Raw genomic sequence first — 56,657 nt, 5'->3', positions numbered from 1 at the left:
TTTCATTCCACGCAAAACGCGTGATCAGGTTCTGGAAATCGGCATTGAAGTTGGTGGCGTTGGCCACCGAACGGTCAACCCATTGGTCGCCCAGCACACTGCGGCGATTGCGCATGCCGCGCTCGAAATCATGGTCCAGCGGATCGTAGCTCATGAGGTGTTCTCTTTTGTCTCGTGATGTGGAGGGAGGTGGAGAAATCAGTGGTTCAGCGCACCAGCATCGTGCGCAAATGTTCAAGCTGCCCTTCAGCAATGCGGCGCGCAGGCCGCGTCGCCTGCACCGGATCGAACAGCCCACGCAACATGGCCAGGTCGATCTCCTTGCCCAGCTGCGCATCGGCCTGCACGGCATCGACCAGCACATCGACCAGTTGCGCGCCATCGGCCACGGCCTTGCGCGTGAGCTGCTCCAGCAGACTGTGCGCACGCGGACGGCCGATCACGCCCGCCAGTGCAATTGATGCGGATTCGGCAAACACCAATCCCTGCAGCGCATCGATGTTGCGCAACATGCGCGCCTCATCGATCACCAGTGCGGCAAACGCATCATTGAGCGCACGCAAGGCCCCATGCACGCCCAGGAACAAGCCCGGCCATTCGGCCAGTTCGGCCTGCCAGTTGCCCAGCCCGCGTTCGTGCTGCTGCGACATCGCCCCCAGCAGCGCAGCGGCCTGTTGCGGCGCACGGGCGGCAGCAGCCAGGGCGATCATGGACGATACCGGGTTGCGCTTGTGCGGCATCGCCGATGACCCGCCACGGCCATTGCCGGAAGGCTCGGCCAGTTCCGCAATTTCGCCCTGCGCCATCAGCGACAGGTCGGTCGCGATCTTGCCCAGGCTGCCGGCCAGCACGGCCATCTCGGTACCCAGGCGTATCCATTCGTCGCGCTGGGTATGCCACGCCGCATCGGGTGTCTTCAAGTCGAGCGCCGCAGCCATGCGTGCGGCCACGGCGGGACCCTTCTCGCCGAGTACGGCCAGCGTGCCTACTGCGCCGCCCAGTTGCAGCTGCAGGGCGCGTTCAGCCAGCGCCTGCAGCTGCGCACGCGAGCGCAGCAGGGGGGCGGCCCAGTTGCAGAACTTCAGGCCCAGGCTGGTGACTTGCGCCGGTTGCATCAGCGTGCGTGCCAGCACCGGCGTATCGAGATGGGATTGCGACAAGTCCAGCAAGCGATGCGCCAGCTGGTCCAGTTCGCCATCGACCAGCCGCAGGGCCTCACGCGTGACCAGCACCATGGCCGTATCCAGCACGTCTTGGCTGGTGCTGCCCCAGTGCACATGGGTGGCGGCTTCCTCGCTGTAGAGGGCGACCGTGCGCTGCAATTCCTTGACCAGCGGAATGGCCAGCGCACCGGCGCGGCGGCCTGCGACGATCAAGGCATTGATGTCATAGAGCGGGGCGCGGCATACGCTGGCGATGGCGCGCGCGGCGGCCTCGGGGATGATGCCCTCGGCGGCTTCGGCCTCGGCCAGGACTTGTTCGAAGCGCAGCATGGCTTGCACCACCGCCTGGTCGTCGAACACCGCAATCATGTCGGAAGTGGTGAGGAAGCTGTCGAAGATCGAAACGCTCATGAAGTCTCCATTGCTTGCCCGTCCGGCGCGATCCAACGCAAACGGGATCCGGCAGGCCAAAGCCTGCGGATCCCCTCGCGCGTCACGCCGTAACGGGCGTTCAGGTGTAGTCGAAGAATACCGTCTCGCTCGCGCCCTGCATGTGAATATTCCACAGGTAGCTGCCATCGGCTTGCTTGCGGGCGATCAGGGTGTGGCGGCGGTCAGCCGGGACCTGCTCCAGCAGCGCCGACTGCGCCAGCGCCGGATCATCTTCCAGGAAGACGGCCGTGAACTGGTGCTTGACCAGCCCGCGCGCAAACACGGTCACGTAAGCCACCGGCTTGCCGGCCGGCGCCTGCGGCTGCGAAATCGAAAATGTGAACCCGCCCTCTTCATTGGTGGGCACCCGGCGATATCCGGGAATGGCATGTGAAGTTTCTGCCGCAGCGCTGCCCGGCAGCCAGGCTTCGGCCCAGGCGTCATTGATGGGGACGCCGTCGCCATCGATGATGGCGCCCTTGATCTTGACCTGCGGCGCGCTGCTCTCCACGCGCGAAGTCAGTTCCACGGCCCAAGCCCAGGCTTCGTGCGGGAAGGGGCCGATGGTTTGCGAAGTGGTGATGTTGCTCATGTGGTCTCCTGCCTTGTGTTCAGATGCCCATGGGCGTGGCGTTGCGGCCGCGCAGGACGATGTCGAATTCATAGCCCAGCATCTTGTCGTCCACCGTCTCCTCCAGCGAGAAGCGCGAAATCAGGCGCTGGCGGGCGGCTTCGTCAGGGATGCTCTGGAAGATCGGGTCATAGGCGAACAGCGGATCATTGGGGAAATACATCTGCGTCACCAGGCGCTGCGCATAGACGTTGCCGAACAACGAGAAGTGGATGTGCGCCGGACGCCAGGCCTTGTGGTGATTGCCCCAGGGATACGGACCCGGCTTGATGGAGACGAAGCGATAGCGGCCATTGTCATCGGTAAGCATCTTGCCGAAGCCGGTGAAGTTGGGATCCAGCGGCGCATCGTGCTGGTCCTTCTTGTGGAAGTAGCGGCCGGCGGCATTGCACTGCCAGACTTCCAGCAGGGAATTGCGCACCGGCTTGCCATCTTCATCGAGCACGCGGCCGGTGACCACGATCTTCTCGCCCAGCGGCTCGCCCTTGCCTTGCGCGGTAAGGTCCATGTCATGCGGCAGGATCAGCTTGGGCGAGGCGAACAGGTTGGTGCCGGTGGCGGTCTCGTCGCGCACGCGCAGCGGCGCTTGCGTGGGGCCGCGCTTGGCGGTGGACTTGTACGGGGGATAGATCAGTTCCGGATAGACACCGGGTTCGATGGCATCGAATTGCATGAGGTCTCCTCAGTCGACGGGGTGAATGCGGCGTCGTCTTCGGATTCCTTGCCTGCCGGAATGGGCGAATGGCGCGCCGTGCTTGGGTGTGGACAGATAGTAGGCAAGCCGACCCCCGCTCTCAAGGCCAACGCAGCGCAGCATATCCGCCCTGCGCCCGCTTTGTGCGAGAATCGCACAAATGGCCGATTTTCTGCAGCGAACGGGAAACGGTGCGCATCAGCTTGTTTTATCCACAGGGCAGGGAAGCATGCAGCAAGAACACATCGAAGAAGCGGAAGAGGGCGCAGAGGGCCCTCTCAAGCGTGACCTGGTCGCCGGTCTGGAAAAGGGCCTGCAGGTGATCGAAGCGTTTGACCAGGAGCGCTCGCGCCTGACCATCGCCGAGGTGGCGCAACTGACGGGCCTGACCCGCGCCGCCGCGCGCCGCTATCTCATCACGCTCACGCACCTGGGATACATGCGGCACGACAACAAGACCTTCTCGCTCACGCCCATGGTGCTGCGGCTGGGCCAGTCCTACCTGCATTCGGCGCGGCTGCCGCGCATCGTGCAGCCGCTGCTGTACCGGCTGGCGTATTCGCTGGGCGAGGCGGCGTCCTGCGGGGTACTCGATCACGACCAGCTGGTGTGCGTGGCGGCGGTGAGCGCGGGGCAACTGGTGTCGACCACCTTGCAGCCCGGCACGCGGGTGCCGGCCTACTGCACCGCCAATGGCCGCATCCTGCTGGCCAATCTGCCACCGGCGCAGCTCGATGCCATCCTCGCGCGCGCCCAGCCGGAGGCCATCACCGCCCACACCATCACCGACGTCGAACGATTGGGACTGGAAATCGCGCGCGCCCGCGCACAGGGTTATGCGCTGGTGGACCAGGAACTGGAACTGGGCTTGCGGACCATGGCTGTGCCGGTGCGGAACTTCCGTGGCGAGGTGGTGGCGGCGATGAACATCAGCGTGCATGCGGCCCGCATGAAACTGGAAGACATGGTGGAACGCTGCCTGCCGGCCATGCTGAAGATCCAGGTGGAGCTGGGGGCGCTGCTGTGAGGCTTGGCTGAGTTTCGAAGATGGAGCTGTCATTTTTGTTTTTGCGCCAACTCCGGTGATGCTTCGATACGGCCCTGCGGGCCTACTCAGCCCGAACGGAGGGAGGGTGTGACAAGGAAATGCCTTCTTTCCCCTCGCCTGTCGGATCGATGTTTCACAACCCGTTCGACCTGAGTAGCGGCGAAGCCGCGTATCGAAGGCGCGCTGGCGGTTCCTCAGACCCAGATGTTTTATTCCTCCACATGCGTGCGCCGATATTCCTTGGGCGTCAGCCCCATGTGCCGCTTGAAGAGCCGGCTGAAATACGCCGGGTCTTGAAAGCCCAGTTCATAGGCAATCGTCGAAATGCCTGAGGGCACATAGGTCAGCTTGCGGCAAGCCTCCAGGATCAATCGCTGCTGCGCCAGGTCGAAGGCCGAATGCCCGGCCAGCTTCAGGCACAGGCGATTGAGGCGGCTGGGCGTGATGCGCAGCTTGTCGGCATAGACCGCCACCTGCCATTGCTCCTTGAAATGCTGCTCCACCAGTGCGCGAAAACGGCTGAACAATTCAAAGTCGCCGCGTCCGGACAATTCCGCCGAGCGATGATCCGCTTCCAGCCGCACCAGCAAGAGCATGACGCTGCGCGCCAGCCATTCCAGCATCAGCGTGTGGCCGGTGCGCGGCGCGGCCGATTCGGCAATCAACAGACGCAGCAGCGTCTCCATGCGCTCGCGCAGTTCCGGTACGCGCCCCAGTTCGATGGCCATCGGGCGCAGGAACAAGGGCGAAAACAATTCGCCGTGCCCCTCGCTGCCGCCGGCCGAAAACACCACGTGCGGATCCACCGTCAGCACGAATCCCACGGCCTGTTCCGAGAAATCGAAACCATGTACCAGGGATGGATGGATGGTGATGACCACCGGACCATCGACTTCCCAGACCTCTTCCTCCATCAAGGCACTGACGTGTCCGGACATTAAAAAAAGTACCTGAAAAAGTCCGGCATGGGTGTGCGGTGCAATATGCCAGTCATGCACGCGGCTGCGCGTCTCGATCAGTTCGATGTGCACCGGCTCCGCATCTTCCGGCCGGGAAGCCTCGCCGTACAAGGAAAATTGCGGTACATCGCTGGTGCGCGGTTTGCTGCGGGGCAAGGGCATAGGGTCTCCATCCTGTGCGTTGCGAGGGGGCGGCATGGTTGTGCTCTGTAAAAATAGTACAAGTAATTGGCGAGATCATCCATTTTTTATCAGAACACCACCGTCTAAGATTCTTCTCACACCAAGAACAAGAACAGATCAACTGCCACCCGCTTCGGCTCGCGCCATTGCGCGCCGGGAACGAAAACGGTGCCTGACCTTTACACGGAGACCTCCATCATGCGTACCCAAGTCGCCATCATCGGCGCCGGCCCGGCCGGTTTGTTGCTGTCCCACCTGCTGCACCTGAAGGGCATCGAATCGGTCGTGCTGGAAACCCGCACCCGCGAAGACATCGAATCCACCATCCGTGCCGGCGTGCTGGAGCAAGGCACCATGGACATCCTCAACGAGACCGGCGTGGGCGAGCGCATGAAGCGCGAAGGCGCGCTGCATCACGGCATCGAGCTGGCCTTCGGTGGCCGCCGCCATCGCATCGACCTCACCGAACTGACCGGCAAGGCCATCACCGTCTATGCCCAGCACGAAGTGATCAAGGACCTGGTGGCCGCACGCCTGGCCGCGCAAGGGCAATTGCTGTTCGGTGTGAGCGGCACCAGCATCGAAGGCGTCGAGACCAGCAAGCCGCGCGTGCGCTTCATGCACGAGGGCGAGCAGCATACGCTGGAGGCGGATTTCATCGCCGGTTGTGACGGCTTCCATGGCGTCTCGCGTCCTGCCATTCCGGAAAGCCGCCGCCAGGATTACCAGCGCATCTATCCCTTCGGCTGGTTCGGCGTGCTGGTGGAAGCGCCGCCGTCCTCGGACGAACTGATCTATGCCCAGCATGATCGCGGCTTCGTGCTCATCAGTACCCGTTCGCCAACGGTGCAGCGCATGTACTTCCAGTGCGATCCCAAGGACAGCGTGGACAACTGGAGCGATGACCGCATCTGGAATGAATTCCATAGCCGCCTGGAAAACGGCGACGGCTGGCGCGTCAAGGAAGGCAAGATCTTCCAGAAGGGCATCATCGGCATGCGCAGTTTCGTCTCTACGCCGATGCAGCATGGCCGCCTGTTCCTGGCCGGTGATGCCGCGCACATCGTGCCGCCCACTGGCGCGAAGGGTTTGAACCTGGCGGTGGGTGACGTGAAACGCCTGGCCCAGGGCATCGAGGATTTCTATCGAAGTGCCAGCGAGGAAGGTCTCGCGTCCTACACCGAGCAAGCCCTGAAGCGCATCTGGCGTGCCGAGTATTTCTCGTGGTGGATGACCAGCATGCTGCATACCTTCGACGATGCCTCGCCCTTCCAGCGCCAGATCCAGCGCGCCGAACTGGAGAACGTGGTCAACTCGCGCGCGCTGTCGACGGCGCTGGCGGAGAACTACGTCGGCGCATTCTGATTCACCGCCACCCGTTCTCAGCAAGCAACGATGACGCCCGCGCAAGCGGGCGTAGTCATTGGGAGAGCGTGAGATCGGCAGCTTCGGCCCCCTCATTGCGCCGGCGGGCAAGCAGGCGGTGGCAATGACCGCGCACAAGGTAGAGCGCGGCCCGGGCATAGCAACAGCCACCGGCCCAGGTAGCGACGATGTTGCCGGGATAGCCCATGCCCAGTGCGCGCGCCAGCGCCGACAGCAGGGCGCAGGCCAGCAGCATGAGCCAGGTCCGAGCGTGAGCTTGCAGGCGCAAGGAGCGTGCGTGGAATTGGAGCCGGACTTGCCCGGCATCAAGAGGTGCGGGCAGGGCAATCTGTTTGGGCGACCAGGAGAGTTTCATGCGAGGCTCCGTGTGTTCCCGCCGTGCTGCGGGGCTGACGTGCTGCGATGGACTGCGATCCGGACTGCGATGGGTGATGCGGGTGCAGAATCATGGTGGCACAGCGCTCTGACAATGCACTGACGCCGGCCTGACATGAGCATGTCGTCCCGCGATTGACGCGCGATTCGCGCTGCCCTGAAATCGATTGCATGCGCCAGGCCCTACAATGGCGCCATGAACTTCAACCTGAACTTGCCCGAACTCCACTCTCTGATCTGGGACGAACTGCGTCGCGGTGCCAGCCCGACGCGCTCGCCGTTTACCATCTGGCAACTGGCCACGCTGGGCCTGGATGGCACGCCCCAGTTGCGTTCCATTGTCCTGCGCGAGGCCGATGCGACTGCCGGGTCGCTGTGCTTTCACACCGATCTGCGCTCTCCCAAACTGGCCGAGATTCGGGCCGACGGGCGGGTGGCCATGCTGGCGGTGGACCTCGAGCGCCATCTGCAACTGCGCGTCAACGGCGTGGCTCAGGTGGTGCAGGATGCGGCCCGCGTGCGCGCCATGTGGACGGGGGCCCGGCCACACACGCTGATCCTGTACAAGACACCGCATGCCCCCGGCACGCCTGTTGCGCAACCGGAAGACGCTCACGTGCAGCCGCACGTCAGCAGCGATGGTGTCGAGAATTTTGCGCTGGTGGAAGTGCGGCTGGAGCGCATCGAATGGCTGGACCTGACGCCGGACCAGCATCGCCGCGCCCGCTTCGCGCGCGGGCAGGATCAATGGCAGGGGCAGTGGATCGCGCCGTGAGGCGAGCGCGACTCAGGCCAGCGCCGGATAGGTGAACGCGAGGAAGTGCACCGCATTGAGCGTGAAATGCAGCAGGATCGGTGCCTCGATCCGTCCGCTGCGCTGGAACACCCACGCATAGCCGAGGCCGGCCAGCCCGGCAATCGCCGCATAGGTCATGCCGCCCCCGAGATGCGCGGCACCGAAGAGCAGTGCCGACGCCGTCAGCGCCAGTCCGTTACCGCTACGCATCCCCTGCAAGGCGGATTGCAGACGCTGCTGGATCACGCCACGGAAAAAGGCTTCCTCGGCCACCACGGTCAACAGCAGGTTGATGGCCAGGAACTCCATCGTGAAGCCAGGCCACTTCAGTGCCGGCTTGACCAGACCTGTCAACCAGCCCACGCCCATCACCAGCACGATCGTCGCGAGGCCCGGCAGCAGCGTCCTGGCGATGGTCTCGCGCCATTCCCGCCACGCATGGCAGCGGGGGGCCAGCAGCGCCAGCAACAGCAGTCCGGCACTCCCTTTGTCGAGATTGGCGAACAGCATGAAGGGCCGCGCCTCCGCAGTGATGGCCGCTGACGGGATCACCAGCACGTTGTGGAAGCCGGGCCAGCGATGCAAGGCCAGCAGCAGCGCGAGCAACAGCGTGAACGCCAGCAGACTGCGGCGTTGCCATGCGTGTGGCGCATGGGTCGTGCCCCGGGCAGCGAACCCCAACAGGACGATGCCCGCGACGGCGATGGCATCGAGCTGGCCGTCATGCAGTCCCAGCGCGAGGGCCAGCACCAGCAGCGGCAGCCAGGGCGCGAGGGATCGGCCAGCAGGCAAGGGCAGGGCGGGCAACCAGACGCTGCAGATCGCCAGCATCAAGAGGAGAGCGGAAGGCATCGGATAAAAAGGCGGAACGCGACGAAGCCCGTGTTTTAACATGACGGCCATCGAGACTGCCAGAGGTTCTGATGACGATGCGCAATTTCGGTCAGGATTTGTGGCGCGCTTTCTTGCACAGTACGTCCCGTGAACCGAGGAACCGATGAACGACGACCGCAAAACCAGCAGCCAGGCCCGCTATCAAGCCCGATTCGAGCGCGTGCTCGACCATATCGAGGCGCATCTCCATACGCCCTTGGAGATGGAGCAGCTGGCGGCCGTCGCGCATTTTTCGCGGTTCCATTTCCAGCGGCAATTTGCCGATTTCACCGGCGTCGGGGTGGCGCGTTACATCCTGCTGATGCGCCTGAAGCATGCCAGCCTGCAACTGGCCTTCCAGCCGCAGCGGCGCATCATCGACATCGCCCTCGAAGCCGGTTTCGAAAATCCGGAATCGTTTACGCGCGCTTTCAGGAGTGCCTTCGGCCAGTCGCCCTCGCAGTTCCGGCGCACACCCGACTGGCCCTCCTGGAACGAGCGTTTCGTGTTCCGCATCCCTGAAAGGAAAGTGGACGTGCAAGCCGAGATCGTCAACGTCGAATCCATCCGCATCGCCATGCTTACGCATCGCGGTCCCGTCAATCAGCTCAATGGCACCGTCGGGCAGTTCATCGACTGGCGCAAGGCCACGGGCCTGTCACCGGTGGAGCGCTGCCGTACCTTCGGTCTGGCCTGGGACAATCCCGATACCACACCCCCGGAGCAATTCCGGTTCGGCATCTGCGGCGAGGTGGAAGGGGACGTGCCGGACAATCCGCAAGGCGTGGAAGCCTTCCTGATTCCCGGCGGGCGCTGCGCCCGCATAAGGCATGCAGGCGCGCATGACCGGCTGGGCGAGAGCATCTATCCGCTGTATCGCCAGTGGTTGCCGGAGAGCGGGGAGGAGCTGCGGGATTTCCCGCTTTACTTCCACTACCTCAACCTGCTGCCCGATACGCCGCCAGGCGAGCTGCTGACCGATATCTACCTGCCCCTGAAATAGGGGCGTTAAAGGAAAGGGAAGAAACTTCACGCCAACAGGGCGCGCGAGAAGTGCGCCATCTGGTGCGTGGGCACCAGCAGCGGGACGAAGGAAGCTTCGTTCACAGCGAGCCAATAGGACAGGTGCGGGTTGGCATCGAAGCCATAGTTGTTGCCGTCGAGCTGCCAGAAGCGGGGCACGGCCAGTGGCGGTGGTAGCCGATGCTTGAGCTGATCCAGGCGGGCCAGGCGCTGCGCACAGGGTTCGAAGCGGGTCAGCGCGGCAGTCTCTCCACCGGGTGAAAAACCCGCCGTGGCAAACCAATCCAGCAGCATGCGCGGATGCGCATGCAGGCTGGCCCAATCATGCATGGCATTGGCGCGCTGGGTCACCAGGCGCGTGCAACCGCTGACATACAGCTCGACCTTGCCCAGCAAGGCAGTGGGGACAGGGACTCGGACTTTGGCAAACGGCAGCATCGGCGGGGGGCTTCCTTGGTGCGGAGATGGGCGGATCCGGGTGGAGCGGATCATTGAGGTTGTCACTGTAGCCATCCTGTGCGGGGCTGGCGATCGGGGAAATCCTGACGGCGCGTCAGCCAGCAGATTGGCGGCGGTCAGGAATTTCCCGATGCCGCAGTGGTCATCACTCCTGTAAAACGTTTGCTGTAGCCATCCCGTGGCTTGTGCACTTCTTACAGGACTGTCCCCCACAGCATGAGCTTTCCCAGCATCATCATGATCGACCCCAGCCAGGAGGCCGCTGAACTGGCGCGCTTCGCCTTGTGGCGTGCCGGCTTGCATTGCGCCTTCCGTGCGTGTCCTGACCTGGCCACGGCGCGCCGCTGCCTGCTGCAGGGACGCCGCCAGGGCGATGACATTGCACCCAGCCTGATCCTGCTGGAGTCCGACATGGAATGCGGCGAGGGCCTGCAGCTGCTGCGCGAGTTGCGTGCCAGCAAGCATCTGGCTGATGCGCCGGTGGTGGTCTTCCCTTCCTACGAAACCGAGGGCGAGCGCGAGGCGCTGGCCGCCGGCGCGACCGAATACCTGCCCAAGCCGGTCGATGGCGAACACTATGCGCAGTGTGTGGTGGAGATGGTGGAGCGCTGGTGCGATGTCAGCGAGGCCGCGGCACCGTTGTCCGCAGACGTGATGCGCGATGCGCTGGCCGGTCTGCCCGGGCATCCGCAGCGGCGCCAGGAAGATGGCTCTCCGCAAGGCGGGCGCTCACACTGAACTGCGTGCAGCAGCTTGGCGTAAAAACAAACAAAGGGCCGGAAGGCCCTTTTTTCCGCCATGGCAGCGCAGGCGCGATTTTGCTTTCAGCTCAGCGCCGCGTCTTGATCTTGGGCGTGGGCAGGGCGGTCTTGTACTTGATCTGCTTGAGCGCAAAGCTGGAGCGGATGTTCTTGATGCCGGGGATCTTGGTCAGGTGGTCGACGATGAAGTGCTCCAGCGTCAGCAGGTCCGGCACCACGATGCGCAGCAGGTAATCCTCGTCGCCGGTCATCAGGTAGACTTCCATGACTTCATCGAAGGCACTCACGGCCGTTTCGAACTGGGCCAGTGCTTCGGCACCCTGGCGCTCCAGGATCACCTTGACGAACACGTTCACCTTCAAGCCCAGCAGGTGCGGATCGGCCAGCGCCACATAGCGCGAGATGATGCCTTCGGTTTCCAGGCGCTTCACCCGGGCCAGGGTCGGCGAGGGCGAGAGGTTGATGCGGCTGGCCAGCTCCAGATTGCTGATCGAACTGTTCTCCTGCAGGATGTTCAGGATGCGCAAATCGGTGGTGTCGAGTTCCATTATCGAAATTTAATTCTGTCAGTTTCAGTTTCGCAGCACTGGATGCTGAATATTGTACGGCAACTTCCAATTTTAAGTGACTCATGCCGGGGCATCCGGCGTATCGTAAGCCGGTGGTTCCATCACACAGCTGGCCCTCAACGACAACAAGACCGAAAAGGCGTCGGGCGCGGGGAGACGGATGGCGCGGCCTGTGTTTTACCGGCTTTTTGTCTCTTTGCATAGCAGCGATTGCAGTGCCGGCATGTTTTGTGCTGACTGCAGGCGAGCGACCCGGCGCGCCCAGACAGGAGAACAGGAAGTGGACATGTCCCGCCCCAGTGACAGCGATATCCCGCAGGATATCGACCTCGATGCCCAGGAAACCCAGGAGTGGCTGCAAGCGCTGCAGAGCGTGCTGGCCGAAGCCGGCCCGGAACGCGCGCGCTTCCTGCTCTCGCGGCTGTCGGCGGCGGCCCAGCAATGGGGCGTGAACTGGCGCGATGCGCGCAATACGCCCTACGTCAACACCATCCGGCCTGAACAGGAACCGCCTTTTCCCGGTGGGTCGGACGCGCAGGCCATCGAGGAACGCATCGCCAGCATCATGCGCTGGAATGCGCTGGCCATGGTGGTACGCGCCAACCGCGCCTACGGCGAGCTGGGCGGACACATCGCCAGCTTTGCCTCGGCGGCGGACCTGTTCGAAGTCGGTTTCAATCACTTCTTCCGTGCGCGCGATGCGCAGTTCGCGGGCGACGTCGTCTACTTCCAGCCACACTCCGCACCCGGCATTTATGCGCGCGCATTTCTCGAAGGTGCATTGAGCGAGGAAGACCTGGCCTACTATCGCCGCGAGATCGAGGCCAAGCGCGTGGGACGGCAGGGACTGTCGTCCTATCCGCATCCCTGGCTGATGCCGCATTTCTGGCAATTCCCTACCGGCTCCATGGGCATCGGTCCCATCAATGCCATCTACCAGGCGCGCTTCCTGCGCTACATGGAGCATCGCGGCCTGCTGCAGGATCAGGGACGCAAGGTGTGGGGCGTGTTCGGCGATGGCGAGATGGATGAGCCCGAGTCACTGGCCGCACTCTCGCTGGCCTCGCGCGAGAAGCTGGACAATCTGATCTTTGTGGTCAACTGCAACCTGCAGCGGCTCGATGGTCCGGTGCGCGGCAATGGCCACATCGTCGATGAACTGGAAACGCTGTTTGCCGGTGCCGGCTGGAACGTCATCAAACTGCTGTGGGGCTCGGACTGGGATGGCCTGTTTGCGCGCGACAAGGACGGTGAACTGGTCGATGCCCTGAACCGCACGGTGGACGGGCAATTGCAGACCTTCGCCGCCAATGATGGCGCGTTCAATCGCCAGCATTTCTTCGGCCAGACCCCGGGCACGCGTGCCATCGGCGCCACCCTCACCGATGAGGAAATCAATCGCCTGCGCCGTGGCGGCCATGACATGAAGAAGATCTTCTCGGCCTATCAGGCAGCGGCCAGTCATCGCGGCCAGCCCACGGTGATTCTGGCGCAGACCAAGAAGGGGTACGGCATGGGCGCGGCGGGCGAGGGCAAGATGACCACGCACCAGCAGAAGAAGCTCGATGAAGAGAGTCTGATGCAATTCCGTGACCGCTTCAAGCTGCCGCTGAGCGATGAGCAATGCCGTGAGCTGGCTTTCTACAAGCCGGCCGATGACAGCCCGGAGATGAAGCACCTGCATGCACGCCGTGCCGCACTGGGCGGCTACCTGCCGCGCCGCCATGCGGGCGATGCACGGCGTACCGTGCCGCCGCTGGAGGCGCACAGCAAGTTCGCGCTGGAAGCCGACGGCAAGGAAATGTCGTCCACCATGGCGCTGGTACGCCAGCTCGGCAACCTGTTGAAGGACAAGGACTTCGGCCAGTATGTGGTGCCCATCGTGGCCGATGAGGCGCGCACCTTCGGCATGGCCAACCTGTTCCGCCAGGTCGGCATCTATTCTTCGCAGGGGCAGTTGTATGAGCCGGAGGATATCGGTTCCATTCTCTACTATCGCGAGGCCAAGGATGGCCAGATTCTGGAAGAGGGCATCACCGAGGCGGGGGCGATTTCCTCGTGGACGGCAGCGGCCACCGCGTATTCGGTGCATGGCACGCCGATGCTGCCGTTCTACATCTACTACTCGATGTTCGGTTTCCAGCGCATCGGCGACCTGATCTGGGCGGCGGCGGACCAGCGTGCGCGCGGCTTCCTGATCGGTGCCACCTCCGGCCGCACGACCTTGGGCGGCGAAGGACTGCAGCACCAGGACGGCAACAGTCTGGTGACGGCCGCATCGATTCCCAACTGTGTGTCCTATGATCCGGCCTATGCCTATGAGCTGGCGGTGATCCTGGATGAGGGTATGCGGCGCATGATGGAACGCGGCGATGACGTCTTCTACTACATCACCGTCACCAACGAGAACGAGGCCCAGCCCAGTCTTCCGGACGGCGTGCAGGAGGGCATCCTGCGCGGCATGTACTGTCTCGGCCGCAAGCCCGGGGCGCCAGTGCGGCTGCTGGGTTCCGGCCCCATCCTCAAGGAAGCCGTGGCGGCGGCTGCGCTGCTGCAGCAGCACTGGCAGATCGAGGCCGAGGTGTGGAGCGTGACCAGCTATACCGAACTGGCGCGGGATGGCGTGGCGGCACAACGCGCACAGCGCTTGTCGGGCAGCGATGGCCAGCCCTATGTCACAGCGCAATTGCAGGGCAGTGTGGCGCCCGTGATTGCGGTCAGCGATTACATCCGTACCTTGCCCGAGAGCATTCGCGCCTTCGTGCCGGCACCTTATGTGACGCTGGGGACGGACGGGTTTGGCCGCAGTGATACGCGGGTGAATTTGCGGGACTTCTTCGAGATCGATGCGCGCTGGATTGCCTATACGGCCTTGTGTGAAGTATGGGTCGATGAACGTGCGCGGCTTGAAGAAGCAGCGCGTACATTGGGTATCGATACGAACAAGCCCTTGTCGTCCTCAGTATGAAGTGGAGCGATACATGAACGGCGGCCAGCCGGATTGAAAATCTCTCATCTGGCCCGACGCCGTGTTTGTTATAGTGAAACCGCCCGTGCATCACGGGCGGTTTTTTTATGGCTCCGTGATGCGCATCGTCCATGAACTACAGTGAGTGAGGAGTACACACGATGGCTGCACCCAAACGTATCGCGCTGGTGACCGGCGCAGGTTCCGGCATTGGCCGGCAGATCACGCTCGCGCTGCTGCGCGAAGGCTATGGCGTCGCCCTGGCCGGACGCCGCCAGGATGCGCTTGAAGAAACCGTCAAGCTGGCCGGCGAACATGGTGCCAACGCGCTGGTGGTGGCGGCCGACGTGACCGATCCGGCCTCGGTGAAGCAGCTCTTCGCCAGGACCCGCGAGCGTTTCGGACGGCTGGACCTGCTCTTCAACAATGCCGGCATCTTTGCGCCGCCGGTGTCGCTGGAAGAACTGAGCGTGGAGCAGTGGAAGGCGGCGGTGGACATCAACCTGACCGGCGTTTTTCTCTGCACTCAGGAAGCCTTCCGCATCATGAAGGATCAGTCGCCGCGCGGCGGGCGCATCATCAACAACGGCTCGATCTCGGCGCATGCACCGCGCCCGTTCTCGGCCTCCTATACCGCCACCAAGCATGCCATTACGGGGCTGACCAAGGCCACCTCGCTGGATGGCCGCGCCTATGACATCGCCTGCGGGCAGATCGATATCGGCAATGCCTCCACCGACATGACTACGCTCATGAAGAAGGGCACGCTCCAGGCTGATGGCTCGACCAAGGTCGAACCGACCATGGATGCCGAACACGTGGCCCGTGCCATCCTCTACATGGACAGCCTGCCGCTGGAGGCCAATGTGCAGTTCATGACGGTGATGGCGACCAAGATGCCGTATATCGGGCGGGGGTGAGCCGGTTTATATTCGCCAGATGAAGAAATGGCCGCAGTGATGAGCTGCGGCCAATTTTCTTTGCCCGAACGTGATAAGGGTTAACGCATCACTCAGTCCCGCCCTTCATGCCCTTCCACTCCGGCGTCAACTGCATTGAAATCCCGAACATGTCCAGCACGCGTCCCAGCGTGTGGTCCACCATCTCTTCCATGGAAGCAGGGCGCTGGTAGAAGCCGGGCAGGGGCGGGAAGATCACGCCGCCCATTTCGGTGACGGATGTCATGTTGCGCAGATGGGCCAGATTGAACGGGGTCTCACGCACCATCAGCACCAGCCGGCGGCGTTCCTTGAGCACCACATCCGCTGCGCGGGTGATGAGGTTGTCGGACAGACCATGCGCCACGGCGGCCAGGGTCTTCATCGAACAGGGCGCCACCACCATGCCGGTGGAGGCGAAGGAGCCGCTGGCGATGCAGGCGCCGACATCGCGCACGTTGTGCACCACATCGGCCAGCGCTTCTACATCCTTGCGCCGCATGTCCAGTTCCTGATGCAGGTTGAGTACACCCGCTTCGGACACCATCAGGTGCGTTTCCACCTGGCCATGCTTGCGCAGATGCTCCAGCAGCCGCACGCCATAGATGGCACCGGTGGCACCGGTGATCGCAACGATCAGGCGCTGGCGCGGCTGGCTGGAAGAACTGCTCATGAGTCAGTCAGGCAAGTAAAACTCAGCCCTTGATCAGGGTCTGCAGTTCGCCGGACTCGTACATCTCGGTCATGATGTCGGAGCCGCCGACGAATTCACCCTTCACGTACAGCTGAGGAATGGTCGGCCAGTTCGAGTATTCCTTGATGCCCTGGCGCACGTCCGGGCTTTCCAGCACGTTGACGGTGACGATGTTCTCGGCACCGCTGGCCTTCAGCAGCTGGATGGCCTTGCCGGAAAAGCCGCATTGGGGGAACTGTGCAGTGCCCTTCATGAACAGCACCACGGGGTTTTGGGTCACGGTTTCTTTGATCCAGGATTGGACGTCGCTCATGGCTGTGCCTTTAAAAATGGGATTGCCCGACATTATAGGGAAAAGCCGGCGGGCGCGTTGAAATCGCCTGCATGCTGGTGGCCTGTCTGAACGGGCAAAAAATTGCATCGAGGAAATGATTTATATCGTATGCAAATTCTTGTGTCGAAGATGAGGGTGCCGTGAAGACATTCAAGCCGTCCCTTGCATCATCGTCAGCAGCGGCGGTGGAAAAGTTGCTTTACGCAATGATTTATATCTTTTCCACAGGCTTGGCCAGTTCGGCGGCCGCAAATGAAAAAGGGCGCTTGCGCGCCCCTTCCTCATGAAATTCGGCTGGCTTTCTCAGCAGCCTTGCGGCTGCGAGGTGGCTTGCCGAGGGTGTCCTGGCTTATGCCGCTCCGGCCACCGCATCCTCCGGCGTTTCGTCCGGCAGGCGCTTGGCCATGGAGTGATGCTCCTGCAACTTGTCCTTGTGCTTGATGACCTGGCGATCGAGCTTGTCGATCAGCGTGTCAATGGCAGCGTAGAGGTCGTGTGCGATGCTTTCCGCATGTAGATCCTTCCCCTTGATGTGGACGTTGATTTCCGCTTTTTGGCGCTTTTCCTTTTCTGTGAGTTTATCTACGCTCAGGATCACGCTGACGTCGATCACGTTGTCGAAATGGCGCTTGATACGCGAGAGCTTGCTTTGCACGTATTCCCGGATGGCGGGGGTCAGTTCGAGGTGGTGTCCACTGATGGTCAGATTCATACAAGACTCCTATCGTGAAGTCACTGGAGGTTCGTGCAATCGATCCTGCTGCAGCTGTACCACGGGCACGGTCTTCGTGTCGGATGGCGCGGGCATCAGTCGGATGCTTGCCTGAACACAGCAACGGTACTGCAGAAAAACTGAGGAAAAACTCAGAGGGACTTGCGGAGATTGACCGGCGGAATCTTCAACACTTCGCGGTATTTGGCGACTGTGCGTCGCGCGACCACCATGCCTTGTTCTGCCAGCATATCCGCAATCTTGCTATCGGATAATGGGGTCTGCGGGTTCTCGGCTCCTATCAACTGTTTGATCAGCGCCCGTATCGCGGTGGAGGATGCTTCACCTCCGGTTTCAGTCGCGACATGGCTACCGAAGAAGTATTTCAACTCAAACATTCCATGCGGAGTGAGCATGTATTTCTGAGTCGTCACGCGAGAGATGGTGCTCTCGTGTAGACCCAGTGTATCAGCAATTTCACGCAGCACAAGGGGGCGCATGGCGACTGCCCCATGTGAAAAGAAGTTTCTTTGACGTTCCACAATAGCCTGCGCGACGCGCAAAATTGTATCGAAACGTTGCCGCATGTTCTTGATGAGCCACTTGGCTTCCTGCAACTGCGACGACAGCGAACCTTCTCCCTTGGCTTGCTTCAATGCACTGGCATACATCGCATTGACGCGCAGCTTGGGCATGACCTCATGGTTGAGCATGACCTGCCAGCCGTTCTTTGTCTGCTTGACAATCACGTCCGGCACCACATAGTCCGAGGCATCACGCGCGAATTCCGCACCCGGATGCGGACGGCACTGGCGGATCACGGCCTGCGCTTCACGCAGGTCTTCGTCATCGCAATCCAGTGCCTTCTTGATCTTGTTGAAATCGCGTTGTGCAAACAGCGGCAGGTAATCCTCCACGATCCTCAAGGCCAGCTTGCGCGTCACGAAGGGAATCTTGGGCAGGCGGCGGATCTGCAGGGCCAGGCATTCGCCGGCACTGCGCGCACCGACACCCGCCGGGTCCAGGCTCTGCAGCAGCTTGAGCGAAATCGACAGCTCTTCCATGTCGATGCCCAGCTCTTCGGGCAGGCGCGCGTGGATGTCTTCCAGCGGCTCTTCCAGATAGCCGCTCTCGTCGAGCGCATCGGTGAGCAGTTCCAGCAGCGCACGATCACGCAGGGTGCGTGCGGTCACGCGGATCTGTTCCAGCAGGTGTTCGCGCAGGGTCAGTTCGTGCGCTTCGAGTTGTGGACGGGCATCGTCATCGTCTGGCGACTTGCCGCTGCGCGCGACGTCGTCGAAGCTCCAGTCGGCATCCCCCGTGACACCGGCTTCCGGCGCGTTGTCCTGGTAGTCGAAGCTGGAATCGCCATCGCTGGCGGCCGGGGCCGCTTCGCCGCTGCCTTCGTGACTGGTTTCGGCAACGCCGCTGGAGGGCGAACTGGAGACCGCGCCATCGGCCAGCAGACGTACCGAATTGTCGAGCGCGTCGTCGAGGCGTTCCAGCAGGGGATTGTCGGAGAGGATCTGTTCCAGTTCCTGGTGCAGTTCCAGCGTCGACAGTTGCAACAGTCTGATCGACTGCTGCAGTTGCGGCGTCAATGCGAGGTGCTGCGAGGTACGTAACTGGAGCGACTGTTTCATCTGTCTTTCTGAAAGCGGCGTGGCCCGCTGGTTGCTCTGCCGGTCGTTGCGTATTGCGTATTACGTGATGCGCACTCTGTATTTCTTCAAGCGTATCGGGCAAGCCGACTGCACCGCTTACATGCGGAAATGCTCGCCCAGATACACGCGGCGCACCGACTCGTTGGCGATGATCTCTTCCGGATTGCCGCTGGCCAGCACCGTGCCCTGGTTGATGATGTAGGCGCGATCACAGATGCCCAGCGTTTCGCGCACGTTGTGGTCGGTGATCAGCACGCCGATGCCGCGTTCCTTCAGGAAGCGCACGATGCGCTGAATCTCGATCACGGCAATCGGGTCGATACCGGCGAACGGTTCATCCAGCAGCACGAAGCGCGGATCGGTGGCCAGTGCGCGGGCGATCTCGACGCGCCGGCGTTCACCGCCCGAGAGCGACAGCGCCTGGCTTTCGCGCAGCTTCTCGATCTGCAATTCGTGCAGCAGGTTGTTGAGGCGGCCTTCGATTTCATCGCGCGAGAGCGGCTTGCCCTCTTCCCGGCGCAGTTCCAGCACGGCGCGGATATTGTCTTCCACCGTCAGCTTGCGGAATACCGAGGCTTCCTGCGGCAGGTAGGACAAGCCCATGGTGGCACGCTTGTGGATCGGCATGCGCGAAATGGACGCGCCATCGAGGTCGATCTCGCCACCATCGGAAGGCACCAGTCCCACGATCATGTAGAACGAGGTGGTCTTGCCGGCCCCATTGGGGCCGAGCAGGCCGACCACCTCGCCGCTGCGCAATTCCATCGAGACATCGCGCACTACCTGGCGCGCGCCATAACTTTTCTTCAGGCCGCGAACGACCAGCGAGCTGACTGCCATCGTTACTGATCCTTTCCGCTGTCGCGACGCGTTGCAGGCTGCGCGGCGTTGTTCTTGCCCGCGGGCTGGGCCGACGGGGTGGCCGGCGCGGTGCTGCCTGCCGGCGGCGGATTCTTGGGCTGGATCACCGCAGTGATGCGGCCTGCGCCCGGCTTGCTCTCGCCGGTGGCGGTGTTGTTCACGGAATAGAATTCGGCGCGGCTGTCGTAGGAGATGAATTCGCCGTTGACTTCATCGGTGATGCGATCGCCGTCCATGCGCTGGATGTGCGCGCGCTGGAACAGCTTGGAGATTTCGGTCTGCTCCGAATACTCGATGCGCTCGGCCTGGCCTTCGATCCACAGGTTGGGACCGCCGTCACGCTTCTGGCGGAAGTTGGCCAGCGCGCCCGGGGCCGCATACAGCACCGCATTTTCATAACCGTACTGGTCGGTCGTCAATACCACGCGGCCGGCCTTGATGATCAGCGTGCCGCGGGTCATGACCACGTTGCCGGTAAAGGTCTTCACCTGGCGCACGTCATCGTAGACCATCTGGTCTGCCTCGATGTTGGTCGGCTTGGTGGAGTCCGCCTTCTCGGCGTTGGCCACGCCGCACACGGCAGCCAGCATCAGCATCGGCAGTAAGAATGAGCGTTTCATTGGGTTCCTGTCTGATCGGTTCTTGGCGTTTTTATCCCGGAGTCATCCGGCTTAGCGTTTCTTCGGAGTGGGCTCGTAATAGCCGCGGACATTGCCGAACAGCTGCACCACCTGGGTCGCATTGTTGGCCACCATGCCCACGCCGTTCAGGCGCGTGGTGCCCATGGTCATGGCCACCGGCTTGTCGGTCTTGACGATTTCATCGTCAGGCAACAGCAGCAGGTATTCCGAGACCAGGTGCATCTGCTCGCGGCCCTTGTAGGGCGCGCGGATGGCATTGGCGTTGCCGTACATGTGGATCTGTGTCTGGTCGTCGGTGACGCGCGCGGTATCCGAGTAGAGCTCCATCGGTGCCTGGTTCTGGTCCAGGTTGTGCACCACCGGCTTGGTGATCTCGAAGGAGTCATCCGTGGGGTAGTGCACCATCTTCGTTCCCGCAACGTCATAGCGCGGCAGACCGGTCGGGCCCATGCGCACGTAGTTGAAGTTTTCCAGGTAGTAGTCGGGTTTGCCGCGCGGGCGCTGCGCCGGTTGCTGGTCGCCCGCAGCCCGCATGGCCTGCATCACCCAGAAGCTGCCCAGGGCGCCGGCGATCAGGATCACCAGGATCACCGCCAGGCGGATGCGCTCGGCGTTGCGTTCTCCGCTGCGCCCGCTCATGCCAGGTACGGCGCGAGGGCCGCCTCGTAGTTGCCTTGTGCTGCCAGCACCAGGTCGCAGATCTCGCGCACGGCACCATGGCCGCCGCTGGCCTGGGTCACGTAGTCGCTGCGCGACTTCACCTCGCGATGGCCGTTGGCCACGCAGGCCTTGAATCCGACGCGGGTCAGTACCGGCAGGTCGATGATGTCGTCGCCCAGGTAGCCGCAATCCTGCGGCGTCAACTGCACCTGCAGCAGCAGCTGTTCGAAGGCCTGGCGCTTGTCGTGGATGCCCTGGAATACATGGGCGATGCCGAGATCGCGCGCACGGCGCAGCACATAGGGCGACTGGCGCGCGGTGATGATGGCGGCAGCGGTGCCGTATTGCTGCATCATCTTGATGCCGTGGCCATCGAGCGCGTTGAAGCGCTTGAAGGCCTCGCCATCCTCGCCGTAGAACAGGCCGCCATCGGTGAGCACGCCATCCACGTCGAAGATCATCAGGCGGATCGCCGCCGCCTTGGCGAGCGCGGCAGCGGGCAGGGTGCTGGCGAAGGCTGGCGCGTTCATCAGATCACCTTGGCGCGAGTGAGATCGTGGATGTGCAGCGCGCCCGTGAGCACGCCGGCCGCATCGGTAACCAGCAGCTGGTTGATGCGGAATTGTTCCATCAATTGCACGGCATCCACGGCCAGCTGGTCCTGGTTGACGGTCTGCGGATTGGCATGCATGACGTCGGCGATGTAAAACTTGGAAAAGTCCTGGCCACGCTCCAGCAGGCGGCGCAGGTCGCCGTCGGTGAAGACGCCGACCGGGCGGAATTGCTCATCCACCACGGCGGTCATGGCCATGCCCTTGCGGGTGATTTCCATCAGCGCTGCCGACAGCGACACGTCCGGGCGCACGGCGGGAATGGCTTCGCCGCTGCGCATCACGTCGCGCACGTGGGTCAGCAGGCGGCGGCCCAGTGCACCACCGGGATGGGAGCGCGCAAAATCTTCCTCGACGAAGCCGCGCGCATCCAGCAGCGACACCGCCAGCGCGTCGCCCATGGCCAGCGTGGCCGTGGTGCTGGCGGTCGGGGCCAGGTTGAGGGTGCAGGCTTCCTGCGCCACGCCCACGTTGAGGTGGACGGCGGACAGCTTGGCCAGGGTGGACTGGTCATTGCCGGTCATGGCGATGATCACCGCACCCATGCGCTTGACGATGGGCACGATGGCCAGCAGCTCGGCCGTTTCACCGGAATTGGAAATGGCAATGAAGACATCGCGCGCCGTCACCATGCCCAGGTCGCCGTGCGCGGCTTCGGCCGGATGCATGAACAGCGAGGGGGTGCCGGTAGAGGCCAGGGTGGCGGCGATCTTGCGGCCGACATGGCCGGACTTGCCGATCCCCGAGACCACCGCACGTCCCTCGCATTGCAGCAAGGTCTGCACGGCAAGTGCCAGGGGGTCGGCGCTGTCGTCGCGCAGGCGGTCTTTCAGGGCCAGGATGGCATCGGCTTCGATCTGCAGGGTCTGGCGTGCCAGTGCGATGGCACGGCGGGCAGCCCCGGCCGAAAAAGATGCAGGCGTGGTTTTGTCATCGGTTACACTCATAACCGAAGTATAAACGAATTAGCAAAGCAAAAAACTTGCCAGATGTAAGGGAATGCTGCCGGATTTGACGTGATATGCAGCGTTGCATCGCGCCGCAGCACCGCTGCCACGGGGGATTTCCGGCCATTGCCGGGATGGGGCATGGCATTGCAGCAAGCGCGGAGGGTTCACGGTCGCACTGAATTACTCTGCTGTTGTGGAGCCACACGTATGAATTTCAAGGCGATTTCGCGCCTCGCCGCCCAAGGCTTTCCTTCATATTGCACACTGGTCAGGTGAACTGCCTTTTGCTGGTGCGTTGCCAATTTTACAAATTCATTCATATCGAACCCCGCCGCAGCCCGGCGGCTTTTGACAAGAAACCCCAACAGCAATGTTTTCCGGACTGGAACTGACCCTTTTCCTTCTGGCTGCCGCAGTCCTTGGCGTGGTCGCCTTCCGCATGATGCAGTTGCCGCCGATGCTGGGCTACCTGGTGGTGGGCATCATCATCGGCCCGCACGGCCTGGCTTTTGCCGAGGACAATGAAACCACCCATGCGCTGGCCGAGTTCGGCGTGGTGTTCCTGATGTTTTCCATCGGTCTGGAGTTTTCGCTCTCCAAGCTCTCGGCCATGCGCCATATTGTCTTCGGCCTGGGCGTGGCACAGGTGGCGGCGACCATTGCCACCACCATGCTGGTGGCCTGGGGCGCGGCCATGGTGCTGCCGCAGTTCGCCAACGTCAGCTGGCAGGCGGCCTTTGCGCTGGGCGGGGCGCTGACCATGTCGTCCACGGCGATCGTTTCCAAGCTGCTTACCGAGCGGCTGGAGCTGGAGACCGAACACGGTCGCCGCATCCTCGGCGTGCTGCTGTTCCAGGATCTGGCGCTGGTGCCGCTGCTGATCGTCGTGCCGGCGCTGGCCAACAATTCCGGCAACATCATGGTCACGCTGGGCTGGGCAGTGGGCAAGGCGCTGGTGGTGCTGGCGCTGCTGCTGTTCTTCGGCAGCAAGCTCATGCGCGGCTGGTTCCGCATCGTGGTCAAGCGGCGCTCGCAGGAGCTGTTCATGCTGAACCTGCTGCTGATCACCTTGGGCGCGGCCTGGATCACCGAGAAGGCCGGCCTGTCGCTGGCGCTGGGGGCCTTCATCGCCGGCATGCTGATTTCCGAGACCGAGTTCAAGCATCAGGTGGAAGAAGACATCAAATCCTTCCGCGATGTGCTGCTGGGCCTGTTCTTCATCACCATCGGCATGCTGCTCAATGTGCGCACGCTGGTGGATCACTGGTTCCTGGTGTTGCTGCTGCTGACCGGGCCGGTCCTGCTCAAGTTTGCCCTCATCGCCGGACTGGCGCGCCTGTTCGGCTCCACCACCGGTGTGGCGCTGCGCGTGGGCCTGGGCTTGGCGCAGGCCGGCGAGTTCGGCTTCGTGCTGCTGAGCCAGGCCGGCGGCCTCAAGCTGGTCGATCCCATGCTGATCCAGGTGATCCTGGCCGCGATGGTGCTGTCGATGCTGGCCACGCCCTTCATCCTGGCCCAGTCCGACGCCATCGTCATGAAGCTGTCGGCCAATGAATGGATGCTGCAATCGCTGGCCCTGACGCAACTGGCGACCCGCACCATGGGTGTGCAGAAGCACGTGATCATCGCCGGGTTCGGCCGCAGCGGCCAGAGCCTGGCGCGCCTGCTGGAAGAGGAGGGGATCGCCTACCACGCCCTGGAGATGGATCCGGAACTGGTGCAGGACGCCCGCAATGGGGGCGCCAATGTTTCCTACGGTGACGCGGCCCGGCGCGAGAGCCTGGTGGCTGCCGGCATCCACCGCGCGGCGGCGCTGGTGGTGACCTATGCCAGCACACCCTCGGCATTGAAAGTCTTGCATCACGCCCACGAGCTGGAACCGGAGCTGCCGGTGATCGTGCGCAGCCACGATGATGCCGACCTGGAAAAGCTGCTGGCCGCCGGTGCCACCGAAGTCGTGCCGGAAGCGCTGGAAGGCAGCCTCATGCTGGCCTCGCATGCGCTGGTGATGCTGGGCGTGCCGCTGCGCCGCGTGGTGCACCGCGTGCAGGATGCGCGCGATGAACGTTACGCTTCACTGCGCGGTTACTTCCACGGCATGTCCGATGCAGAAGCCGATGGCGTGGGCATGAACGTGCGTCTGCAATCGGTCACCCTCATCGGCGGTGCCAGCGCCATCGGCCATACCTTGGCCGACATCGACCTGCCGGCCCAATGTGGTGCTGAAGTCGCCATGCTGCGACGCGGCAAGCAACGGCTGGAAGCGCCGCAAGACACCGAACTGATGGCCGGCGACATCGTGGTGCTGCGCGGCAGTTCCGAAGCCATCCTGCGCGCCGAAAAACGCCTGCTCAGCAAATAGCCGGAGAGCGCCGCTGGCAGCCGATGCGCAGCGGCTCGCGCCGCACACTTCAGCACATCTGCTCATCATTCCAGCCTGCCAAAAATAAATGTTCACTTCCCACATCCCGGACCTGTTCCCCTGGTACGGGAAATGCTAGTGTTTCCGGGTGGCAGCGACGCGGCCTTATCGGCGCGCGCTGGACGCATCAGGACTACGGGTCCACACAATGAATCCGTTGTAGAGAAAACAAAAGTGAAGTCCGGGAGGAACATGTTCAGCAAATTAACCATCAGGGCACGCCTGATTTTCGTCATCGGCTTTCTGGCGCTGATGCTGGTCGGCTCAGGCGTATTGGGCCTGGTCGGATTGCGTTCGACCAATGCGCAGATGCGCTCGCTCTATGAAGACCGCCTGGTCGCCTTCTCCCAGCTGGAGCGCATGTCGGCGGCGCTGGATGCGGCGCGCAATGGCATCTCCACCTCCATCGTCGGCGACTCCGGCGACATCGATGCCAACATGGACCGGATCGAGAAGGCCATCAAGGCCAACGACGCCATCGTCAAGCAATACCAGGACACCCAGCTCACCAGCGATGAACGCGTGCTGCTGGACAAGCTCATTCCCCAGCGCCAGAAGTTCGTCACCGATGGCATCAAGCCGGCGGCCGAAGCCTTGCGCAATCGCGACTTCCAGGGTGCGATCGAACTGTATGGCGGCGTCATGCTCAAGCTCTACGCCGATGCCCATACCACGCTGGCGCAACTGATGGACCTGCAGCGCACGGTCGGGCGCGAGCTGCACGAACAGGCACAGCAGCGTTACCAGACCCTGCTGGTGGTGATGGGCGTGGCCATGGCGGCGGGTTTGTTCGTGGCGCTGCTGATGGGCGTGCTGCTGGTGCGGGCGATTTCGCGTCCGCTGCAGCGTGCGGTCACCGTGGCCCAGGCCGTGGCTGCCGGTGATCTCACCCAGCAGATCGACGTCCACAGCCAGGATGAAACCGGCCAGCTGATGCAGGCGCTGCGGCAGATGAATGACAACCTTCAGGGCATCGTCGGCCAGGTGCGCCTGAGCACGGATACCATTGCCACCGCTTCCAGCGAAATCGCGCATGGCAACCTCGATCTCTCCTCGCGTACCGAGCAGCAAGCCGGGGCGCTCGAAGAAACGGCGTCCGCCATGGAACAGCTGACCTCCACCGTGCGCCACAATGCCGACAGTGCGCAGCAAGCCAAGGAACTGGCGCACTCCGCTTCCGAAGTGGCGGTGCGCGGGGGCGAGGTGGTGCGCCAGGTGGTCGATACCATGAGTTCCATCAATCAGTCTTCCAGCAAGATCGTCGACATCATCAGCGTGATCGATGGCATCGCCTTCCAGACCAACATCCTTGCCCTGAACGCCGCAGTGGAAGCGGCGCGCGCGGGTGAGCAGGGACGCGGCTTCGCCGTGGTGGCGTCGGAAGTGCGTTCACTGGCACAGCGTTCTGCGGCCGCAGCCAAGGAGATCAAGGTCCTGATCGATGATTCGGTCACGCGGGTGGGGACCGGCAGTGCCCTGGTCGCACAAGCCGGACAGACCATCGACGAAGTGGTCAGGAGCGTGCAGCGCGTGAGCGAAGTGGTGACCGACATCAGTGCAGCCGGGCAGGAGCAGAGCCAGGGCATCGAGGAGGTCAACAACGCCATCACGCAGATGGATGAAACCACGCAGCAGAACGCCGCGTTGGTGGAACAGGCCGCAGCCGCCGCACAGTCCATGCAGGAACAGGCGGCGCGCCTGTCGGAAGCAGTCAGCGTGTTCCGGCTCGGCGGTACTGCCGTCGCCGGCGTACCGGCAGCTCAAGCGGTGGCCGCGCGCGCAACTGTTACGGTGGCTGTACCGGCATCAGCGGCCCTGCCCGGCAAGGGTGGCTTGCTGCTTCACTGACACCGCAAGTCACCGCGTCTTTCCGTACCGGTACGGTCGCTTCGACCTTGCCGGTACAGTGATCCGCCCCCAGCCAGTACAGTCGTTCAAGTGTCCAGGGCCACATCCTCGGACGCAGCCGAACGGGTACCGGGCAGGGGCGGATTGCTTTTGCCGTGATAGGCGAACACGGCCGAACACTTGACCTGTTCACTGTCGTTGCGGCCGGCGGCATGGAACAGGCCACTGTGGAACAGCACCACGTCGCCCGGCGCCAGTGACAGCGCAATGCCCTGCGCAAACAGGGCCTGGTTGGCGGCAACATCCGGGCGCAGGAAGTCCAGTTCATCCATCTGTTCCGGCTGCAGCTTGAGCTTGTGCGAGCCGGGGATGAATTTGAGCGCGCCGTTCTCCGGCGTTTCCGCACCCAGCGCCAGCCATACCGAAATCAGTTCATTGCGCGGGAAGGACCAGTAGCGGATGTCGCGGTGCCAGCCGGTGGCGGTGCCGAAGGCCGGGTGCTTGGTCATGATGCAGTTGTGATGCGCCAGCGTGAGGCAGACCGGTTCCTCGAACAACTGGTGCAGCATGGCCACCAGTTGTTGATCGGCGGCCCATTCGCGATACACCGGATCGCGCTGCCAGGCTGCCCGCAGACGCCGCGCGGTGCGGCCTCCTTCGGCCTCCAGCGAGACGGGAGCGCCTTCGTAGCCGACCTCGGCTTCGTATTCCAGCGGTGCGACAGCACGTTGCAGGTGATCTTGCGTGACGGCGAGCAGGCGTTCGCGCAGGGCGTCAGGGACCATGCCCTTGAGCAGGAGATAGCCCTGTTCGCGGAAGAAGGCGACCTGGGCGGGTGACAGCGGGTTCGACATGATGGACTTTCGGGGTTGCACGGCAGCCCGTCGATGGCGGACGGGCGAGCCTTCATTGTGCGCCGGATGGCGGCCAGGTGCATGACTGTATGCCATGGCCGGCGCAGCGCAAGATACAGATGGGCAGCAATTCTGTATCGTTTGCGCGCGCGCAAGTCCGGACTTATTTTTCTTGCTTCGACTTCTTCTTCAGCAGCGGACCCAGGTACTTGCCGGTGACGCTGGCCGGATTCTTGGCCACGTCCTCCGGCGTACCGGCCGCCACGATGCGGCCACCGCCGGCACCGCCTTCGGGACCGAGATCGATGATCCAGTCGGCGGTCTTGATGACGTCCAGGTTGTGTTCGATGATGGTCACCGTATTGCCCTGGTCGCGCAGACGATGGATCACCTTGAGCAGCAGGTCGATATCGTGGAAGTGCAGGCCGGTGGTCGGCTCATCCAGGATGTAGAGCGTACGGCCGGTATCGCGCTTGGACAATTCCAGCGACAGCTTCACGCGCTGCGCCTCGCCACCCGAGAGGGTCGTGGCGCTCTGGCCCAGCTTGATATAGCCCAGGCCCACATCGAGCAGGGTCTGCAGCTTGCGCGCGATCAGCGGCACGGGTTTGAAGAACTCGTGCGCGTCTTCCACCGTCATGTCCAGGATCTCGGTGATGTTCTTGCCCTTGTACTGCACTTCCAGCGTTTCACGGTTGTAGCGTTTGCCGTGGCAGACATCGCAGGGCACATACACGTCCGGCAGGAAGTGCATTTCCACCTTGATCACGCCATCGCCCTGGCAGGCTTCGCAGCGGCCGCCCTTGACGTTGAAGGAGAAACGTCCGGCGCTGTAGCCGCGTTCCTTGGCCATGGGCACGGTGGCGAACAGATCGCGGATCGGCGTGAACAGGCCGGTGTAGGTGGCCGGGTTGGAGCGCGGCGTGCGGCCGATTGGCGCCTGGTCCACCGCGATCACCTTGTCGAAGTGTTCCAGTCCGCCGATGGCTTCGTGCTCGGCCGGTTCGGTTTGCGAACCGTACAGGTGGCGTGCCGCCGACAGGTACAGCGTGTCGTTGACCAGGGTCGACTTGCCCGAACCGGAGACCCCGGTCACGCAGGTCAGCAGGCCCACCGGCAGTTCCAGGTCCACATTCTTGAGGTTGTTGCCGGTGGCGCCCGTGATGGTCAGCATGCGCGATTCATCGCAGGGCGTGCGCTTCTTGGGCACGGCGATTTCCAGCGAGCCGTTCAGGTACTTGGCGGTCAGCGACTTCTTGTTCTTGAGGATGTCCGGCAGCGAACCATGGGCGATCACGTCACCGCCATGCACGCCCGCGCCGATGCCCATGTCGACCACGTAGTCGGCAGTGCGGATGGCGTCTTCATCGTGCTCCACCACCAGCACGGTGTTGCCGATGTCGCGCAAATGCTTGAGGGTATCGATCAGGCGGTCGTTGTCGCGCTGGTGCAGGCCGATGGAAGGTTCATCCAGCACGTACATCACGCCGGTCAGGCCCGAGCCGATCTGCGAGGCCAGGCGGATGCGCTGGGCTTCGCCGCCGGAGAGCGTATCGGCGCTGCGTTCCAGCGAGAGATAGTCCAGGCCGACGTTGTTGAGGAAGGTCAGGCGCGAGACGATTTCCTTGATGATGCGATCGGCGATTTCCTTCTTGGCACCGGTCAGCTTCAGGGTCTCGAAGAAGGACAGGGTCTCGCGCAGCGGCGTGGCAGCGACTTCGTAGATGGCACGCTGCTGCTTGCCGCTACCCACCTTCACATAGCGCGCTTCCACCCGCAGGCGGGCACCGTGGCAGGACGGGCATTGCTTCTCGTTGATGAACTTGGCCAGTTCTTCCTTGACCGCCATCGAATCGGTTTCGCGATAGCGGCGCTGCAGGTTGTTGACCACGCCTTCGAAGGTGTGCTCCTTGACCACCGTGCGGCCACGCTCGTTGACGTAGGCGAACGGAATGGTCTGGCGGCCCGAACCGTACAGCACTGCCTGCTGGGCCTTGTCGTCGAGCTGCTCGAAGGGCACATCGAGGTCGAAGCCGTAGTAGGCAGCGATGCTGGTCAACATCTGGAAGTAGAACTGGTTGCGGCGATCCCAGCCCTTGATCGCGCCCGAGGCCAGCGACAAATTGGGGAAAGCCACGATGCGCTTGGGATCGAAGAACTCGATGTGGCCCAGGCCATCGCATTCCGGGCAGGCACCCATCGGGTTGTTGAAGGAGAACAGGCGCGGCTCCAGCTCCTGCAGCGAATAGCCGCAGATGGGGCAGGCGAACTTGTTGGAATACAGGTGTTCCTTGCCGCTGTCCATTTCCAGCGCAATGGCGCGGCCATCGGCCAGGCGCAGTGCGGTCTCGAAGCTTTCGGCCAGGCGCTGCTTGATCTCCGCCTTGACCTTGACGCGGTCGATGACGACGTCGATGGTGTGCTTCTCGGTCTTCTTCAGCTTGGGCAGGTCATCGACCTCGTAGACCTTGGCCGACCCGGTGCCGCTCTGGATGCGGAAGCGCACGAAGCCCTGGGCCTGCATCTCCTCGAACAGGTCGGCGTGCTCGCCCTTGCGGTTGGCCACCACGGGGGCCATGATCATCAGCTTGGTGTCTTCCGGCAGCGCCAGGACTGCGTCGACCATCTGCGAGACCGATTGCGCCTCCAGCGGATGTTCGGGGTGGTCCGGGCAATAGGGCGTACCGACGCGGGCGTACAGCAGGCGCAGGTAGTCGTGGATCTCGGTGACGGTACCGACGGTGGAGCGCGGGTTGTGCGACGTCGCCTTCTGTTCGATCGAGATGGCCGGGGACAGGCCCTCGATCATGTCGACATCGGGCTTTTCCATCAGCTGCAGGAACTGGCGCGCGTAGGCCGAAAGCGACTCCACGTAGCGGCGCTGCCCCTCGGCATACAAGGTATCGAAGGCCAGCGACGACTTGCCCGAACCGGACAGGCCAGTAATGACGATGAGCTTGTTGCGGGGGAGGTCTAGGTTGATATTCTTGAGATTGTGCGTACGTGCGCCGCGAATGCGAATTTCTTCCATGGATGCCTTCAGCTAGGGGTTGCCTGCCCCCGCGTGCGATCAGCCGATGAGCGATCACGCATTGTGCGGAGCAGCGATGGGGACAACATGTAACTATAACAGGACTGCGAATGGCCGGCAGGCGGGGCTGCAGCGGCAGATGACCCATGTGGGCATGCATCGTCGAATTGAAAGCGCGGCCGTGGAAAAAGCCATGGCCTTGCAGCGCAAATGCCGCAGGAAATCGTCTGCGTGGCGGATCCGGTGCAGGGATTGCTGATGAATGATGAAGCAGACAAGAAAAAGCCGGCGCGTGGCCGGCAGTTTCTTGTCATGTAATCGCTTGCCCTCAGTGGGCGCGTTCGTAGATCTTGAACAACTGTCCTTCATCGCCGTCGCGGCGGCCTTCCCAGAACAGGGTCCAGTGACCATGCGGACGCTTGCCGGCGTCGGGCATCTCCTGGATCAGCCAGCGGCATGCGGTGTGGCGGCCGCTGTCGATGGGCTGGTGCAGGATGCCGGTGTAGTAGTACAGCATCGGCGCCTCCGATTCGCCCAGTGCCTGGCTGGCCATGCAATCGCCCTCTTGCCAGGCCGGACCGATCTTGGCCTGGAGATCGGCATAGACATATTCATAACTCTTGCCGTAATCGGCCCAGGGCAGCAGCAATGTGAAAGCCAGGCCCCACATCAGGGTGATCCCGCCAAACCACGAGAACGCGCCACGCCACTGGCCGGCACGGCTCAGCAGGCCCAGCGAGGCGATCCACAGGATGCTCATGGCTCCCGCGGCCAGCACGGCCAGCGGCTGGATCGGCGTCACGAAGCTCAGCGGCAGCCACTTGCCCATGAACGCGATGGGCTGGTGCTGGTCGGCCGGCCAGGTGGAGACGATGTAGGTCGCCCAGATCCCCACGGCCAGCGCCCCGAAGGCCAGGCGCGAGAACCAGTCCCACGCCAGGTTGGCCAGCGCCGGCAGGCGCGGCAGCGCGCGCGCGCCCAGCATTACCAGCGGCAGCAGTACCGGCAGCAGATAGAGCTGGCGGGCAGTGGCGGAGCTCTGCAGCACGGCCAGGCTGATGGCACCAAAGGCCAGCGGCAGCGCCACCTTGCTGGTGCCGACCTGACGCCAGTCGCCGCTGCCCAGCGCCACCAGCGCCAGTACCGAGCCGGGCAGGGCAAAGCCGCCCAGGGCGCGCAGGATCACGGTGTGGTCGTTGTCCGAGCCCAGTTTCTTGACCGAGAAGCCGAAGAAGCGGCCGACGTTGTTGTCCCAGAACCATTCCATGAACAAGGGCATGGAGTGCTGGGCCAGCAGTGCCGGCCAGATCACGAAGAAGGGCAGCGAGACCAGCACGGCGGTGCCGACCATCTTCCAGTACGAGCGCGAGCGGCAGGCCGGCACCATCACGCCGACGGCCATCGCCGTGGCGGCGAAGGTGAGCGGCACGAACAGGCCCTTGGTCATCTCGGTGATGCCCACCCCCAGGCCGAACCAGAAGGCCGCGCTCCACGCGGGCGTGCGGCGCTCCTCGTTGAGGGCGATGGCCAGCAGGCCGTAGGTGGCCATGACGCCGCCGGCGACCAGGGCCACGTCGGTGAACATGTCGTGGGCGTGCTTGACCATGCCCGGCGACCCGGCGAACAGGGCCAGGGTAGCCAGTACCGGCAGGCTCATCAGGCTGCGCTGGCCCCACATCATCTTGGCAATCCTTGCCACGAACACCAGCGTGACCAGGTTGTAGAGCACGCTGGCCAGGCGCGCGCCCTCGTGATACGGCAGCAGTGGATAGGCCAGCTTGGCCAGCAACGCGGCGGTCCAGTAGTACAGCGGCGGCTTTTCCATGAAGGGCTGGCCGGCATTGGTGGGAACCAGGTACTCGCCGGAGACCAGCATGTGATGGATCATGCCGAAGGTATAGGTCTCATCCTGTTTCCAGGGACCATGGCCGAACACGCCCGGCAGCAGCCAGGCGGCACCGGCCAGGATCAGCAGCAGCCAGGCCAGACGGGCGGGCAGGGCTTGCCCGCCGGCAGCAGAGACCGGTTGCGCAGAGCGGGAAGTGCTCGTCTTGCCTTCGTTGAGCGAATCAAATAGGAACATGCTAAATATACGGATGCGAGCGGCCTGCGCCGCCAGCGCAACAAACAAAAAACGGAAAAAATCTGAAAACCGGAGGACATCGAGGATGCGCACGACACCAGCGTGCCGCCACATGCGTGACACCACTTAGCCTGTTCGCCATCCTCTGCGTCCGGGTTCTCCCCCCCCCATTACGCGTGATTGCCTTCTTTTTCTTGGCGAAGTTTATGGCCGGGCTGAAATCTTCCGTTCAGGAAGGGGCGGCTGTTATGAGCACTGCAGAAAAAATGAGCAATGCGCTATTTTGGCATAAGGTGTACCTAACATGACATGTTTGTCAGGAAAGTTGTGAAGATTCGCGACACTCCCGTCCCGCTGTCACCATCCGGCGGGGCCGCGGAAGTTGACGCAGGACATGGAAGTGCCTCAATCCTGCGGGCCGGGAGTGCAGGGGCTGGGCGGTGCTGCCGGTCAGCCGGACTATCCTGTTACCATACGGCTTTTGCCCCGGCCGGGTTTTACTTGCAGGGCCGGGCAGTCGCCAACGCCAGTCACGAACCGTATGTCCCACCACTCCCGTTCCACCGCACAGCCTGAAAAATCCGGCATGTCGCGCGCCGAGGTGCGCGCCAGCGTTTCCCTTGCCTCCATTTTTTCCCTGCGCATGCTGGGCCTGTTCCTGGTGCTGCCGGTGTTCGCAGTGCACGCCCACAGCCTGCCCGGCGGTGACAGCGACACCCTGGTCGGCATCGCCCTGGGCATCTACGGCCTGGCGCAGGCGTTCGGCCAGATTCCTTACGGCATCGCTTCCGACCGCTACGGGCGCAAGCGCATCATCGTCATCGGGCTGCTGCTGTTTGCGCTGGGTTCCTTCGTGGCGGCCGCTGCCCACAGCGTGCTGTGGCTGCTGATCGGACGCGCGCTGCAGGGCTCGGGCGCGATTTCGGCGGCCATCACGGCCTTCATCGCCGATTCCACCCGGGAAGAACACCGCACCAAGGCCATGGCCATGGTCGGTGCCTCCATTGGCGTGACCTTCGCGGTGTCGATGGTGGCCTCCCCGCTGCTCTACAAGTCCATTGGCATGGGCGGCATCTTCGGCCTGACGGGCATCCTGTCGCTGATCGCCATCGCGGTGGTGGTGTGGGTGGTCCCGGCCGCACCGATGGTGGCGGCACGTCGCGTCTCGCTGTCCGAGGTGTTGCGCCATGCGGAGTTGCTGCGACTCAACTTTGGCGTGTTCACCCTGCACCTGACCCAGGTCGCCATGTTCATGGTGGTGCCGGCGGCGCTGGTGCAACTGGCCGGCATCCCGCTGGGCGAGCACTGGAAGATCTACCTGCCGGTGGTGCTCGCGTCCTTCGTGCTGATGCTGCCGCCGATCTTCGTGGCCGAGAAATATGGCCGCATGAAACCGGTCTTCCTCGGGGCCATCGGGCTGATGCTGCTGGTGCAGCTGGGTTTCTGGGCGGTGCTGTCGCATCCGCTGGCGCAGGTGTGGATGCTGGTGGCGCTGCTGTTCCTGTTCTTCGTCGCCTTCAACATCCTGGAGGCGGCCCAGCCGTCGCTGGTGTCGCGCATCGCGCCGCCGGCTGCCAAGGGCGCGGCGCTGGGCGTCTACAACACCTTGCAGGCGCTGGGGCTGTCTTGCGGCGGCGCCTTGGGGGGCTGGCTCAAACAAAATGTGGGGAATTCCGCCGTGTTTCTCTTGTCAGCCGTCCTCACGCTGACCTGGCTTATAATCGCGGCTAACATGAAAAACCTGCCGCGCCGCGCTGCGCAGGCGGCGGGTGCAACAGCCTAAACGTATTCAGGAGAAACAATGGCATCGGTCAACAAAGTCATCATCGTCGGCAATCTCGGGCGCGATCCGGAAACCCGCTACATGCCCAACGGCGAAGCCGTCACCAACATCGCCGTCGCCACGACCGAAAGCTGGAAGGACAAGAACACCGGCGAAAAGAAGGAGCTCACCGAATGGCACCGCATCACCTTCTACCGCAAGCTCGCTGAAATCGCCGGCCAATACCTGAAGAAGGGCTCGCAGATCTACGTCGAAGGCCGCCTGCAGACCCGCAAGTGGCAGGACAAGGAAGGCGTCGAACGCTACACCACCGAAATCATCGCTGACACCATGCAGATGCTGGGCGGCCGCCAGGGTGCGGGCGGCGGTGGCGGTGGCATGGACGAAGGCGGCTACGGCGGCGGCGGTGGCGGCAGCTACGGCGGCGGTGCTCCGCGCCAGAGCGCCGGCGGTGGCGCAGCAGCTGGCGGTGGTGCCCCGCGCCAGCAGCCGGCCCAGCGCCCGGCGCCGAACTTCTCGGACATGGACGACGATATTCCCTTCTAGATCCTACAAGATTAATTTTGTAAAGCAGTAGGCAGTCGATTCAATGGTAACCTACTGTTCTATAAGATTTAATCCGGTTTTTTCCGACCCCTCACTTTGTAAAGGAGTGAGGGGTTTTTTCATGGACTGAAAACTTGTAATGATAGGATTGTTGCAAACAGGAAATGCGCAAGATAGAGACGCATACAATCCATTTTTGTAACGCATGCCTTTAAAAATTGAAATCATCAGTCATCCGTCTGGTGATCAGCTTCCCCTGCTGGTCGATCACGATGGCCAGCCAGTTGTCTTGCCAAATGAATTCGTATTGGGACGTCGACATCTCGCGACAAATACCCTAATTCGGAACTTGAGAGAGATTGCTGTCCTTTTGCGATGGCTTGAGAGAGAAGGTCAAGCTCAATGATCTGATTAACGGTCGGTTCCGCCTCACCGAAGCACAGATATCCACCGGGCTTATTGATTTTTTGCGCCGGGAGCAGCTTACAGGCAAGAAGGTCCTCAAGCTCGCAGTGAGCCCAGCTAGTTTCAACAGCCGGCTGACGACCATACGACAATTTCTTGAGTGGTGCTTTGATGTTGAAATCAGCTTGACCGTTGATTCTGGTCCTGCTTACCAAGCTCTAATTGACAGTAAAAGCTTTATTCATAAGCAGCTGAGCCGGCACTTTCAAGCCAAGGTTCCTGTGAATAGGGAATTGCGGAAGGGGCTAACTGAGCGTGAATATGAGTACTTGACTGATGTGCTCAAGCCTGGGGACAAGCTGCAGGAGACCAAAGCTCGAGCGATCGCGTTTCGAAATTATGTTACTACGATGCTCATGTTGAACTACGGACTCAGGCCTAGTGAGCTCTTAAGTCTGCGGGTAGAAGACGTTGAGTTTGGTGGGATTTCGTCGATTCGTATTAAACGCAGAGCTCAAGATCCTGACGACAAGCGCGCACGACGTCCTAGAAACAAGCGAGACGGCCGGGTTCTCGAAATTACAAATGAGGGATTGGCCCGAGAGTTGGATGACTATCTGATGAAATGGCGCGACATTTTGTGCCGCACAGCGCGGAAAGACACTGAGTATTTGATCGTGAGTGATGAGGGTGACCTCTCTATCAATCTCAAGAATAAACCAGTTTTTTGGCTTACTCAGGAAGCAGCATCCAAATCATCTTCCCGCGAACTTATCGCCAAAATCCTTGCGACATACGTTTTCAAGCCGGATGGAGCGAGAGCTTCGTGGTCTCGGTATGGATGAAGATCGCCGGCGGCAGGCTCTAGCTTTTTTGCGAGGAGACAGAAGTTTGTCCTCACAAGACGTCTATATAGAGCAAGAAATAAAAGAGCAAGCGGACATCGCATTGCGCAGCTATCAAAAGAAACTTCTAAGTTAAATCGAAATGGCTACTGCAGCATCCAGCATTAATAAGAATGTCTTCACTTCGGATCAATGGCCGGAATTGCCCCAAAAGATCATATCCAGAGAAGGATATGAAGTTGACGTCTCTGGGGAAAGATGGCGTCTACCTATAGTAGGTAGGGCGCCCGAGCTTAATTTTGAGCGTATCAAAAGCAGACGGCTCGCTTGGGCGGTGAAGGCGCATGTCATCGATCGCATTCAGCGGATATCAATATCCGCGGGCAATAACGCCTTCGAAACCGTCTTGCGGCGGTTTCTACTCGCTGGCGATGGATTCAATCGTCTGGGAAAGAATTGATGCAAATTGATAATCTTATTGCCCTTAGAAGTGGGATACGCTTGCTGAACGTGGTTGCATCCATCGATCCCAAGGCTTTTCTAGCAGGGTCACTTTACCGGCTGGAGGACGGCGTATACCTCCAAGTAAGCAAATATAAGAACAACGAATTCGTACTCAGCGTCGATTCGCCATTCGTTACAGGAGTATTGTTCGTTCCAGACGACGGTGCGGCGAACAGAGTGTCTGTTATGTCTATCGAGGATGATGCCGGAGCGCCGCTGTTAATTTTTCCTGGCATATTGCCCGGAGCGGTCGGCCCTGAATACGGATCAATTCTCTCCGAGCTAAAACGTATGGAGTCAAAGGTGTGTCAAGAGACAGCCTCCTATCGCATAGCGCTAGATGGGAAATTTGTTCACAGAACAATTGAAACAGAAAGCTATATTTTTTATTTCAGGGGATATGTATTCAACGATAGAGAGTCACCCTACGCAGTGTTTCACAAATTAAAAAGATAACGACCGCAATCGGCCAGAAGAGGACTGTGTAGACGTCATCCGAGGGGATGCGCTATTTCGGCCAGACGTGAATCTTGGAAAACATAAAAAATGGCATATACCCTTCAGGCATTCGTCCTGCCGCGATCTTCTTTAGAAAATGGGGACTCGGCCGTCTTTCCGGGTCTGGTGGAGTTAAATCAGGGGCTAGCTATGGTTCCAATTACAAGCGCTCTGCGAGCAGCCGCCGGCATTCCTTTCCTTCCTCTGACGGATGGTGGTGAAAAAGCAATGCCACACTCATTGATCGCTCTTTGCAAAAAAATCGCTCTTCCAGGTGCGGTCCTATACTTGGAAGCCGAATACTTTGGAGGCGTCGGGACGCAAGCGTATGCGGTGATCAACGGCGGCGAATTGATTTCAGGTCCGTTTGTCGGTGCTGATGCAATTAATTCCGCGCTTGCTTTGGTCGGCGTCAATGTCTCCGAGGATCAGGATAGATTTGGCGTTGTGGGACTGGATAAATATCGCGATACAGATCAATGGGTTCAAGGATCGTAGACGTCCGCTTCCGGCCGAGGCTGTGTAAAAACAGAGGCTCAGCCTACTTTACTCAGTTCTTGGCCGACTGACCTATTACAGAGGTCTCGATAGCGTTCTCATGCGGGCATGAATGAAGCTCAATCGGGGCGTTGATAGCAAGACGTTAAAGCGCTTACGCGCTCACTGCCTTCAACAGCAATGCCACCCCGAGTATATTCATCATTCGCTTCATGTTGTAGGCCAGTACATGCAAACTCATTTCCGTGCTCACACGAGCTTTTGTTCTGGTCAGGAAGTGAGTTGCGCCCATCCAGAATTTGATCGTGCCAAACGGGTGTTCGACGGTTCGGCGGCGTATGCGCATTGCGTCCGGTGTCTGCTCCAATCTTTGCTGCATCTGTTCCAAGACGGCTTCGTGCTCCCAGCGTGTCACACGGCGTTGAGGGCTTGGGGTGCAGTTGGTTTTAAGGGCGCATTGTTGGCAGTTCGAGCTCCAATATCGATGCAGATTTAATCCTTTCTCTTTGCTCATAAAGCGCCAGGTGAGGCGCTCTCCTGCCGGGCATTGGTATTCGTCGGTTTGTGCGTCGTAGATGAAGTCGGCCTTACCGAAACGGCCTTCAGCGGTCGCATTGGAAGTGACATTCTTGGGCACGATGACGTCGATATTTTCCATTGAGCACGCAAGGATCTCTTCGCCCTTAAAGTAGCCACGGTCGGCCACCACTGTTAGTGACTGGACTCCCATCGCCTGTTTTGCCTGCCGGCTCATCGAGAGCAATTGATCCCGGTCACTTCCGACGTTGGTGACTTCGTGTGCCACGATGAGGTGATGCTTGGCATCCACCGCTGTCTGCACGTTGTACCCAACAACACCGGTTCCACGCGTCTTCATCGAACGCGCATCAGGATCGGTTTGAGACACTTGCTGGTCAGGCGCTTGTTTGAGCTGTAAATCGATGCTTTGCAGATGTTGCATTTGCGCTTTGAGGGCGGCGATATTCTCGCGCAGCCTGTCTGTTATGAGTTGCTTGCGCTCAGGCTCATAGCGATCTGCTGTGTCGAGTTCGGTCAGGTAGCGATTGATGTTTGCCGTGATCTCTTCCATGCGCCGCTGCAGTTTGGCGCTCGTGAAGTTACGGTCACGGCCATTGACGGCCTTGAATTTACTACCGTCGACTGCAACCAGCGCATCGGCGAACAGACCCAGGCGCTGACACAGCAACACAAACTGACGGCATACACTGGTGATGGCGGCCCCGTTGTCTTTGCGGAAGTTGGCGATGGTCTTGAAGTCCGGTTTCAAATGGCCGGTCAGCCACATCAGTTCGACGTTTCGCTGCGCCTCGCGCTCCAGACGCCGGCTTGACTGCAATCGATTGAGATAACCGTAGATGTATATCTTGAGCAGCACTGAGGGGTGATAACCAGGTCGGCCCGTTGCTGCGGGCATGATGGCGAAGCCCATCTGGACCAAATCCAGTTCATCGACAAAAACGTCGACCACTCTTACTGGATTGCAGTCGGTAACGTAGTCGTCTAATTGCTCAGGTAGTAGAATCTGCTGATTACGATCCCGCCCCTCGATGAAACGCTTCATGGTATGCCCTGAACGATGAACTGCTGATTGGACAGGATTCGCTTCGGAACTTTTACTTCGAGTGGCGGTAAGTCTTTTTACACAGCCTCGGCCAGGAGCTGCCGTTGTATCTAGGAAAATACTTGAGAAAATGAGGTGATACTTGGAACGTTGGAAAAAATATTGAAGCGTGTCGTTAAAAACTGGTGAAGGGATGGATCTTGCACATCGAGGTTAAAAAGCCGCTGGTCATTTTCGTACAGGTACTTCTTGCTTGTATCTTGACACCGGTGACGCCAGCTGCGTCGCCCCAAGCTGAGCCAAGCTTTGGCTGCAGAGGTAGTCTAAGTCACTCCGAACAACAAGTCTGCCAAAACGTATTGGTTTCAAGACTAAATAAAGAGTTGGCCTCTAGTTACAAGGACGCGCTAGAAAAACTATCTCCAGATGGGCGAAAGTCCCTGCACCTTAGCCAGATCGCGTGGCTCAAGTTCATCAAGACCATATGCGACATCGATAACGGAACCAGCACGGAAGACCGGCCAGCTGAAAGGTGTCTCTCTCAGCAATACAAAGAACGTATGAAATTGCTCCAGTCGACGACAGGGTTGAGCGGCATAGCCATTTTTCCTGTCAGCCGCTTCAACGTTCGTCGCAGTGCCGGTGCAGACACTAGTGGCTTCCACGATGGATTTGTGACGACTGAAGTGTCCTATCCGAAGCTCGAAGGAGGAAGCCGCGCTCTCCGCTCTGCATTCAATCGGGTCTACGAAAGATATGCAAGAGAGGCCGTCGAATTAAATCCCGAGAAGAGTACTGCTACAGATTATTCGGTGGGCTATCAATTGCTGAAAGCAACTGATCAACTCCTTACTATCCGAGCGTGGCGGTATTTTTATGCTCACGGGACACCTCACGGCATTGGAGACGCGACGGTGTACCACTGGCTTGTGAAGGAAGGACGTCCGCTACACACGCAGGACATTTTCGATTCGTCAAGGTCCTGGGCTCAAATAATGTATGTGACTTGTTACGACAACCTTATCGAGAAGCTGGGGCAGGTTTGGGATAGCCCAGACTTGGACAGCTTCATCAAGAAGTTGGGCGCGGTGACGACGAATCCCCAACGTTGGAGCTTTGATAGCGATGGACTCACGATTCATTTCATGCCTTACGAAGTAGGCGCCTATGCCGCCGGCATGCCGGATGTTCTAGTGCCTTGGGAATACTTGAAGGACTATATGGTTGTTGATCCTAAGGATTTATTGAAAGAGTAACGCCAGTAAAAGGTTGATCCTCGAGAAAAATGAACATCGAAGATCGATTTGATATGCGCTTGGGTCCGCAATCGGCCAGAAGCGGTCCGTGAACGGCTTGACCACGTAATCATCGGCACCGATGCGCAGACCCGTGAGCTTGTCCACGTCCTGGTCCAGCGCGGTGATCAGGATCACCGGCGTGTTGTCGCGCTGGCGGATCTGCGCCAGCACCTGCCAGCCATTGACCTGCGGCATCTGGATATCGAGCAGCACCAGGTCCGGCTTGAGCGAGAGATGCAGCTCCAGTGCCCGCGCACCATCGGCCGCATGCACGCTGCGCATGCCGCTGCGGGCCAGGTAGGCGGCCAGGATCTCGGCGATCTCGGGTGCATCCTCGGCGATGAGGATCAGCGCACCCGTGGCCGGTGCGGCCTCGCCGGCTTTCACTTGGGTTGCCGCCATTCTTGCGTTCTCCATCAAAACTCCATCGTTGTATCGCGCAAACCTCACGCGCATGCCCCAGACTCCGCCTTCGCTCGCGATTGTACTGTCGGGCAGCACGTGCGGCAAAAAAGCCGTGGGTTGACCGGCAGGCGCTGTCCTTCGCGTGTTTCCCCCGATGGAGTTCCTGCATGCCTCGCTTCTTTATCGACCGCCCCATCTTTGCCTGGGTGGTCGCGCTGTTCATCGTGCTCTTCGGCGTGATCGCCATGAGCCAGTTGCCCATTGCCCGCTATCCCTCGGTGGCCCCGCTCAGCGTGACGATCAACGCCACCTATCCGGGGGCCACGCCGCAGACCATGAACGATGGCGTCATCAGCCTGATCGAGCGTGAGCTGTCGGGCGTGAAGAACCTGCTCTATTTCGAATCCTCGGCCGATACATCGGGCAGCGCCCAGATCACCGTGACCTTCAAGCCCGGCACCGATCCGGAACTGGCCCAGGTCGACGTGCAGAACAAGCTCAAGGCCATCGAAGCGCGCCTGCCACAAACCGTGCGCCAGAACGGCGTGACCGTGGAGTCGGCGGCCTCTGGCTTCCTGCTCATGGTCAGCCTGACCTCGGTGGACGGCCGCCATGATGAAATCCGCCTCAACGATTACCTGGCCCGCAACATCGTCGAAGAACTGCGCCGCGTCGACGGCGTAGGCCGCGTGCAGCTGTTCGGTGCCGAGCAGGCGATGCGGATCTGGATCGATCCCTTCAAGCTCAATGCCTTCGGACTGTCCGTAACAGATATCAGTACAGCGATCAGCCAGCAGAACGCACAGATTGCTCCCGGACGCCTGGGCGATACGCCAACTGTACCGGGCCAGCAGATCGCCGTTCCCCTGACAGTACAAGGACAGTTGCAGTCACCGGACCAGTTCGCTTCCATCGTGCTCAAGGCCAAGGCCGATGGTTCGCGGGTGCTGCTGGGCGACGTGGCCCGGGTCGAACTGGGCGCGCAATCCTATGCCTTCGCCAACCGTGAAGACGGCAAGCCTGCGGGCGTGGCGGCCGTACAGCTCTCGCCCGGTGCCAACGCGGTCCGCACGGCTGCGGCGATCCAGGCGCGCATGGAAGAACTGCGCCCCAGCCTGCCGCAGGGCATGCAGTTCTCGCTGCCCTACAACACCGCGCCCTTCGTCAAGATCTCCATCCAGAAAGTGGTGCAGACCCTGATCGAGGCCATGGTGCTGGTGTTCCTGGTGATGTATTTGTTCCTGCAGAACGTGCGCTATACCGTCATCCCGGCCATCGTCGCGCCCATCGCGCTGCTGGGCACGCTGGCGGTGATGCTGGTGGCCGGCTACTCGGTCAACGTGCTGACCATGTTCGGCATGGTGCTGGCCATCGGCATCATCGTCGATGACGCCATCGTGGTGGTGGAAAACGTCGAGCGCATCATGGCCGAGGAAGGCCTGGGTCCGCGCGAGGCCACCATCAAGGCGATGGGGGAGATCACCGGTGCCATCATCGGCATCACCCTGGTGCTGACCGCCGTCTTCATTCCCATGGCGCTGGCCGGGGGATCGGTGGGCGTGATCTATCGCCAGTTCTCGCTGGCCATGGCGGTATCGATCCTGTTCTCGGCCTTCCTGGCGCTGAGCCTGACGCCGGCCCTGTGCGCCACCTTGCTCAAACCGGTGGCCCCCGGCCATCACGAGAAGCGTGGTTTCTTCGGAGCCTTCAACCGTGCCTTCGCACGCCTCACGCGCCGCTATGAATCGCTGCTGGGCCGCTTGATCGCGCGCGGGCTGCGCATGATGCTGCTCTATGGCGCGCTGTCGCTGTTGCTGGTGCTGGGTTTGCGGGCGCTGCCGTCGGCCTTCCTGCCGGAAGAAGACCAGGGTTATTTCATGACCAGCTTCCAGCTGCCCGCCGATGCCACCACCGAGCGCACGGCGCGCGCCGTGGACCAGTTCGAACGCTATTTGAAAACACGCGAGGATATCGGTGCCAATCTGTCGGTGCTGGGATTCGGTTTCTCCGGTTCCGGCCCCAATGCGGCGATGGCTTTCACCGAACTGAAGGACTGGAAGGAGCGCAAGGGCTCCACCGCCGCCATCGAGGCCCTGCATGCGCAGGCCGCCATGGAGAACGGAGTGGACGGCATGGTCATGAGCCTGCTGCCGCCGGCCATCGAGGAGCTGGGCAATTCCTCCGGCTTTGCCATGCGCCTGCAGGACCGTGCCAACCAGGGCCACGCCGCGCTCAAGGCGGCCGAAGCGCAACTGCTGGCGCTGGCGGCACAGAGCCCCAAGCTGGCGGGCGTGTATGCGGATGGCCTGCCACCGGGTGCGAGCCTGCAGCTCAATGTGGATCGCCACAAGGCGGCCGCGCTGGGCGTTTCCTTTGCCAGCATCAGCGATACGCTCTCGGCGGCCATGGGTTCCTTCTATGTAAATGATTTCCCCAATGCGGGCCGCATGCAGCAGGTCATCATTCAGGCCCAGGCGCAATCGCGCATGCAGATCGAGGACCTGATGAAGCTGTATGTGCGCAACCAGAACGGCGGGATGGTGCCGCTCTCGGAAATGGTACAAGCCCAATGGCAGGTCGTGCCGACCCAATTGCAGCGCTACCAGGGCTTCCCGGCGGTGCGCATCTCCGGCAGTGCTGCGCCGGGCGTGGCCAGTGGCGATGCCATGGCGGAGATGGAAAGCTTGGCAAAGCAACTGCCGCCCGGCTTTGCCGTGGCCTGGACCGGCCAGTCGCTGCAGGAGCGCCTGTCGGCGGCCCAGGCACCGATGCTGATGGCCTTGTCGATGCTGGTGGTGTTCCTGGTGCTGGCGGCCTTGTACGAGAGCTGGCGCATTCCGCTGTCGGTCATGCTGGTGGTGCCGCTGGGCTTGATCGGTGCGGTCGCAGCGGTGATCCTGCGCGACATGCCCAATGACGTGTTCTTCAAGGTCGGCATGATTACCGTCATCGGGCTCTCGGCCAAGAATGCCATCCTCATCGTCGAGTTCGCGCGCCAGTTGCGCGCCGAGGGTGCGGGCCTGGTGGAGGCGGCGATCAAGGCGGCGGTGCTGCGGTTGCGTCCCATCCTCATGACTTCGCTGGCCTTTGCGCTGGGCGTGGTGCCGCTGATGCTGGCCTCGGGCGCGAGTGCCGAGACCCAGCGCGCCATCGGCACGGGCGTGTTCGGCGGCATGGTCAGTGCCACGGTGCTGGCGGTCCTGTTCGTGCCCTTGTTCTTCGTGCTGGTGCTGGGGGCGGGACGTCGCCGCAGCGCGCAAGGCGTGCAGGAGGCATGATGTGTCCGCGCAGTGATTTGCGGCTGTATGGCCGCCGGCTCCTCAACGACCGCGAGCAGATCCACCACGCCCGGTATCGCGACTACGATATCCGCGTCATCGCGATTCAGGGGCCGCATGGCTGGGAGATGAGCCTGCGCATCTTCCACGCCGGCAAGCGCATCCTGCGTTACCGGCAGGACAGCCCCCTGTATCTCGATTTCGAGCACGCCCGCATCGCCGGCATGCTGCGTGCGTACGAGATCATCGAGCGTCGATTGACGCTCTGACGGAAAACTCCCGGCCGCCTGCGAGCGTGTTCAATGGCTTGGCTTCATGCGCCGACCGGCGGCGCGAAGTCGCCATCCTTGCGCGGCGGGGCGGCCACCGCTGCGGCCTGGACGGGCGGCGCGCCGGCGGGCTCATGGTGCTGCGTGCCGTCAGCCACCATGCTGCTTTCCTGAGCGACGGGCTGCATGTCTTCTTCACCGATGATGGCCGGTTGGCCTGAGGCGGTGTCGGCGGGCGCGGTGCCGGCACGGCGGCGGTTGAGATCTTCATAGCGGCGCAGTACCGGTTTGGCAGCGGCCAGCATGGCCAGCGAACCGGCGGCCAGCATGAGGAAGGACATCTTTTTCATTGCGGCTCCTGTGGGCATCGAGGGAAATCGATGGAATCAGATTCGGGGAGCCTTGATTATCCCCAGCCGGGCTGCGGGGGCCTGTCGGACGATGGCGCAACCCTGCGTCGGCCAGCTTTGGATTCTGTGGATGAGCTGCGCCATGCTGGCGGCAGCACAAAACAAAAAAGGGCCCATCTTGCGATGGACCCTTTTTCTACTACATATGGTGCGGCTGGCAGGAATCGAACCCACGACCCCTTGGTTCGTAGCCAAGTACTCTATCCAGCTGAGCTACAGCCGCGAAAGAACGAGATTATAAGGAGCTTTTCAAAAAAGTACAAACATTTTTTCGCAGCCCTTCAAAAAAACTATTTCACCGCATTTCAATAGACTTCCCGCGCGGCAAACGGATGGTACTGGAACAGCCAGGTCTCGCTCAATGCCTGGCCCTGATGGCGCAGGAACAGGCGCAGCTCGACCGGTTCCTCGCCGCTGGCCGTGAGATCGAACTGCGCGCGCCAGTGGCCGGGCACGCCGTTGGGCAGCGCCTCGGTATAGACATAGGAAATGCTGCCGCGCGAAGCCGTGATGACTGCTTCCGGCTTCACGCCGAAGGGCAGCCCCGCCAGCGCTTCTCCCTTGAACTCCACCATGAACTTGCGCACCTGCGGCGGCCTCGGCTGGCCCGGCTGGCCGCCACGTCCCAGGCGCGTGGCCACGCAGCGTGCCAGCGGGGTAGGGAAGGGTTCGTCCTGCTGCCAGTAGAGCCGGTAGCGCACGCGATAGGCGTTGCCGGCGCGCGCCGGTGCCTTGGGTACCCACATGGCGACGATGTTGTCGTGGATCTCGTCATCGGTGCGCAGCTCGATCAATTGCACTTCGCCTTCGCCCCAGTCGCCCACCGGTTCTACCCACAGGCTGGGGCGGCGTTCGTAATGCACGCCGTCGAGGTAATGATCGAAATCGCGGTCCCGTTGCAGCAGGCCAAAGCCGCGCAGGTGCTGGTCGCTGAAGGCCGACGACATGGTGCGCGGCGGATTGTTGAGCGGACGCCAGAGATGTTCGCCTGCGCCGTTCCAGATCGCCAGTCCGTCCGAGTCATGCACCTCCGGCCGCCAGTCCGCGCCGGTGCCCTTCACCGTTTCCGAGAACCAGTACATCGAGGTGGCCGGGGCCAGGCCCAGGCGCGCCACGTCGCGCCGCAGGAACAGCGACTTGTCGATCTCCATGTGCACGCCGCCGCCTTGCTTGCGCTGCATGGCGAAGCGATAGGCACCCGTGATGCTGGGCCCATCGAGCAGGGCATACACCACCACCGTATCGCTGCCCGGGGCGGAGGGTTCGAAGAAGAATTGCGTGAAGTCGGGAAATTCTTCAGGCCGGTCGGCCTGGGCCACATCGACGGCGATGCCGCGCGCCGACAGGCCGTACTGGTACAGGTCGCCGATGGCGCGGAAATAGGAGGCACCGAGGAAGGCCACCCAGTCATTGGTATGCCAGTCCTTCTCCTTCTGGTCGGCCAGGCGGCTTTCCTGGAAGCGGAAACCGGCGAAGCCGCTGCCTGCCGGAAGCTGATGGGCGGGGCTGTCGGCCGGCATGTCGAAATAGTCATCGCGGTAAGACACTTCGCGCGACTGTACCGGTACAGTGCCATCGCCCTGACCAGCAAGGATGAACATCCGTACCGGTACACGGAAGAACTTGCCGAGGTGGAAGAAGGTCACCGGAAACGCGCCGGGCCCCTGGGCGAAGAGCGCATTGGCAGTCTTGAAGCGGATCTTGCCGTGGGCTTCGTAGTCGATCTTGTCCAGAACGTCTGCGGGGACGGCCGGCGGGGCCTGGTAGGGCGTGCGGGCCATGTCGCGGGCGCGGGCGATCAGGCTGTCGAAGGAAAACGGCTGCGCACGGCCCAGGCGCAAGCCCTGCGCCGCCAGCGCACGCGGCGAGAGGCCGAGGGCGGCCAATGCCGAAGCGGTACTGGCGGCGGCGAGGAATTGACGGCGGCTGGGCATGCGGTGTTCTCCTGTGAAGCGGTCCGGGGCAAGGCGAACTCTACAGAGTGAGGCCTGCCGTGCTTGGTTCCTGCGCAAAAAAAGCCCGCTGCACGGGCAGCGGGCTTTCGGACTGATTGATGCTGGGTCCGGCGGACAGGGCCGCCGGACCGGCAGGATCAGTACTCCCAGAACATCTTCTGGATTTCCTTGCTGTCGGTGGTCTTGGTCAGGGCCAGCATCAGCAGGATGCGCGCCTTCTGCGGGTTCAGCGTATCCGAGACCACGAAGTCCAGCTTGTCGTCGTCAGCTTCGCCGTTGCGCGCCACGATGCCCTGGCCGACGCGGCTCGAACGCACGATCACGACGCCCTTCTTGCGGGCCTCGGTCAGCGATGGCACCACGGTGTTGTTCAGGCTGCCGTCACCCACGCCGGCGTGGATGATGCCTTGCGCACCTGCGGCCACGAAGGCGTTCAGGGCGATCGGGTTCATGTTGGCGTAGCCGTAGACGATGTCCACTTGCGGCAGCTTGTCCAGGTTCATGATGTCGAACGGGGTGTCGGCCGTGTTCTTGCGGGTGGACTGGCGATAGAAGTAAGGCTTGCTGCCCTGGATGTAGCCCAGGAAGCCCAGTTCCGGCGTCTTGAAGGTGTCCATGGTGGAGGTGTTGGTCTTGGTGACTTCACGGCCAGCATTGATCTGGTCGTTCAGGGTCACCAGCACGCCCTTGCCGACGGCTTCCTTGGAGCCGGCCAGCAGCACGGCGTTGTACAGGTTGATCGGGCCGTCAGCGCTGATGGCGGTGGAGGGGCGCATCGCGCCCACGATCACCACCGGCTTCTTGCTCTTGACCACCAGGTCCAGGAAGTAGGCGGTTTCTTCGATGGTATCGGTGCCGTGGGTGATGACGATGCCATCGACGTCACTCTGCGCCAGCAGGGTGTTGACGCGCTTGGCCAGCTTCAACCAGGCGTCGTTGTTCATGTTCTCGCTGGCGATCTGCATGACCTGCTCGCCGCGCACGTTGGCGACCTTCTTGAGTTCGGGAACGGCTGCGATGAGCGCATCCACGCCGACCTTGGCGGCGGTGTAGCCGACAGTGGTGGTGCTGGTGGCACCGGTGCCGGCGATGGTGCCGCCGGTGGCCAGGATGACCACGTTGGGCAGGTTTTGTGCTTGTGCGGCTGCGGCCGCGGCCAGGCAGAGCAGGACCAGCATCTGCTGGAAGATTTTTCTGATGAACATGTTTGCCTCTGAACGAGTGGTTGAATGGATTTTCTTAGTTTTATTGGTAGCCTTGCGAAGATGTCTCACGTCTTGCCGCGCGATCTCATCCCGCCAAAAGCGCCGACACGATAGCACCGGCTCGCCTGGCAATCAAAGGTTTTTTTATCGGGTGAGAAAGCCGCATGGGGCGGGCCTTTGCGACGGGGGTGCACGCACGTTTGGTGCGTTTTGGACCGGTTGGGGTGATCGAAAAGGGAAAAAAGACCCGCAACTGACAGCGCGCTGACGCAGGTGGCCGGGGTGCGCCGGCGCAGGGCTGGCGGGCAGGGAAGGCGCGCTTGAAAAAATAAGTAAATCGCGCCGAAGAACTCGGAAGATATCACCGAATCAGAGTGCAGCAAAGCCTGACAAGCGCGGCATTGTCCTGCTTGATCGCGGCATGGCGCAGCTGCGTGGAAAGCAGCGCTCTCAGGTAAGATGGTGCCGCGCACAAGTTCTTTCGATGAATGACCGGTCCAACCGGCCGCGCCGCCCCAGCGCATTGGCTGTCACACCGGTGCGGCGCGCGGCAATGATGGAGAACCACGATGTTTGCCACAGAAAAATTCACCAACCCCGAAGCCGCCTATGCGCGCGTGCTGGAGATCTACGAACACAACACGGCCATTCTGCGCGATGCCTTCCGCCAGTTCTCCAGCGGCCAGGGGATGCCGCAGCGGGTGCGTGCCTGCTATCCCTTCGTGCGCATCACCACCGAAAAATCCACCCATACCGATACCCGCCAGTCCTTCGGGTTCGTGGCCGGTCCCGGCTGCTACGAGACCACGCTCACGCGTCCCAAGCTGTTCCATCAATACCTGCTGGCGCAATTCAAGCTGGTGCTGCAGAACCATGAGGTGCCGCTGGAAGTGGGCGTGAGCGAGCTGCCGATCCCGGTGCACTTCGCCTTCCCCGAAGGCATACACGTGGAAGGCAGCCTGGACCCGGAACACCTGCGCACGCTGCCCGATTACTTCGACCTGCCCGACCTGGCGACCATGGATGACCGCATCGCCAACGGCACCTATGAAGTGGACAACGGTGCCTGGCGCGAAGGGCCGCATCCGCTGGCGCTGTTCACCGGGCCGCGCATCGATTACTCGCTGCATCGCCTGCGCCATTACACGGCGACCTCGCCGGACCAGTTCCAGCGCTACGTGCTCTTCACCAACTACGCTTTCTACGTCGATGAGTTCGTGCGCCTGGGCCGGCGCCTGATGGAGCCGACCGATGATCCGGATGAACTGGCCTATCGCCGCCAGTACACTGCCTTCGTCGAGCCCGGTAATGTCACCACCTGGAGTGCCAACCAGACCGGTACAGAGACCAGGCCAGTTTCCGGTGTGGCACCAGCACGGCAGCCGCAGATGCCGGCCTATCACCTGCAGCGTGCCGATGGTAGCGGCATCACCCTGGTCAATATCGGCGTGGGCCCGTCCAATGCCAAGACGGTGACCGACCATGTGGCCGTCTTGCGTCCGCATGGCTGGCTGATGCTGGGCCACTGCGCCGGCCTGTCGGCCTCGCAGCGCATGGGTGATTACGTGCTGGCGCATGCCTATGTGCGGGACGATCACGTGCTCGATGACGACCTGCCGCTGTGGGTGCCGATCCCGGCGCTGGCTGAAGTGCAGCTGGCCTTGCAGGATGCGGTGGCCAGCATCACCCAGCTCGATGGCTATGAGTTGAAGCGCATCATGCGTACCGGCACCGTGGCCTCGGTCGATGACCGCAACTGGGAACTGCGCGACCATCGCATGCCGCTGCTGCGCTTCTCGCAGAGCCGCGCCATCGCACTGGACATGGAAAGCGCGACGGTGGCGGCCAACGGTTTCCGCTTCCGGGTGCCCTACGGCACGCTGTTGTGTGTCTCGGACAAGCCGCTGCACGGTGAGATCAAGCTGCCCGGCATGGCCAATACCTTCTACGAGCAGCGCGTGGCGCAGCACTTGCAGATCGGCATTCGCGCGCTGGAGCTGTTGCGCAACAATGGCATCGAGCAGGTGCACAGCCGCAAGCTGCGCAGCTTCGCGGAGCCGGCCTTCCGCTGATCTACATTGCTGGTGGCTGCAAGGACGAACGCCCGCGACAGTCGATGTCGCGGGCGTTTTTGTTGGTGGGTAGCGAAGCGGATCAGCGCGGCAGGCGATGCGTGATCGTGAGTCGATAGTAGAGTCCCGCACCGATGAGCAGCGTCACCGCCGCCACGCACAGTGAGGGCGTGAAGGAGCCGCTGCCGTGCACCAGGGCCGTGGCCAGTGGCGGGCCGGCGATCTGGCCGATGCCGTAGGCAGCGGTCATCAGGGCCATCAGGCTGCTGGCCTGTTCGCGCCGCAGGCGGCGTGCTTCGCGCATGCCGAACAGGGTAATGGCGGTAAAGGGCAGACCGAGCAGCAGACAGCTCAACGCAAAGCCGGGTGCAGTGGGGAACAGGATCGACACCAGCACTCCCGCCGCCTGCATCAGGTAAGCCCCGGTCAGCAGCAGGCGCTGGTCGCCCTGCACCGACAGCCGCGTGGCGCTGAAGGCCCCGGCCGCCACCGACAAGCCGAAGATGGGCCAGAAATAATCCGGCCACACCGAGCCCGGCAGCGCCTGGCGCGCGATCACCGGCAGGAAGGTGGCGGTGATGATATATCCGAATCCGGCGATGCCGTAGGCAATCACCTGGATCATCACTTCCCGCTTCCGGCTCGCCGATTCCGGGACCGGAGCCTGTGCTGCATTGCTGTCATGCGGATGCACGTTGAGACCGCGCCCGGCATCGAAGCTGAACGACTTCCACACCAATGCCGTGAGCCCCAGCGCGATCACGCCGAAGGCAATCCAGCCGCCCGCCGCCAGCCAGCCAGCCGCGATCATGGGGCCCGAGAGCAGGCCGGTCAGCGCGATGCCCAGGCCGGGACCACAGAAGATCACGCCGCCCAGTTCGGGACGGCCCAGCTGCGTCAGTTGCTGCAGGCACCAGCCGGCGGTATAGACGAACACATAGGCGCTGGCCACGCCGGAGAGAAAGCGCATCCACAGCCAGATCCAGTCCTGATGCAGCACGCCCATGCCCAGCGTCAGCAGGATGGTCACCACCAGCCCGGCGCGCAGCATGGCCACGCCGCGCTTGCTGCGATGGAAGGCGCACAGCATGGCACCGGCGAAGTAGCCCAGGTAATTGGCAGTGGCCAGCCAGCCGCCCATCTGCAGCGAGAGGCTGCCTTCATGCAGCATCATCGGCAGCAGCGGCGTGAAGGCGAAACGGCCGATGCCCATCGCCACCGACAGGGCCACCATGCCGGACAGGCAGACTTTCCAGGCCAGCGCGTGAAGGGAGGCGCTGGGGTGTGAGGCGGGCTGGGTCATGGGCAAGCGCAAAGGCGTGAGGTGAACAGGGGTCTATGCTATCGTCTTTCAGTCATTCCAAAAAATGAATAATCGGGATGACTTCATCTTGATTCGAGAACATCCACTGGAGCAGCCATGGAACTGGCCGAACTGGAAATCTTCCGCACCGTCGTCGCCGAAGGCGGCGTGACCCGCGCCGCCGAGCGGCTCAACCGGGTGCAGTCCAATGTCACCACGCGCATCAAGCAGCTGGAGCAATCCATCGGCGTGCCGCTGTTCGTGCGCGACCGCAAGCGGCTGGTACTCACTGCCTCGGGCGAAGCCCTGCTGGATTACGCCGAGCGCATCCTCGACCTGGTGCAGGAGGCGCGCGAGGTGGTGTCGCCGCAGAATCCGCGTGGCCGCCTGCGCATCGGCTCCATGGAAAGCGCCGCCGCCAGCCGCTTGCCGGCCCCCTTGGCCGAATTCCACCAGCGCTGGCCCGAAGTGCGGCTGGAACTGTCGACCGGCCCGACCGACGTACTGATCGCCGGGGTGCGCGCCGGCAAGCTGGATGCGGCGCTGGTGGCCGGGCCCATCGAGGATGGCGCCCTGTCCGCGACACCGCTGTACAAGGAAGAACTGCTGCTGGTGACGCCGCGCAGCCATCGCAGGGTGCGCTCGCCCGAGGATGTGATGCTGGATACCCTGATCGTCTTCGAGCAGGGCTGCGCCTACCGCCGCCATGCAGAAAGCTGGTTCGCCGGCCAAGGCAAGGGCGGGGTGCCGGTACGCACGCTGGAACTGGCCTCCTATCACGCCATCTTGGCCTGCGTGGCGGCAGGTGCCGGGGTGGCGGTGGTGCCGCGTTCGGTGATCGCGATGCAGATGGAACCGCACGGATTTGCCACCCATTCGCTGGGCCGCGATGGCCGCGTGACCACCTTCCTGATCAGCCGGCGGGAACGCAGCTCGGCTTCACTGCTGGCCTTGCGCTCTTTACTTGTGGCAAGTCTTTGATATATTGGACTCATACCGGATTGTTTTGATATGAACCTCCACGCCACAAATATGTTTGCGGTTGCAGCATATGAAGAGGGTGTAACCATTTGTAAAAACGGCTGCGACAGCTCGGCTATTTCCCTATATTGAAGTTCCCCCTCCATTCTCCCCCCCGAGAATGGGATTTACCCCACGACTCGCAAGGGCCGTGGGGTTTTTCTTTTGTACCGCGTTTTTTCATCCCATTTTCAGCCCTGCATTTCCCGTCATTTACGACTGCACTGGTATGACGAGTTAGTTTGCCACATGTGTGCAAGGGATATGTACCAAGGTGCATATATTTTCGTTTTTTTCCGCATCCTGCATGTTTGTGCCCGCCGGTCTCATCACCGGGTCCCGGTCTTGCCGTCGGGCCGGGGTGGCGTGCTGCCCACGATGAGGTTGCCACGCGCCGCCGTCTGGATCGCCAGCACGGCGGGATGGCTCAGCCTGCGTTCGACCGAGATCGCATAGAACTGCTCGCGGATGGCGTCGGCCTTGCCGATCTCCACCAGTCCATATTGCTTGCGGATCTGCCCGGCAATCGCCGTGGGGGCCGCAAAGATGCCCGCGCCGGCGTCGCCGAAGGCCAGCAGCAGGGCTCCATCGTCGAATTCCCCTGTGATCTGTGGGCGGATGCCTTCCTTCTCGAACCAGCGCAGCAGGCGCGGACGCACCGCCGCATCTTCCCCTGGCATCAGGAAGGGCGCGGCATCGAGGCTCTGCGGAAAGCCCTTGCGATAGCGCCTGGCCAGTTCGGGCGTGGCAAAGAAGCTGGTATCGCATTCGCCCAGCAGGTGGTGGTAGCCGCGCACGTCCACATTGGGCGGCATCGGGCTGTCGGCGATGATGATGTCCAGCTTGTGGATGGCCAGGTCGGCCAGCAGTACGTCCAGCTTGCCTTCGCGGCAGATGATGCGGATCGGGTCCTGCATCGCCAGTGCGCTTTCCAGCAGCAGGTAGGCAATCGCCTTGGGCACGGCATCGGCCACGCCCACGCGCAGTTGCAGCGTGCGTCCGCCGGGGCGCAGGCGCAGGGCTTCTTCCAGCTCCTCGCCGAGGCTGAAGATGCGTTCGGCGTAATCGAACACCATGCGGCCTTCATCATTGAGTTCCAACCGCCGGCCCACTCGCTTGAAGAGCTTGTAGCCCAGGGATTCCTCGAACAGGCTGATCTGGCCACTGATGGTCTGCGCGGTCAGGTGCAGCCGCTCGCTGGCGCGCGCCACGCCGCCGGTCTTGGCGACCGTCCAGAAATAGTGGAGATGCTTGTAGTTGAGGCTGGCCATGGGCTGCTTCCTGGTTGCGGGGCGATTGCAATACTTCGGTTTTTCCGAAGTATTATCTCAAAATATTCGAATTTTCATTCAGTCTGGTTTGGCCTACAGTAGCGCCTTGTCAGGTGCGGTGGGGAGTTGTCGCCGTGCCGGGTATCGTTGCCAACGCTGAATGAAGGAGAAGCCTGATGAAATGTCCCGTTTGCACAGTGCACAACCTGCTGATCTCGGAACGTCAGGGCATCGAGATCGATTATTGCCCCCAATGTCGGGGTGTGTGGCTGGATCGCGGCGAGCTGGACAAGCTCATCGAACGATCGGCCGCCAGCCAGGTGAGCGCCCCTGCTCCGGTACAGGCAGCGCGGACGCCCATGCCGCCTGCGCCGCACACGTCACCGATGCCGCCGCAGGGCGGGTACGATGCCCGCTATGGTCGCAGTGGCCATGGATATGAATACAAGCGCAAGAAAAAAGGCTTCCTGGGTGAAATCTTCGACTTCGATTGAAGATTTTTTACCAAAACCGATAACCGAGCCCGCCGCCGGCGGGTGAACAAGAAGAGAGGTATGACGTGAACGGTGTAGAGAGTTTCGCAAGCCTGCCCATGTGGATAGGTTTCATCGTCTTCGTGCTGGGGATGCTGGCCGTGGACATGTTTGCCCTGGGTGGCCGCAACGCCCACCGGGTGTCGCCCAGGGAGGCGTTGAGCTGGTCGGTGGTATGGGTGTCGCTGGCCTTCCTGTTCGCCGGCCTGATGTGGTGGTACCTCGATGCCAACGTCGGCCGCGAGTTCGCCAACCAGAAGGGCGCCGAGTTCCTCTCCGGTTACCTGATCGAGAAGGCGCTGTCGGTCGACAACATCTTCGTGTTCCTGATGATCTTCAGCTACTTCGCCGTGCCGGCTGAAATGCAGCGCCGCGTGCTGCTGTACGGCGTCATCGGTGCCATCGTCATGCGGGCCGTGATGATTTTGCTGGGTGCCTGGATGATCGCGCAGTTCAGCTGGATCCTGTACGTGTTCGGTGCCTTCCTGGTGTTCACTGGCATCAAGATGCTGATCTTTGCCGACAAGGAAGCTGATCTGGGTGACAACCCGCTGCTGCGCTGGCTGCGCGGCCATATGAAGATCAGTGACAACTATGACGGCGAAAACTTCACCACCCGCATCAATGGCGTGCGCTATTTCACCCCGCTGATGCTGGTGCTGCTGCTGATCGAGATTTCCGACGTGATTTTCGCGGTGGACAGCATCCCGGCGATCTTCGCCATCACCAAGGATCCGTTCATCGTCTTCACCTCGAACATGTTCGCCATCATGGGTCTGCGTGCGCTGTACTTCCTGCTGGCTGATTCGGCAGAGCGCTTCCACCTGCTCAAGTATGGCCTGGCGCTGGTGCTGCTGTTCGTGGGCGGCAAGATGCTGGCGTCCTACTGGTTCCACGTGCCGGTGCTGGTCTCGCTGTCCATCGTCGGTGCCATCCTGGTGATCTCCATCATCGCCAGCCTGGTCCTGACCAAGGGCAAGGACAAGGAAACCACGGCGGTATAAGCGGCTTTGATGGAGATGTGAACAATTCAACGTGGGGCTTGACCGGCTGGAGCGATCTGGCCGGTTTTTTTATGCGCGAGTGAACGAATTGGATAAAACGATGCAAATTCGGCATCGCGCGTTTATTGGGGACGGAGTGCATTAGAATGTCTGCTCCACTCAACCGGTTTGCAGCGTCTGCCATGGCCCGCCTTCCCCGACTCGTCGTTCCGCACCAGCCGCACCACATCATCCAGCGTGGCCATGACGGCCTGTCCATCTTCCGTGATGCTGATGACCATCTGGCCTTCCTCGGCTGGCTCAAGGAGGCTGCAAGGCAATTCAAGGTGGCCGTCCATGCCTATGTGCTCATGCCGGATCACCTGCACCTGCTGGCTACTCCGGCCGACGATCAAGGCCTGGCACGGATGATGCAATGGATCGGACGTCACTACGTCCCGTATTTCAACCAGAAGCATGGACGCAGCGGCACGCTGTGGCAGGGGCGTTACCGCGCCACCGTCATCGACCCCGAGCTCTACCTGCTGGCCATCTGCCGATACATCGAGCTCAACCCGGTGCGCAATGGCCTGGTGGCCAGCCCGGGGGATTATCCGTGGTCCAGCTACATGCATCACATCGGGGCCAAGCAGGATGGGCTGATCACCGACCATCCTCAATATTGGTCGATTGGCAACACTCCCTTCGATCGTGAGATCGCTTATCGCCAGCTCACCGAAGAAGGACTGGCGCGCGCCGAAGTGGAGCGCATCACCGATGCCACGCTCAAGGGTTGGGCGCTGGGTTCGGAAGATTTCAAGCAGGGGCTGGAGCGCCAGACCCACCGGCGCGTCAGTCCGGCCAAGCGTGGCCGTCCCGCCATCGTTCGCATTGCGGGCGAGGCGGATGAAGTATCCGTCCGGCAAGAATCGTAAGCTTTCAAAAATAAGTCCTTTTAATCAAGGACTTGAATCTGCATTGCTTCACTGTGTCCCCATTAAAAAAATCCTGAAAATCTTGGGGATTTTAATTACACTCAGACCCTAATTATTTTCATTGAACTATTGGGTGCAGTGCACTATTCTTCAAATCCTTACTGTCAATGTGGTGGAGTACCGTTATGCACGCGCAAGGCCTTTACGACCCAGCAAATGAACATGACGCCTGTGGCGTCGGTTTCATCGCCCACATCAAGGGCAAGAAAACCCATTCCATCGTTGACCAGGGTTTGCTCATCCTGAAGAACCTGGATCACCGGGGTGCTGTCGGTGCCGACCCGTTGATGGGTGACGGTGCCGGTATCCTGATCCAGATCCCCGACCAGTATTACCGTGAAGAGATGGCCAAGCAGGGCGTGGACCTGCCGCCGCC

The 56,657-nt window shown here is 61.7% G+C and carries 51 protein-coding genes, 1 tRNA gene and 1 pseudogene (2 of these 53 cut by a window edge); 24 read left to right on the top strand and 29 right to left on the bottom strand.

Annotated features, from left to right (window positions below; genetic code table 11):
• The 4 genes from pcaCD to pcaH all read right to left on the bottom strand — a co-directional run.
• Nucleotides 1–154: the 5' end (the start) of a bifunctional 4-carboxymuconolactone decarboxylase/3-oxoadipate enol-lactonase PcaCD gene (gene pcaCD, locus ACWFUC_RS00515; RefSeq protein WP_489623810.1), read on the bottom strand. The gene continues 1,109 nt to the left of window position 1, outside the view; the window shows 154 of its 1,263 coding nt (coding positions 1–154); its start codon is at nt 152–154; its stop codon lies off the left edge, out of view.
• Between the two features lie 52 nt (nt 155–206).
• Complete coding sequence (gene pcaB, locus ACWFUC_RS00510) at nt 207–1,574, bottom strand: 3-carboxy-cis,cis-muconate cycloisomerase (protein WP_489623809.1); 1,368 nt, start codon at nt 1,572–1,574, stop codon at nt 207–209.
• A gap of 100 nt (nt 1,575–1,674) precedes the next feature.
• Nucleotides 1,675–2,187: a peptidase associated/transthyretin-like domain-containing protein gene (locus ACWFUC_RS00505; protein ID WP_034336162.1), complete on the bottom strand. Its 513-nt coding sequence runs from the start codon at nt 2,185–2,187 to the stop codon at nt 1,675–1,677.
• Between the two features lie 19 nt (nt 2,188–2,206).
• The gene (gene pcaH / locus ACWFUC_RS00500) at nt 2,207–2,899 is read right to left on the bottom strand and encodes a protocatechuate 3,4-dioxygenase subunit beta (protein ID WP_034336159.1); all 693 of its coding nucleotides are present in this window, start codon (nt 2,897–2,899) and stop codon (nt 2,207–2,209) included.
• A 250-nt stretch (nt 2,900–3,149) separates the two neighbouring features.
• On the opposite strand from pcaH, the gene ACWFUC_RS00495 reads away from it, so the two are divergent.
• On the top strand, nt 3,150–3,947 hold the full coding sequence (locus ACWFUC_RS00495; RefSeq protein ID WP_489623808.1) for an IclR family transcriptional regulator domain-containing protein: 798 nt from the start codon (nt 3,150–3,152) through the stop codon (nt 3,945–3,947).
• Nucleotides 3,948–4,177: 230 nt separating this feature from the next.
• Here the strand turns inward: ACWFUC_RS00495 and ACWFUC_RS00490 are convergent, their stop codons facing one another.
• A complete protein-coding gene (locus ACWFUC_RS00490; protein ID WP_121045774.1) occupies nt 4,178–5,089 on the bottom strand; it encodes a helix-turn-helix domain-containing protein in 912 nt (303 codons plus the stop codon).
• 219 nt (nt 5,090–5,308) lie between these two features.
• Here ACWFUC_RS00490 and ACWFUC_RS00485 point away from each other — a divergent pair, with 219 nt between their 5' ends.
• A complete protein-coding gene (locus ACWFUC_RS00485; protein ID WP_489623807.1) occupies nt 5,309–6,475 on the top strand; it encodes a 4-hydroxybenzoate 3-monooxygenase in 1,167 nt (388 codons plus the stop codon).
• Between the two features lie 55 nt (nt 6,476–6,530).
• Here the strand turns inward: ACWFUC_RS00485 and ACWFUC_RS00480 are convergent, their stop codons facing one another.
• A complete protein-coding gene (locus ACWFUC_RS00480; protein ID WP_489623806.1) occupies nt 6,531–6,851 on the bottom strand; it encodes a hypothetical protein in 321 nt (106 codons plus the stop codon).
• A gap of 216 nt (nt 6,852–7,067) precedes the next feature.
• On the opposite strand from ACWFUC_RS00480, the gene ACWFUC_RS00475 reads away from it, so the two are divergent.
• On the top strand, nt 7,068–7,646 hold the full coding sequence (locus ACWFUC_RS00475; protein ID WP_489623805.1) for a pyridoxamine 5'-phosphate oxidase family protein: 579 nt from the start codon (nt 7,068–7,070) through the stop codon (nt 7,644–7,646).
• A 12-nt stretch (nt 7,647–7,658) separates the two neighbouring features.
• Here the strand turns inward: ACWFUC_RS00475 and ACWFUC_RS00470 are convergent, their stop codons facing one another.
• Nucleotides 7,659–8,519 carry a CPBP family intramembrane glutamic endopeptidase gene (locus ACWFUC_RS00470; protein WP_489623804.1) on the bottom strand — a complete coding sequence of 287 codons (861 nt, stop codon included), beginning with the start codon at nt 8,517–8,519 and terminating at the stop codon, nt 7,659–7,661.
• Between the two features lie 145 nt (nt 8,520–8,664).
• Here ACWFUC_RS00470 and ACWFUC_RS00465 point away from each other — a divergent pair, with 145 nt between their 5' ends.
• Nucleotides 8,665–9,543, top strand: coding sequence for an AraC family transcriptional regulator (locus tag ACWFUC_RS00465; RefSeq protein ID WP_489623803.1), 879 nt, complete (start codon nt 8,665–8,667; stop codon nt 9,541–9,543).
• Nucleotides 9,544–9,569: 26 nt separating this feature from the next.
• Here ACWFUC_RS00465 and ACWFUC_RS00460 read toward each other — a convergent pair whose 3' ends face one another.
• Nucleotides 9,570–10,001, bottom strand: coding sequence for a hypothetical protein (locus ACWFUC_RS00460; RefSeq protein WP_489623802.1), 432 nt, complete (start codon nt 9,999–10,001; stop codon nt 9,570–9,572).
• Nucleotides 10,002–10,238: 237 nt separating this feature from the next.
• Here ACWFUC_RS00460 and ACWFUC_RS00455 point away from each other — a divergent pair, with 237 nt between their 5' ends.
• Nucleotides 10,239–10,760, top strand: coding sequence for a response regulator (locus ACWFUC_RS00455; RefSeq protein ID WP_039784031.1), 522 nt, complete (start codon nt 10,239–10,241; stop codon nt 10,758–10,760).
• A 91-nt stretch (nt 10,761–10,851) separates the two neighbouring features.
• Here the strand turns inward: ACWFUC_RS00455 and ACWFUC_RS00450 are convergent, their stop codons facing one another.
• On the bottom strand, nt 10,852–11,331 hold the full coding sequence (locus ACWFUC_RS00450; RefSeq protein WP_006461679.1) for an Lrp/AsnC family transcriptional regulator: 480 nt from the start codon (nt 11,329–11,331) through the stop codon (nt 10,852–10,854).
• A gap of 307 nt (nt 11,332–11,638) precedes the next feature.
• On the opposite strand from ACWFUC_RS00450, the gene mdeB reads away from it, so the two are divergent.
• Nucleotides 11,639–14,320, top strand: a complete 2,682-nt coding sequence (gene mdeB, locus ACWFUC_RS00445; RefSeq protein ID WP_489623801.1) for an alpha-ketoglutarate dehydrogenase — start codon at nt 11,639–11,641, stop codon at nt 14,318–14,320.
• 161 nt (nt 14,321–14,481) lie between these two features.
• Nucleotides 14,482–15,240 (top strand): SDR family oxidoreductase, encoded by a 759-nt coding sequence (locus ACWFUC_RS00440; protein ID WP_121045782.1) that lies wholly within the window; start codon nt 14,482–14,484, stop codon nt 15,238–15,240.
• 88 nt (nt 15,241–15,328) lie between these two features.
• Here ACWFUC_RS00440 and ACWFUC_RS00435 read toward each other — a convergent pair whose 3' ends face one another.
• Together ACWFUC_RS00435 and grxD are read right to left on the bottom strand one after the other, a co-directional pair.
• Nucleotides 15,329–15,931, bottom strand: a complete 603-nt coding sequence (locus tag ACWFUC_RS00435) for a UbiX family flavin prenyltransferase (RefSeq protein ID WP_034331455.1) — start codon at nt 15,929–15,931, stop codon at nt 15,329–15,331.
• A gap of 22 nt (nt 15,932–15,953) precedes the next feature.
• Nucleotides 15,954–16,265, bottom strand: coding sequence for a Grx4 family monothiol glutaredoxin (gene grxD, locus ACWFUC_RS00430; RefSeq protein ID WP_039784040.1), 312 nt, complete (start codon nt 16,263–16,265; stop codon nt 15,954–15,956).
• Between the two features lie 161 nt (nt 16,266–16,426).
• Here grxD and ACWFUC_RS00425 point away from each other — a divergent pair, with 161 nt between their 5' ends.
• On the top strand, nt 16,427–16,573 hold the full coding sequence (locus ACWFUC_RS00425; protein WP_157845661.1) for a hypothetical protein: 147 nt from the start codon (nt 16,427–16,429) through the stop codon (nt 16,571–16,573).
• 62 nt (nt 16,574–16,635) lie between these two features.
• Here ACWFUC_RS00425 and hpf read toward each other — a convergent pair whose 3' ends face one another.
• From hpf to ACWFUC_RS00390, 7 genes are all read right to left on the bottom strand, one after another.
• Entirely contained in the window at nt 16,636–16,998 is a 363-nt protein-coding gene (gene hpf, locus ACWFUC_RS00420) for a ribosome hibernation-promoting factor, HPF/YfiA family (RefSeq protein ID WP_034331451.1), read from the bottom strand.
• Nucleotides 16,999–17,150: 152 nt separating this feature from the next.
• Complete coding sequence (locus ACWFUC_RS00415) at nt 17,151–18,641, bottom strand: RNA polymerase factor sigma-54 (RefSeq protein WP_121045784.1); 1,491 nt, start codon at nt 18,639–18,641, stop codon at nt 17,151–17,153.
• Between the two features lie 117 nt (nt 18,642–18,758).
• Nucleotides 18,759–19,502, bottom strand: coding sequence for an LPS export ABC transporter ATP-binding protein (gene lptB, locus ACWFUC_RS00410; protein WP_134223405.1), 744 nt, complete (start codon nt 19,500–19,502; stop codon nt 18,759–18,761).
• Between the two features lie 2 nt (nt 19,503–19,504).
• Complete coding sequence (lptA, locus tag ACWFUC_RS00405; protein WP_034331445.1) at nt 19,505–20,143, bottom strand: lipopolysaccharide transport periplasmic protein LptA; 639 nt, start codon at nt 20,141–20,143, stop codon at nt 19,505–19,507.
• Nucleotides 20,144–20,194: 51 nt separating this feature from the next.
• Entirely contained in the window at nt 20,195–20,803 is a 609-nt protein-coding gene (lptC, locus tag ACWFUC_RS00400; RefSeq protein WP_034331443.1) for an LPS export ABC transporter periplasmic protein LptC, read from the bottom strand.
• A complete protein-coding gene (locus tag ACWFUC_RS00395) occupies nt 20,800–21,354 on the bottom strand; it encodes a KdsC family phosphatase (protein ID WP_489623800.1) in 555 nt (184 codons plus the stop codon). Before ACWFUC_RS00395 ends, lptC begins: the two co-directional genes overlap by 4 nt.
• Entirely contained in the window at nt 21,354–22,382 is a 1,029-nt protein-coding gene (locus tag ACWFUC_RS00390) for a KpsF/GutQ family sugar-phosphate isomerase (protein ID WP_121045787.1), read from the bottom strand. Before ACWFUC_RS00390 ends, ACWFUC_RS00395 begins: the two co-directional genes overlap by 1 nt.
• A gap of 373 nt (nt 22,383–22,755) precedes the next feature.
• Here ACWFUC_RS00390 and ACWFUC_RS00385 point away from each other — a divergent pair, with 373 nt between their 5' ends.
• Both ACWFUC_RS00385 and ACWFUC_RS00380 read left to right on the top strand, forming a co-directional pair.
• Nucleotides 22,756–24,747 (top strand): monovalent cation:proton antiporter family protein, encoded by a 1,992-nt coding sequence (locus ACWFUC_RS00385; protein WP_039784052.1) that lies wholly within the window; start codon nt 22,756–22,758, stop codon nt 24,745–24,747.
• Between the two features lie 252 nt (nt 24,748–24,999).
• Nucleotides 25,000–26,655, top strand: a complete 1,656-nt coding sequence (locus ACWFUC_RS00380) for a methyl-accepting chemotaxis protein (RefSeq protein WP_121045789.1) — start codon at nt 25,000–25,002, stop codon at nt 26,653–26,655.
• Nucleotides 26,656–26,741: 86 nt separating this feature from the next.
• Here the strand turns inward: ACWFUC_RS00380 and ACWFUC_RS00375 are convergent, their stop codons facing one another.
• From ACWFUC_RS00375 to ACWFUC_RS00365, 3 genes are all read right to left on the bottom strand, one after another.
• Nucleotides 26,742–27,509, bottom strand: a complete 768-nt coding sequence (locus ACWFUC_RS00375) for a phytanoyl-CoA dioxygenase family protein (protein ID WP_310838497.1) — start codon at nt 27,507–27,509, stop codon at nt 26,742–26,744.
• A 163-nt stretch (nt 27,510–27,672) separates the two neighbouring features.
• Nucleotides 27,673–30,540 carry an excinuclease ABC subunit UvrA gene (gene uvrA / locus ACWFUC_RS00370; RefSeq protein WP_134223400.1) on the bottom strand — a complete coding sequence of 956 codons (2,868 nt, stop codon included), beginning with the start codon at nt 30,538–30,540 and terminating at the stop codon, nt 27,673–27,675.
• A 328-nt stretch (nt 30,541–30,868) separates the two neighbouring features.
• Complete coding sequence (locus ACWFUC_RS00365) at nt 30,869–32,623, bottom strand: ArnT family glycosyltransferase (protein WP_489623799.1); 1,755 nt, start codon at nt 32,621–32,623, stop codon at nt 30,869–30,871.
• A gap of 541 nt (nt 32,624–33,164) precedes the next feature.
• Between ACWFUC_RS00365 and ACWFUC_RS00360 the strand changes: the two genes are divergently transcribed.
• The 5 genes from ACWFUC_RS00360 to ACWFUC_RS00340 all read left to right on the top strand — a co-directional run bounded on the left by ACWFUC_RS00360 (nt 33,165) and on the right by ACWFUC_RS00340 (nt 37,702).
• On the top strand, nt 33,165–34,406 hold the full coding sequence (locus ACWFUC_RS00360; RefSeq protein ID WP_084319844.1) for an MFS transporter: 1,242 nt from the start codon (nt 33,165–33,167) through the stop codon (nt 34,404–34,406).
• 18 nt (nt 34,407–34,424) lie between these two features.
• Nucleotides 34,425–34,952, top strand: a complete 528-nt coding sequence (gene ssb / locus ACWFUC_RS00355; RefSeq protein WP_209535162.1) for a single-stranded DNA-binding protein — start codon at nt 34,425–34,427, stop codon at nt 34,950–34,952.
• Nucleotides 34,953–35,332: 380 nt separating this feature from the next.
• The gene (locus ACWFUC_RS00350) at nt 35,333–36,202 is read left to right on the top strand and encodes a hypothetical protein (protein WP_489623798.1); all 870 of its coding nucleotides are present in this window, start codon (nt 35,333–35,335) and stop codon (nt 36,200–36,202) included.
• Between the two features lie 459 nt (nt 36,203–36,661).
• Entirely contained in the window at nt 36,662–37,162 is a 501-nt protein-coding gene (locus tag ACWFUC_RS00345; RefSeq protein WP_489623797.1) for a hypothetical protein, read from the top strand.
• Between the two features lie 90 nt (nt 37,163–37,252).
• Complete coding sequence (locus ACWFUC_RS00340; protein WP_489623796.1) at nt 37,253–37,702, top strand: hypothetical protein; 450 nt, start codon at nt 37,253–37,255, stop codon at nt 37,700–37,702.
• Nucleotides 37,703–37,856: 154 nt separating this feature from the next.
• Here ACWFUC_RS00340 and ACWFUC_RS00335 read toward each other — a convergent pair whose 3' ends face one another.
• Nucleotides 37,857–39,284, bottom strand: coding sequence for an IS1182 family transposase (locus tag ACWFUC_RS00335; protein ID WP_489623795.1), 1,428 nt, complete (start codon nt 39,282–39,284; stop codon nt 37,857–37,859).
• 200 nt (nt 39,285–39,484) lie between these two features.
• Between ACWFUC_RS00335 and ACWFUC_RS00330 the strand changes: the two genes are divergently transcribed.
• Complete coding sequence (locus ACWFUC_RS00330) at nt 39,485–40,540, top strand: DUF3298 domain-containing protein (protein ID WP_489623794.1); 1,056 nt, start codon at nt 39,485–39,487, stop codon at nt 40,538–40,540.
• Between the two features lie 90 nt (nt 40,541–40,630).
• Here the strand turns inward: ACWFUC_RS00330 and ACWFUC_RS00325 are convergent.
• Nucleotides 40,631–40,984 (bottom strand): annotated as a pseudogene (locus ACWFUC_RS00325) (response regulator); the annotation flags it as partial.
• A 170-nt stretch (nt 40,985–41,154) separates the two neighbouring features.
• Here ACWFUC_RS00325 and ACWFUC_RS00320 point away from each other — a divergent pair.
• Nucleotides 41,155–44,265: a multidrug efflux RND transporter permease subunit gene (locus ACWFUC_RS00320; RefSeq protein WP_489623793.1), complete on the top strand. Its 3,111-nt coding sequence runs from the start codon at nt 41,155–41,157 to the stop codon at nt 44,263–44,265.
• Nucleotides 44,265–44,534 carry a hypothetical protein gene (locus tag ACWFUC_RS00315; protein ID WP_489637419.1) on the top strand — a complete coding sequence of 90 codons (270 nt, stop codon included), beginning with the start codon at nt 44,265–44,267 and terminating at the stop codon, nt 44,532–44,534. Before ACWFUC_RS00320 ends, ACWFUC_RS00315 begins: the two co-directional genes overlap by 1 nt.
• 44 nt (nt 44,535–44,578) lie before the next feature.
• On the opposite strand, the gene ACWFUC_RS00310 is transcribed toward ACWFUC_RS00315, so the two are convergent.
• The 4 genes from ACWFUC_RS00310 to ACWFUC_RS00295 all read right to left on the bottom strand — a co-directional run bounded on the left by ACWFUC_RS00310 (nt 44,579) and on the right by ACWFUC_RS00295 (nt 48,104).
• Nucleotides 44,579–44,884, bottom strand: coding sequence for a hypothetical protein (locus tag ACWFUC_RS00310; RefSeq protein ID WP_489623791.1), 306 nt, complete (start codon nt 44,882–44,884; stop codon nt 44,579–44,581).
• Nucleotides 44,885–45,090: 206 nt separating this feature from the next.
• Nucleotides 45,091–45,167: transfer RNA gene (locus tag ACWFUC_RS00305), tRNA-Arg, on the bottom strand.
• 82 nt (nt 45,168–45,249) lie between these two features.
• Complete coding sequence (locus ACWFUC_RS00300; RefSeq protein WP_489623790.1) at nt 45,250–46,878, bottom strand: OpgD/OpgG family glucan biosynthesis protein; 1,629 nt, start codon at nt 46,876–46,878, stop codon at nt 45,250–45,252.
• Between the two features lie 158 nt (nt 46,879–47,036).
• Nucleotides 47,037–48,104 (bottom strand): type II asparaginase, encoded by a 1,068-nt coding sequence (locus ACWFUC_RS00295; protein ID WP_034329596.1) that lies wholly within the window; start codon nt 48,102–48,104, stop codon nt 47,037–47,039.
• A gap of 569 nt (nt 48,105–48,673) precedes the next feature.
• On the opposite strand from ACWFUC_RS00295, the gene ACWFUC_RS00290 reads away from it, so the two are divergent.
• Nucleotides 48,674–50,176 (top strand): AMP nucleosidase, encoded by a 1,503-nt coding sequence (locus ACWFUC_RS00290; protein ID WP_134134402.1) that lies wholly within the window; start codon nt 48,674–48,676, stop codon nt 50,174–50,176.
• 82 nt (nt 50,177–50,258) lie between these two features.
• Here ACWFUC_RS00290 and ACWFUC_RS00285 read toward each other — a convergent pair whose 3' ends face one another.
• Nucleotides 50,259–51,479, bottom strand: a complete 1,221-nt coding sequence (locus ACWFUC_RS00285; protein ID WP_489623789.1) for an MFS transporter — start codon at nt 51,477–51,479, stop codon at nt 50,259–50,261.
• 117 nt (nt 51,480–51,596) lie between these two features.
• Here ACWFUC_RS00285 and ACWFUC_RS00280 point away from each other — a divergent pair, with 117 nt between their 5' ends.
• Nucleotides 51,597–52,460, top strand: coding sequence for a LysR substrate-binding domain-containing protein (locus ACWFUC_RS00280; RefSeq protein WP_121045819.1), 864 nt, complete (start codon nt 51,597–51,599; stop codon nt 52,458–52,460).
• 368 nt (nt 52,461–52,828) lie between these two features.
• Here the strand turns inward: ACWFUC_RS00280 and nhaR are convergent, their stop codons facing one another.
• Nucleotides 52,829–53,770: a transcriptional activator NhaR gene (gene nhaR, locus ACWFUC_RS00275; protein WP_489623788.1), complete on the bottom strand. Its 942-nt coding sequence runs from the start codon at nt 53,768–53,770 to the stop codon at nt 52,829–52,831.
• Between the two features lie 176 nt (nt 53,771–53,946).
• Here nhaR and ACWFUC_RS00270 point away from each other — a divergent pair, with 176 nt between their 5' ends.
• The 4 genes from ACWFUC_RS00270 to ACWFUC_RS00255 form a co-directional block, all read left to right on the top strand.
• On the top strand, nt 53,947–54,264 hold the full coding sequence (locus ACWFUC_RS00270) for a TFIIB-type zinc ribbon-containing protein (RefSeq protein ID WP_489623787.1): 318 nt from the start codon (nt 53,947–53,949) through the stop codon (nt 54,262–54,264).
• A 65-nt stretch (nt 54,265–54,329) separates the two neighbouring features.
• The gene (locus ACWFUC_RS00265; protein ID WP_121045822.1) at nt 54,330–55,307 is read left to right on the top strand and encodes a TerC family protein; all 978 of its coding nucleotides are present in this window, start codon (nt 54,330–54,332) and stop codon (nt 55,305–55,307) included.
• A gap of 182 nt (nt 55,308–55,489) precedes the next feature.
• A complete protein-coding gene (locus tag ACWFUC_RS00260) occupies nt 55,490–56,221 on the top strand; it encodes an REP-associated tyrosine transposase (protein ID WP_489623786.1) in 732 nt (243 codons plus the stop codon).
• 185 nt (nt 56,222–56,406) lie between these two features.
• A protein-coding gene (locus tag ACWFUC_RS00255) for a glutamate synthase-related protein (RefSeq protein ID WP_039784111.1) crosses the window boundary here: on the top strand, nt 56,407–56,657 show its 5' portion. The gene runs 4,426 nt beyond the window's last position; the window shows 251 of its 4,677 coding nt (coding positions 1–251); it begins with the start codon at nt 56,407–56,409; its stop codon lies beyond the right edge, outside the window.

This window comes from Herbaspirillum sp. Her4, assembly GCF_057961335.1.
The sequence above is the reverse complement of the archived record's forward strand: the minus strand, read 5'-3'. Positions and strand labels throughout refer to the sequence as shown.

Coding starts and splice junctions, on each gene's coding strand:
- pcaB (WP_489623809.1), bottom strand. CDS start 1,574: ATGAGCGTTTCGATCTTCGACAGCTTCCTCACCACTTCCGACATGATT.
- ACWFUC_RS00505 (WP_034336162.1), bottom strand. CDS start 2,187: ATGAGCAACATCACCACTTCGCAAACCATCGGCCCCTTCCCGCACGAA.
- pcaH (WP_034336159.1), bottom strand. CDS start 2,899: ATGCAATTCGATGCCATCGAACCCGGTGTCTATCCGGAACTGATCTAT.
- ACWFUC_RS00495 (WP_489623808.1), top strand. CDS start 3,150: ATGCAGCAAGAACACATCGAAGAAGCGGAAGAGGGCGCAGAGGGCCCT.
- ACWFUC_RS00490 (WP_121045774.1), bottom strand. CDS start 5,089: ATGCCCTTGCCCCGCAGCAAACCGCGCACCAGCGATGTACCGCAATTT.
- ACWFUC_RS00485 (WP_489623807.1), top strand. CDS start 5,309: ATGCGTACCCAAGTCGCCATCATCGGCGCCGGCCCGGCCGGTTTGTTG.
- ACWFUC_RS00480 (WP_489623806.1), bottom strand. CDS start 6,851: ATGAAACTCTCCTGGTCGCCCAAACAGATTGCCCTGCCCGCACCTCTT.
- ACWFUC_RS00475 (WP_489623805.1), top strand. CDS start 7,068: ATGAACTTCAACCTGAACTTGCCCGAACTCCACTCTCTGATCTGGGAC.
- ACWFUC_RS00470 (WP_489623804.1), bottom strand. CDS start 8,519: ATGCCTTCCGCTCTCCTCTTGATGCTGGCGATCTGCAGCGTCTGGTTG.
- ACWFUC_RS00465 (WP_489623803.1), top strand. CDS start 8,665: ATGAACGACGACCGCAAAACCAGCAGCCAGGCCCGCTATCAAGCCCGA.
- ACWFUC_RS00460 (WP_489623802.1), bottom strand. CDS start 10,001: ATGCTGCCGTTTGCCAAAGTCCGAGTCCCTGTCCCCACTGCCTTGCTG.
- ACWFUC_RS00455 (WP_039784031.1), top strand. CDS start 10,239: ATGAGCTTTCCCAGCATCATCATGATCGACCCCAGCCAGGAGGCCGCT.
- ACWFUC_RS00450 (WP_006461679.1), bottom strand. CDS start 11,331: ATGGAACTCGACACCACCGATTTGCGCATCCTGAACATCCTGCAGGAG.
- mdeB (WP_489623801.1), top strand. CDS start 11,639: ATGTCCCGCCCCAGTGACAGCGATATCCCGCAGGATATCGACCTCGAT.
- ACWFUC_RS00440 (WP_121045782.1), top strand. CDS start 14,482: ATGGCTGCACCCAAACGTATCGCGCTGGTGACCGGCGCAGGTTCCGGC.
- ACWFUC_RS00435 (WP_034331455.1), bottom strand. CDS start 15,931: ATGAGCAGTTCTTCCAGCCAGCCGCGCCAGCGCCTGATCGTTGCGATC.
- grxD (WP_039784040.1), bottom strand. CDS start 16,265: ATGAGCGACGTCCAATCCTGGATCAAAGAAACCGTGACCCAAAACCCC.
- hpf (WP_034331451.1), bottom strand. CDS start 16,998: ATGAATCTGACCATCAGTGGACACCACCTCGAACTGACCCCCGCCATC.
- ACWFUC_RS00415 (WP_121045784.1), bottom strand. CDS start 18,641: ATGAAACAGTCGCTCCAGTTACGTACCTCGCAGCACCTCGCATTGACG.
- lptB (WP_134223405.1), bottom strand. CDS start 19,502: ATGGCAGTCAGCTCGCTGGTCGTTCGCGGCCTGAAGAAAAGTTATGGC.
- lptA (WP_034331445.1), bottom strand. CDS start 20,143: ATGAAACGCTCATTCTTACTGCCGATGCTGATGCTGGCTGCCGTGTGC.
- lptC (WP_034331443.1), bottom strand. CDS start 20,803: ATGAGCGGGCGCAGCGGAGAACGCAACGCCGAGCGCATCCGCCTGGCG.
- ACWFUC_RS00395 (WP_489623800.1), bottom strand. CDS start 21,354: ATGAACGCGCCAGCCTTCGCCAGCACCCTGCCCGCTGCCGCGCTCGCC.
- ACWFUC_RS00390 (WP_121045787.1), bottom strand. CDS start 22,382: ATGAGTGTAACCGATGACAAAACCACGCCTGCATCTTTTTCGGCCGGG.
- ACWFUC_RS00385 (WP_039784052.1), top strand. CDS start 22,756: ATGTTTTCCGGACTGGAACTGACCCTTTTCCTTCTGGCTGCCGCAGTC.
- ACWFUC_RS00380 (WP_121045789.1), top strand. CDS start 25,000: ATGTTCAGCAAATTAACCATCAGGGCACGCCTGATTTTCGTCATCGGC.
- ACWFUC_RS00375 (WP_310838497.1), bottom strand. CDS start 27,509: ATGTCGAACCCGCTGTCACCCGCCCAGGTCGCCTTCTTCCGCGAACAG.
- uvrA (WP_134223400.1), bottom strand. CDS start 30,540: ATGGAAGAAATTCGCATTCGCGGCGCACGTACGCACAATCTCAAGAAT.
- ACWFUC_RS00365 (WP_489623799.1), bottom strand. CDS start 32,623: ATGTTCCTATTTGATTCGCTCAACGAAGGCAAGACGAGCACTTCCCGC.
- ACWFUC_RS00360 (WP_084319844.1), top strand. CDS start 33,165: ATGTCCCACCACTCCCGTTCCACCGCACAGCCTGAAAAATCCGGCATG.
- ssb (WP_209535162.1), top strand. CDS start 34,425: ATGGCATCGGTCAACAAAGTCATCATCGTCGGCAATCTCGGGCGCGAT.
- ACWFUC_RS00345 (WP_489623797.1), top strand. CDS start 36,662: ATGCAAATTGATAATCTTATTGCCCTTAGAAGTGGGATACGCTTGCTG.
- ACWFUC_RS00340 (WP_489623796.1), top strand. CDS start 37,253: ATGGCATATACCCTTCAGGCATTCGTCCTGCCGCGATCTTCTTTAGAA.
- ACWFUC_RS00335 (WP_489623795.1), bottom strand. CDS start 39,284: ATGAAGCGTTTCATCGAGGGGCGGGATCGTAATCAGCAGATTCTACTA.
- ACWFUC_RS00320 (WP_489623793.1), top strand. CDS start 41,155: ATGCCTCGCTTCTTTATCGACCGCCCCATCTTTGCCTGGGTGGTCGCG.
- ACWFUC_RS00315 (WP_489637419.1), top strand. CDS start 44,265: ATGTGTCCGCGCAGTGATTTGCGGCTGTATGGCCGCCGGCTCCTCAAC.
- ACWFUC_RS00310 (WP_489623791.1), bottom strand. CDS start 44,884: ATGAAAAAGATGTCCTTCCTCATGCTGGCCGCCGGTTCGCTGGCCATG.
- ACWFUC_RS00300 (WP_489623790.1), bottom strand. CDS start 46,878: ATGCCCAGCCGCCGTCAATTCCTCGCCGCCGCCAGTACCGCTTCGGCA.
- ACWFUC_RS00295 (WP_034329596.1), bottom strand. CDS start 48,104: ATGTTCATCAGAAAAATCTTCCAGCAGATGCTGGTCCTGCTCTGCCTG.
- ACWFUC_RS00290 (WP_134134402.1), top strand. CDS start 48,674: ATGTTTGCCACAGAAAAATTCACCAACCCCGAAGCCGCCTATGCGCGC.
- ACWFUC_RS00285 (WP_489623789.1), bottom strand. CDS start 51,479: ATGACCCAGCCCGCCTCACACCCCAGCGCCTCCCTTCACGCGCTGGCC.
- ACWFUC_RS00280 (WP_121045819.1), top strand. CDS start 51,597: ATGGAACTGGCCGAACTGGAAATCTTCCGCACCGTCGTCGCCGAAGGC.
- nhaR (WP_489623788.1), bottom strand. CDS start 53,770: ATGGCCAGCCTCAACTACAAGCATCTCCACTATTTCTGGACGGTCGCC.
- ACWFUC_RS00270 (WP_489623787.1), top strand. CDS start 53,947: ATGAAATGTCCCGTTTGCACAGTGCACAACCTGCTGATCTCGGAACGT.
- ACWFUC_RS00260 (WP_489623786.1), top strand. CDS start 55,490: ATGGCCCGCCTTCCCCGACTCGTCGTTCCGCACCAGCCGCACCACATC.